The organism is Spirosoma arboris (assembly GCF_009754945.1).
GTDB classification, from domain to species: domain Bacteria; phylum Bacteroidota; class Bacteroidia; order Cytophagales; family Spirosomataceae; genus Spirosoma; species Spirosoma arboris.
The window spans coordinates 346,029-391,052 of sequence record NZ_WPIN01000009.1 but is presented as its reverse complement, the minus strand read 5'-3'; the positions used below and the strand labels follow the sequence as shown (position 1 = coordinate 391,052).

31 protein-coding genes (1 of these 31 cut by a window edge) are annotated in these 45,024 nt (G+C 47.6%); 17 read left to right on the top strand and 14 right to left on the bottom strand.

All coding sequences use genetic code 11. The features are described 5' to 3' along the window. The first annotated feature begins 139 nt into the window (after positions 1–139). A complete protein-coding gene (locus GO755_RS24170) occupies positions 140–12,229 on the top strand; it encodes a T9SS type A sorting domain-containing protein (protein WP_227687062.1) in 12,090 nt (4,029 codons plus the stop codon). Positions 12,230–12,337: 108 nt separating this feature from the next. On the opposite strand, the gene GO755_RS24165 is transcribed toward GO755_RS24170, so the two are convergent. The 5 genes from GO755_RS24165 to GO755_RS24145 form a co-directional block, all read right to left on the bottom strand. Further along, positions 12,338–14,137, bottom strand: a complete 1,800-nt coding sequence (locus GO755_RS24165; RefSeq protein WP_157587866.1) for a thiamine pyrophosphate-dependent enzyme — start codon at positions 14,135–14,137, stop codon at positions 12,338–12,340. 167 nt (positions 14,138–14,304) lie between these two features. Next, complete coding sequence (locus GO755_RS24160) at positions 14,305–14,493, bottom strand: hypothetical protein (RefSeq protein WP_157587865.1); 189 nt, start codon at positions 14,491–14,493, stop codon at positions 14,305–14,307. A gap of 124 nt (positions 14,494–14,617) precedes the next feature. Beyond that, positions 14,618–15,061, bottom strand: coding sequence for a cold-shock protein (locus GO755_RS24155; protein ID WP_157587864.1), 444 nt, complete (start codon positions 15,059–15,061; stop codon positions 14,618–14,620). A 172-nt stretch (positions 15,062–15,233) separates the two neighbouring features. Next, complete coding sequence (locus GO755_RS24150; RefSeq protein WP_157587863.1) at positions 15,234–15,839, bottom strand: DUF1684 domain-containing protein; 606 nt, start codon at positions 15,837–15,839, stop codon at positions 15,234–15,236. Between the two features lie 71 nt (positions 15,840–15,910). Beyond that, positions 15,911–17,497 (bottom strand): M20/M25/M40 family metallo-hydrolase, encoded by a 1,587-nt coding sequence (locus GO755_RS24145; protein ID WP_227687061.1) that lies wholly within the window; start codon positions 17,495–17,497, stop codon positions 15,911–15,913. Positions 17,498–17,635: 138 nt separating this feature from the next. Between GO755_RS24145 and GO755_RS24140 the strand changes: the two genes are divergently transcribed. After that, complete coding sequence (locus GO755_RS24140; RefSeq protein WP_157587862.1) at positions 17,636–19,279, top strand: amidohydrolase family protein; 1,644 nt, start codon at positions 17,636–17,638, stop codon at positions 19,277–19,279. A gap of 48 nt (positions 19,280–19,327) precedes the next feature. On the opposite strand, the gene GO755_RS24135 is transcribed toward GO755_RS24140, so the two are convergent. Continuing rightward, a complete protein-coding gene (locus GO755_RS24135; protein WP_157587861.1) occupies positions 19,328–19,633 on the bottom strand; it encodes a hypothetical protein in 306 nt (101 codons plus the stop codon). A gap of 196 nt (positions 19,634–19,829) precedes the next feature. Further along, entirely contained in the window at positions 19,830–22,310 is a 2,481-nt protein-coding gene (locus tag GO755_RS24130) for a ribonucleoside-diphosphate reductase subunit alpha (protein WP_157587860.1), read from the bottom strand. A gap of 610 nt (positions 22,311–22,920) precedes the next feature. On the opposite strand from GO755_RS24130, the gene GO755_RS24125 reads away from it, so the two are divergent. From GO755_RS24125 to GO755_RS24105, 5 genes are all read left to right on the top strand, one after another. Next, positions 22,921–23,163 (top strand): type B 50S ribosomal protein L31, encoded by a 243-nt coding sequence (locus GO755_RS24125; RefSeq protein WP_157587859.1) that lies wholly within the window; start codon positions 22,921–22,923, stop codon positions 23,161–23,163. Positions 23,164–23,364: 201 nt separating this feature from the next. Then, positions 23,365–24,051 (top strand): response regulator, encoded by a 687-nt coding sequence (locus GO755_RS24120; RefSeq protein ID WP_157587858.1) that lies wholly within the window; start codon positions 23,365–23,367, stop codon positions 24,049–24,051. A gap of 80 nt (positions 24,052–24,131) precedes the next feature. Then, positions 24,132–25,499, top strand: a complete 1,368-nt coding sequence (locus tag GO755_RS24115) for a sensor histidine kinase (protein WP_157587857.1) — start codon at positions 24,132–24,134, stop codon at positions 25,497–25,499. 34 nt (positions 25,500–25,533) lie between these two features. Next, positions 25,534–26,559: a WD40/YVTN/BNR-like repeat-containing protein gene (locus GO755_RS24110; protein WP_157587856.1), complete on the top strand. Its 1,026-nt coding sequence runs from the start codon at positions 25,534–25,536 to the stop codon at positions 26,557–26,559. A gap of 87 nt (positions 26,560–26,646) precedes the next feature. Beyond that, positions 26,647–27,705: a M48 family metalloprotease gene (locus GO755_RS24105; RefSeq protein WP_157587855.1), complete on the top strand. Its 1,059-nt coding sequence runs from the start codon at positions 26,647–26,649 to the stop codon at positions 27,703–27,705. A 55-nt stretch (positions 27,706–27,760) separates the two neighbouring features. On the opposite strand, the gene GO755_RS24100 is transcribed toward GO755_RS24105, so the two are convergent. Together GO755_RS24100 and rocD are read right to left on the bottom strand one after the other, a co-directional pair. Further along, a complete protein-coding gene (locus GO755_RS24100) occupies positions 27,761–28,495 on the bottom strand; it encodes a hypothetical protein (protein WP_157587854.1) in 735 nt (244 codons plus the stop codon). Beyond that, positions 28,470–29,723, bottom strand: coding sequence for an ornithine--oxo-acid transaminase (rocD, locus tag GO755_RS24095; protein ID WP_157587853.1), 1,254 nt, complete (start codon positions 29,721–29,723; stop codon positions 28,470–28,472). The genes GO755_RS24100 and rocD overlap by 26 nt, the downstream gene beginning before the upstream one ends. Before the next feature lie 87 nt (positions 29,724–29,810). On the opposite strand from rocD, the gene GO755_RS40980 reads away from it, so the two are divergent. The 3 genes from GO755_RS40980 (at position 29,811) to GO755_RS24085 (ending at position 31,147) form a co-directional block, all read left to right on the top strand. Beyond that, positions 29,811–29,975 carry a DUF5522 domain-containing protein gene (locus GO755_RS40980; RefSeq protein WP_198174911.1) on the top strand — a complete coding sequence of 55 codons (165 nt, stop codon included), beginning with the start codon at positions 29,811–29,813 and terminating at the stop codon, positions 29,973–29,975. Positions 29,976–30,041: 66 nt separating this feature from the next. Then, a complete protein-coding gene (gene rpmB / locus GO755_RS24090) occupies positions 30,042–30,281 on the top strand; it encodes a 50S ribosomal protein L28 (protein WP_157587852.1) in 240 nt (79 codons plus the stop codon). A 143-nt stretch (positions 30,282–30,424) separates the two neighbouring features. Continuing rightward, on the top strand, positions 30,425–31,147 hold the full coding sequence (locus tag GO755_RS24085) for an RluA family pseudouridine synthase (protein ID WP_317165950.1): 723 nt from the start codon (positions 30,425–30,427) through the stop codon (positions 31,145–31,147). A 106-nt stretch (positions 31,148–31,253) separates the two neighbouring features. Here the strand turns inward: GO755_RS24085 and GO755_RS24080 are convergent, their stop codons facing one another. From GO755_RS24080 to GO755_RS24070, 3 genes are all read right to left on the bottom strand, one after another. After that, entirely contained in the window at positions 31,254–34,436 is a 3,183-nt protein-coding gene (locus GO755_RS24080) for an efflux RND transporter permease subunit (protein WP_157587851.1), read from the bottom strand. Between the two features lie 75 nt (positions 34,437–34,511). Then, positions 34,512–35,471: an efflux RND transporter periplasmic adaptor subunit gene (locus GO755_RS24075; protein ID WP_157587850.1), complete on the bottom strand. Its 960-nt coding sequence runs from the start codon at positions 35,469–35,471 to the stop codon at positions 34,512–34,514. Positions 35,472–35,473: 2 nt separating this feature from the next. Continuing rightward, the gene (locus GO755_RS24070) at positions 35,474–36,757 is read right to left on the bottom strand and encodes a TolC family protein (RefSeq protein ID WP_157587849.1); all 1,284 of its coding nucleotides are present in this window, start codon (positions 36,755–36,757) and stop codon (positions 35,474–35,476) included. Positions 36,758–37,021: 264 nt separating this feature from the next. Here GO755_RS24070 and GO755_RS24065 point away from each other — a divergent pair, with 264 nt between their 5' ends. From GO755_RS24065 to GO755_RS24050, 4 genes are all read left to right on the top strand, one after another. Beyond that, complete coding sequence (locus tag GO755_RS24065; RefSeq protein WP_157587848.1) at positions 37,022–37,690, top strand: N-acetylmuramoyl-L-alanine amidase; 669 nt, start codon at positions 37,022–37,024, stop codon at positions 37,688–37,690. 76 nt (positions 37,691–37,766) lie between these two features. Further along, complete coding sequence (locus GO755_RS24060) at positions 37,767–38,258, top strand: TlpA family protein disulfide reductase (RefSeq protein ID WP_227687060.1); 492 nt, start codon at positions 37,767–37,769, stop codon at positions 38,256–38,258. 6 nt (positions 38,259–38,264) lie between these two features. Continuing rightward, positions 38,265–38,885, top strand: coding sequence for a thioredoxin family protein (locus GO755_RS24055; protein ID WP_157587847.1), 621 nt, complete (start codon positions 38,265–38,267; stop codon positions 38,883–38,885). Between the two features lie 85 nt (positions 38,886–38,970). Beyond that, the gene (locus tag GO755_RS24050) at positions 38,971–39,486 is read left to right on the top strand and encodes a GNAT family N-acetyltransferase (protein WP_157587846.1); all 516 of its coding nucleotides are present in this window, start codon (positions 38,971–38,973) and stop codon (positions 39,484–39,486) included. A gap of 86 nt (positions 39,487–39,572) precedes the next feature. Here GO755_RS24050 and GO755_RS24045 read toward each other — a convergent pair whose 3' ends face one another. Further along, complete coding sequence (locus GO755_RS24045) at positions 39,573–41,258, bottom strand: M28 family metallopeptidase (RefSeq protein WP_198174910.1); 1,686 nt, start codon at positions 41,256–41,258, stop codon at positions 39,573–39,575. A 196-nt stretch (positions 41,259–41,454) separates the two neighbouring features. Here GO755_RS24045 and GO755_RS24040 point away from each other — a divergent pair, with 196 nt between their 5' ends. After that, complete coding sequence (locus tag GO755_RS24040; protein ID WP_157587845.1) at positions 41,455–42,393, top strand: nucleoside hydrolase; 939 nt, start codon at positions 41,455–41,457, stop codon at positions 42,391–42,393. An 80-nt stretch (positions 42,394–42,473) separates the two neighbouring features. Here GO755_RS24040 and GO755_RS24035 read toward each other — a convergent pair whose 3' ends face one another. Then, positions 42,474–43,055 carry a hypothetical protein gene (locus tag GO755_RS24035; protein ID WP_157587844.1) on the bottom strand — a complete coding sequence of 194 codons (582 nt, stop codon included), beginning with the start codon at positions 43,053–43,055 and terminating at the stop codon, positions 42,474–42,476. Positions 43,056–43,186: 131 nt separating this feature from the next. Between GO755_RS24035 and GO755_RS24030 the strand changes: the two genes are divergently transcribed. Further along, positions 43,187–43,738, top strand: coding sequence for an NUDIX hydrolase (locus tag GO755_RS24030; protein WP_157587843.1), 552 nt, complete (start codon positions 43,187–43,189; stop codon positions 43,736–43,738). A 150-nt stretch (positions 43,739–43,888) separates the two neighbouring features. Then, positions 43,889–45,024 carry the 5' portion of a pyridoxal phosphate-dependent aminotransferase gene (locus GO755_RS24025; RefSeq protein WP_157587842.1) on the top strand. It continues 37 nt past the right edge of the window, so 1,136 of the gene's 1,173 nt are visible here — the first part of the coding sequence; the start codon lies at positions 43,889–43,891; the stop codon falls past the right edge of the window.

Below are 45,024 nucleotides of genomic sequence, written 5' to 3'. Positions count from 1 at the left end.
TAATCAGGATGTCCTGACCTATCTTTCCAGTGTAGGCGGAATCAGTAACCTGACCAATACCGACGTCTACCTTCGGAGCGAGACTGTGTATGGTTCTTTCAACGTACCCAAACCAGGTTCAGGATCTCATTATGTGTTGATGAATAGCAACATCACGATTGCTGACGGGGCAACTGCCACCATCGCCCCAGGGGTAGATATTTATTCGAAGTCTTACAGTGATCAGCTATCGGTCAGTGGTACATTGATTGCCAAAGGGACACCTACCGACTCAATCCGGTTTGTGGGCTTTGCCAATCCGTCCAACTCAGTTTCCTCCCATGGAGGACAGATTCTATTCCCCAACAATAACAACTCAGAACTGGAGTATGTCGTAGTCGATCGGTGGGGGGATCTTCAGTATTATGGCAGTGCTATATCCAATTATTCCTCAACGCTTAAAATCGCCAATTCGATTATTCGCAACAGTGAGAATATGGGCATTTATAACGGCGGTAGCTCACCAACAATTACCTCCTCAAGTATATACGGAAACGTAACAGGTATTTATAATGCTAGCGGAAAACCCATACTTCAGAGTAACAAAATTTATAGTAATTCAGACTATGGAATAAATAACGCTGGTAGCGATACGCTCGATGCCCGGAGTACATATTGGGGTACACCATCAGGCCCTTATCATGCAACGTTGAATTCAACTGGTACGGGGAATAAGGTGTCGGATAAAGTGCTGTTTGTACCTTGGATAGAGCAGTTAATTCAGGTAGATCAATCGGTCAATTTTCCTGAAATTGCGAATAAATATGTAGATGAGCCTGTCGTACTCAATGCTACGGCAACGTCTGGTCTGCCAGTAAGCTATACGATTACTACAGTGCCTGTTTCTGGCGTAGCATCTCTCACTGGAACTACAATAACCTTCTCTGGAACAGTTGGACAGGTAACGGTTACAGCCTCTCAAGCTGGGAATGAATATTTTAAACCTGCCGAAGCACAGCGAACATTTAGTGTTTCAAAGCGTAGTCAATATATTTCCTTGACTCCAGTTTCGCCAAAAACATTTGGAGATGCACCTTTCAGTCTGACGGCCACGGCAACATCAGGTTTACCAGTCACATTCAGTGTTGTTTCTGGGCCTGCAACATTGGATGGAAACACAATTACACTAACAGCAGCAGGTACGGTCCTTATTGAGGCAAGGCAGGTCGGCAACAACGTATACGACCCGGCTAGCCCAATCCAGCAAAGCTTTTTGGTTTATGAACGGCTCCCTGATCTGGCGGTAAAAGATGTTAGTTCCAATAAGACCGTCGTAGGTCTAAGTGATACCGTTACGGTTTCCTGGAACATTTCGAATGATGGAATTGCCGCTTCTCCAATCAATTGGACAGAGCGTATTTATGTACAGTCTCCATCTGGCATAAATCGCTCCTTCCTTAAAGATATTACTTATTCAACGAGCAGTTCATTAGCTATTGGTCAAAGTATTTCCAGAAGTAGCACGGTTACAGTTCCATCCAATCTACTGGTTGGAGACGAGGCTGTTTTTGTTGTCGAAGTAGTCCCTGGCCCCACAGTTCAGGAAACACCGGGCACGCAGGCCAATAATATCGCTATTCAGCCAACTCCGTGGACAATTCAAAAAGGGCTTTTCCTCTCGCTGTCTGCGAACGAAATAACCGAAGGCAATACCACTGGAATTACGGCAACTGTAAGCAGAACGGGGTCAGTTTCAGCTGAACTTACCGTAACGGTTAGCCTTACGAACTCGGCCAGACTTACCTATCCGACCTCTGTAGTTATTCCGGCGGGTTATTCCAGCATATCTTTCGCAATTGCGGCTCCAGATAACACAACAGTCGAAGGGCAGACAACGGATCAGGTACAAGTTTCAGCATCCGGTTATCAGGGTGCTCAGGCTGGACTGGTAATTATCGATAACGACTTACCGGCATTATCGATAACCAATCTGCCAGCAAGTAGTATGGAGGGAGATACGGTCAAATTTAGAGTAGCGACCAATCTTGCCCCAACCAGTCCTTTAACGGTTTTCCTACAATCCAGTAGCCCAACTCGTTTCCCCGCTCCTGCGTCTGTCACGATTGCCGCTGGTGCCCTTTATGCTGATGTATCTATCATTTTAGCACAGGATGACATTCCTGAACTTGATCTTGACGTTACTCTTTCTGCGGGCGCTGCAAACCATACTCCAGACAGCAAAACGATAGTGATAACGGATGATGATTTCCCTCATCTGGAACTAGTACTACAGACGAATGCCATTTCTGAAGCGGCAGGTCTGAATGCTACTCAGGCTACCCTCCGGCGAACTCCATCAAGCAATTCGCTCGCTTTTACAGCCAATTTATCGGCAAGCCTGCCCAATACGCTTATATTGCCTGGCGCCATTTCATTGGCAGCAGGCGAAAATGAGAAAACGTTTACGATCGGTGTAGTTAATAACACCGTAGTTGATGGCCAGCGCCAGGTCGAAATCAACGCTTCTTTATTTGTGTCGTCCTGTGGTTGTAATGCACCCCCGACTTCTTCTGGTTCGGTTTCGGCTACGCTTACCGTGAATGATGACGACGGTCCATCGCTGCTATTGACCGTGTCGCAGCAAACACTGCCAGAAGGGGTGGCCAATGCAGGCTCATTGCGTATCGCACGAAACACAGCCACAACAGATGCACTTTCTGTAACGCTTGTCTCCTCCGACGTAACCGAAGCGACCGTTCCAGCTACTGTTGAGATACCGGCAGGTCAGTCGTTTGTCGATGTCAATATTACGACACTGGACGATAGTATAACAGATGGCAATCAGCAAGTATATTTCACGGCAACTGCACCCGGTTTCTCTTCAGGTTCAATCTGGGTAATCGTTACAGATCTGAATAAGCCGGATTTGCAGATTCCGACGCTTCAATTAAGTAGCAACAGTGTACCGGCATCATCAACCGTCACCTACCAGGTTTCAATAAAGAACACCGGTTCAGCAACTGCACCAAGCGGAACATTGGTCCGTGGGTATTTATCAGTAGATAATACAATCGACGCGTCGGACGTACTGATTTCTGAAAGCTTGCTCGGCGAAGCCATTCCTGCTGGCCAAACCAAGGTATTTGCCAGCTCGTTTAAAGCGCCGGATGCGCCAGGAGTATATAAAGTGCTGTTCTGGGTAAACCCGACTGCGACCCTGACAGAACTTCTACTTACAAATAACGTATCTGACCCGGCCAGTCTCACGGTTGAGCCAGCCTACACGGCAACGGCTCAGATAGGCCCAACTTATTTTATGCAGGGGAATAGCATGTCTATTACTGGAACTGCAACAAGAAGCAATGGTGCAACAGTTGCCAACGCACAGGTTGAGGTGTACGTGATCACTAAAGGCATCAGACGGCAAGTGTTAACGCTGGCAAATGCTTCGGGTAATTATTCGGTGCAGTTCACTCCGCTTGCCAGCGAATCAGGACATTATATAGTTGGAGCAAGCTTTCCGGGTTTAAATCAGACAACGGAACAGGATGCGTTTGATATTCTTGGTGTTCGCATTAATGGTGGAACTAGTGCTCAGTTTAAAACTACACTGAACGAACCATTGACCGGGGCTTTGTCAGTAGAAAACCTGAGCGATAAAAGCCTGACCAATTTTACACTGGCCCCACTAGCATTGCCCAACGGAGCGTCTATCCAATTCGCGACTTTGCCGACGTTAGCAGGCAACGCGTCAGCGAATCTTGGCTACACGGTTGTAGGATCAGCCTTAACCAATGGAAATAACTTTGAAACAGCACGTTTCCAGGCAAAATCAGATGAAGGAGTTATTCAAAACGCAAACGTCTATTATTACTGCCAGGCAGCCAATGGCTATATTGTTGCTAATGTTTCGACTATCCAGGCCGTTGTTTCGCAAAGCTCAGGCGAACGCCGGGTAGAAATTAAACTGGTCAATAAAGGGAAAGGAGTAACTGGGCCTATAACGCTCAGTCTTCCCCAGACAAATTGGCTCAATAGCGTTACCGCCCAAACTTTACCATCTCTGGCGTCCGGAGATTCGACTACCGTAATCCTGAAATTTCTTGCTTTGGCTGAGGTTCCATTTAACTATCCTATAACGGGAAGCATCGGAATCAATTCGACAAATGCTAACTCAGTCTCTATTCCCTTTACCTTCCAAAAGGTTTCCGAATCGGCAGGAACAGCGCGGATTACGGTGACAGACCAATTTACCTATTATACAGACGGGGGTCCCAAAGTAGCCGGTGCGCTGGTCAGGATTACAAACTATTTTACGGGTGAGTTGTATGCGGAAGGAAGTAGCGATGCAAATGGAGTTTTTGTTGCCTCTAATGTCCCCGAAGGAAAACATCGTATTACTGTAGAAAAAGATAAGCATACACCTTATAGCAATGTCCTGGAAATCACTCCAGGCAGCACAGTCGAATCTACTGTATTCCTGAATTACCAGGCCATAACGTTCAGTTGGACTGTAGTACCCACGGCTGTGCAGGATCAATATACCGTTGTGCTCGAGGCCAAGTACGAGACGAACGTGCCGGCACCCGTAGTTACCATGGACATGCCGAAAACGATGCCTCACCTGGCGACAGGGCAGGAATATCTCTTTAACATTGTTCTCACAAATCACGGGCTCATAACCGCACAACAGGTAACCTTAACGCTACCAACAACAGACCCCGAATACGAATTTGTGACGAATTATACCCCGTCCGACCTCCTTGCGAATCAGAGCATTCAGGTTCCGGTAATCATGCGCAGACGAAACGGAGCAACTAGCCCAGGGCCGAACGAGGCTCCCTGTGTAGGCTTCGTTGGTGTGTCGTATTCGTATAGATTAAATGCAACAACCAACTTAGGGGATAAAACCGGTGCCTCATTTATCTACGAAAGCCGCGATTGCGGCCCAGGAACAGGTACTGTAGTAGTTGGAGGATCAACAGTAACACCTGAGCAATACAATGCACTCTACGACGCATGGTCAGCTGGGATTGCCGGTATTGAGACAACAGGGGGCGATGCGCCTTGCGCTAATTGCACTGGGTCAGCACCATCGGGAGGGACGGCAGATCCGACTCCTCCAGTTGAGCAACAGAAAACAAGTTGTGTGGCCTGTATCGCCGATATAAGCACCGCCATAACAGGATGCACTCCAGCAAGTAACGTAGCCAGCATACTGGCATGTTATACGAGTGTAACACTCACGGGAGCCGGTCATGATAAAGGAACCGGATTAATAAACTGCGCGGCTAATGGATCAGCTGGCTTTGTAGCGGGCAAGGTGCCTGGCAGTGGGCAAGTGCTTTGTGTAAGTGGCGTACTGAGTGCCATTCAAACGTGTGATAATACGGACGGTCAATTTGCGGTTTTCGACGAAATCTCCGCTAATCTGCAGGTGGTAGTGAATGGCTATAATGCGGTAAATAATTGGATGTCTCAGTATTTTGGTGACCTGATCACTAAAGAAGGATGGACAGCTTTGTTTCCGCTGGTCAGCACCTACCTTAATGATCAAACGCCTATTCCTGCAAATGCTCAAAGTAGTATTATTTCGGCAATGGCCGGTTATGACATATCGTCATCTGCACTCTCGGCATTTTTTACCCGCTGGAATACATCGCTGGAGGCCAAAGCGCAAAATGTCCTTGCGCCTAACAGTACGTATCCCAATATCATCAATTGGACTCTGGTTGATGGTTATGTTGCGGCTTTGATCGAAGCACATAATCACGCTGTCAGCAGAGGCTTTAAAACCGTTGATGATATGCACAAAGAGTCGATAAAATCGCTCAATACAATCATTGATAATCAAAAAAATGACATTTGTGCCTCTGTATCCGTTCAATTCACCCAGAAGTTGACCATGACGCGGGAAGCGTTTTTGGGAACACTGGAAATTTTCAATGGACACCCTACGGATGCAATGAAGATGATCGCGGTTAATCTGCAGATCACGGATGCCAGCGGAACACCAAGTAATGGGCTTTTTGAAATTCAAACCCAAAGCTTTAACAACCTGGCAAACGTAACGGGTTCTGGACAGATTAGCGCCCAGCAACGAGGATCGGTTACCTATCTCTTTATCCCCCAACCTGACGCAGCGCCACAAGCGCCAACTATTTACAAATTCGGGGGATCGGTAACCTATTTTGACCCTTATGCCAAGGCAACGGTTACGATACCATTAATACCTGTTCCGATTACGGTCAATCCGAGCCCGAGCCTGATGCTCCACTATTTCATGCAACGAAATATTTTGGGCGACGATGCACTTACCTCCCCTGACATAGAACCTTCGATTCCTGCCGAGTTAGCGGTAATGATTGAAAATAAAGGATACGGTCAGGCAACCAATGTGACTATTTCATCGGCCAAGCCTGAAGTTGTAGACAATGCGTCAGGTCTGGCAATTGATTTCAATCTGGTTGGTACTAAGTTCAAAGGTCAATCCCAAAATCTGAGTCTCACAGATATTCCGTTTGGTAATATTCCTGCTTTAGAAACACGGGTTGGAGAATGGTACTTTACCAGTACGCTACTTGGAAAATTTGTGAGCTATTCGGCTAATGTTGTCCATAACAATAGTTACGGAAACTCAAAATTGAGCCTGATACAAGGTGTGAAACTGCACGAACTAACAAAGAGTATCCGCCTTTACGGTAACCTTGAAGATGGTATTAATGACTTCCTGGTAAACGACATTTTTGATGTCGATGATCAGCCAGACATTATTTATTTCTCTCAGGGCAACAGAACCGCCAAGGTAAATACGGCTTCAGGCGGAAGCTTTGACTCGCCCGTATCGGCACCGTCATTTACAAATACACTGACAGTAACGCCATCTGATACCGGATTCAATTATATCAAACTCAATGATCCGGGCAACAGACTTTACGAGCTTGTTAGTGTAACCCGCAGCGATGGACAGGTAATTCCGCTGGATAATGCCTGGCTTACCTTTGTTACATTGCCGGTAGCCAGATCGCCGATTTATGAAAATAAGTTTCACATCGTAGATCGCTTTACCTCTGCGGGGCCCGCCACGTATACTGTAGTGTGGAAGCCTGTCGATGTAAATGTGCCAAAAGTAGACAGCATAACTGGCGTTCCAGCTCAGTCAGCATCAGCCCAGGTAACTAATCTCAAGGTCTACTTCAGTAAGCCAATCAATCCGGCTACGTTTACCTATCAGGATTTGAGTCTTACTTTCCAGGGTGGTCAGAACATCATCAATTCATCTGTCGTAATTACCCAGATTGATCCGACCACTTTCAATGTAGATCTGTCTGCGATTACCACCGGAAACGGGAATTATCTCTTTACTGTTCAGGCTGCCAATGTTGAAGACATATATGGAATTTCGGGAACTGTAGGTAAGCAGGTTAGTTGGTCACAGTTTATGGGTGTCCCATTTGTCCAGGCTTTTCAGGGCATTCCTGCAAACCACAAAGCATCCTCTTACAGCACTATTCAATTACTGTTCAATTTACCTATCGACGTTGCGACTGTAACGCCAGCAAGGTTTACTATCTATAAGAATGGTGTTTTGCAGGCCGGCTCATTAGCTATTGATTCGGTAAGCTCAGATCATAAACTATTCCGCTTGTCTGGTTTGCAAACTATGTTAACCCAGAATGGTATCTACGAATTGAGGGTAGACCTCCCCAATATAAAGTCGGAAAACCATATTGCAGGGGTACAAACACAGTCAGTGGTGCTCACAGTCGACAATGCAGGGCCGGTGGTATTGCTTTTAGAAAAATCAACCCAAGGAGGTATTGATTCTCAGCACGTCCCGTTCGTAAATATTACGTTCGATGAAGGAGTGGTAGGTCTAAATACAGCTGCGTTTCAATTGACAAGAAATGGTGAAGTAGTACCGATTACGAGTACTATGCTAAGTTTTGTTGATGCAAAAAACTGGAAGGCAGGAAACTTCGGACTACTTACTTATCCAGAAGGTAATTATACATTCTCAGTAAATCTTGGAAATGTCATTGACAGTACCGGAAATGCGGGAGTGGGTACTCAGCAGATTTCCTGGATCGTGAACCGATCTTCTTCCGTTAGCTTTACTGGCCTGGCAAGTAGTTATTGTAGTACTGCAACCTCCCAAACACTTGTTGGGGCGCCTTCAGGCGGTGTATTCAGTGGACCTGGTATTACAGGAAATACGTTTAATCCTTCTGTGGCAGGAGCGGGTACGCATACGATTACATATACTAAAGATGGGCAGCCTGTTTCTCAAACGACAACGGTTTATTCCGTACCTGAATTGGCCATCAGTCCAAGTTCAGCAACGTTGACATGTGCCAGTCCAACGGTGAGTCTGTCAGCTATTGGTAGCGGAAGTCTATTATGGTCGAACGGGCAGACGACTCCGTCGATTTCCGTCAGCCTGGCAGGCACTTATTCAGTTACTCTGACAAGTGCTACCGGCTGTACGGCCACGTCCAGTATAGTAATTGGCGGAGACCGTAACATAGGCGTTGCCAGTATCCTTCCGAGCCTGACTGTCCTAACCTGCGCCACTCCGACAACCAGTTTAACCGCTACGGGTGGAAATACGTATAAGTGGAGTACAGGAGCCAATGGTGCTGTGCTAACCGTGAGCCCCACTATTACCACCACTTATTCGGTCACTGCCACGGGAGCCAACGGCTGTACCGCCGTGGCTAGCCGCACCATTGAGGTCGATAAGACGGTACCGACCGCATGGCTAGCAGCCAGCCAGACAGCTGTTACCTGTGATTCGCCAGTGGCCTCACTAACCGCGTCGGCCGCAGCCAGTTACCGATGGAGTACCGGTGAGACTACAGCAGCCATCAGTGTAGCGCCTACTACGGCCACCACCTATTCGGTCACTCTAACAGGGACTAACAGTTGCACCGCCGTGGTCAACTATACAATTGCAGTTGATAAGACACCGCCAACCCCAGCGATTGTTACCAGTCGAACTTTGGTGAGTTGCAACACGCCATCGGTTAGTTTGACAGCCAGCGGAGGCTCCAGTTACAAGTGGAGCACAGGAGCCACTGGATCTGTACTGACGGTGAGTCCAGCCACCACCACTACCTACTCGGTCACCGTGATCGGAGCTAACGGCTGTACTGCTGTGGCCACCCAACTCATTCAGGTCGATAAGACAGTACCAATTGCGTCTCTACTGGCTAGCGCCACAGCAATTACCTGTGCTACGCCAACAGTCTCCCTAACCGCTTCGGGAGGGGTCAGCTACAAATGGAGTACGGGTGAAACTAGTGAAACGGTGAGTGTGAGCCCGCTAACCACCACTACCTACTCAGTCACGGTAATAGGAGCAAACGGGTGTGCAACCGTGGCCGCTCGCACAATCAACGTTAATCAGACGCCACCTGTGGCAACTCTAACGGCTAGCCAGACAATCCTCAACTGTACTAATCCAACAGCCTCGCTGAGTGCGTCAGGGGGCGTCAGCTACCTGTGGAGCACTGGCGAGACCACGGCTGCCATTAATGTCGCCCCTACCACGGCCACCACCTATTCGGTGACCGTCACAGGAGCCAACGGTTGCTTAGCTGTAGCTACGCGTAGTATCGCAGTGGATCAGACCCTGCCCACGCCAGCGATTGCGACCAACCGTACTTTAGTCGGCTGTATCAGTCCAACCGTTAGTTTGACGGTCAGTGGAGGGACTAGCTACAAGTGGAGCACAGGAGCTACTACTTCAGTTATAACGACGAGTCCCACCACGACCACCACCTATTCGGTGACCGTCACAGGAAGCAATGGCTGTAAAGCGGTGGCTACTCAACTCATTGAGGTCGATAAAACCCCACCTACCGCGTCGCTACTGGCCAGCGCTACTGCAATTACCTGCGCTTCGTCAACAGTCTCCCTAACCGCTTCGGGAGGGGTCAGCTACAAATGGAGCACGGGCGAAACCACCGATACCGTGACGGTAAGCCCGCTCACCACCACGGCCTATGCCGTGACCGTGACCGCAGAAAACGGATGTAGCAGTGTACTCAAACGCAGCATCGGTGTCAACCAGACAAGCCCATCGGTCACCCTGACGGCCAGTCGGACAGTGGTCAGTTGTACCTACCCGACAGCCACCCTGACGGCTGGCTCAGCGGCCAGCTACCTCTGGAGTACAGGAGAAACCACCCGATCCATCAGTGTCACACCCACCACAGCCACCACCTACTCGGTCACGCTGACAGGGGCCAATGGCTGCACGGCGGTGGCGAGTGACAGCATCACCGTGAGTCAAACTCTGCCCACACCGGTTATTGTAGCCAATCGCACTTTAGTCGGCTGTACCACCCAAACCGCCAGTTTGACGGTTAGTGGGGGGGTCAACTACAAATGGAGCAATGGCTCTACGCTCACTGTCCAGACGGTGAATCCCACCACGACCACCACCTATTCGGTGACCGTCACGGGAAGCAATGGCTGTAAGGCGGTGGCTACTCAACTCATTGAGGTCGATAAAACCCCACCTACCGCGTCGCTACTGGCCAGCGCTACTGCAATTACCTGCGCTTCGTCAACAGTCTCCCTAACCGCTTCGGGAGGGGTCAGCTACAAATGGAGCACGGGCGAAACCACCGATACCGTGACGGTAAGCCCGCTCACCACCACGGCCTATGCCGTGACCGTGACCGCAGAAAACGGATGTAGCAGTGTACTCAAACGCAGCATCGGTGTCAACCAGACAAGCCCATCGGTCACCCTGACGGCCAGTCGGACAGTGGTCAGTTGTACCTACCCGACAGCCACCCTGACGGCTGGCTCAGCGGCCAGCTACCTCTGGAGTACAGGAGAAACCACCCGATCCATCAGTGTCACGCCCACCACAGCCACCACCTACTCGGTCACGCTGACAGGGGCCAATGGCTGCACGGCGGTGGCGAGTGACAGCATCACCGTGAGTCAAACTCCGCCCACACCGGTTATTGTAGCCAATCGCACTTTAGTCGGCTGTACCACCCAAACCGCCAGTTTGACGGTTAGTGGGGGGGTCAACTACAAATGGAGCAATGGCTCTACGCTCACTGTCCAGACGGTGAATCCCACCACGACCACCACCTATTCGGTGACCGTCACGGGAAGCAATGGCTGTAAGGCGGTGGCTACTCAACTCATTGAGGTCGATAAAACCCCACCTACCGCGTCGCTACTGGCCAGCGCTACCGTCTGCGAAGGAACGGACTATGATCTGTTGGCCACTGCCACCGGTGGTAAGGCTCCTTATACCTATAGCTGGAGTGTTCCAGGTGGTCAAGGGAGTACCTTACCGATTTCTACCAGCGGCTTGAGCCTGACTACTATCACCACCCGTACCTACTCGGTGACAGTCATTGGGGCCAATAATTGTGTCTCTAACAAAGCTAGTTTCGTACTTACTATCAATCCATCGGCTAAATTAACGCAGCAACCCGTCTCGGGTTCGTCTGTATGTGCAGGTACAACGGTAGTTGCTAGTGTGTTGGCCGTAGGTCGCAACCTGACTTATGCGTGGATGAAAAGTGGTAGTACTACTGTCTTATCGACTTCCCGCACTCTGACACTACCGTCGGTTACAGTCGCCAGCGAGGGCTCGTATTATGCAGTAGTCTCCTCGGATTGTGGCTCGGTCAGTTCCAACTTGTTTACCCTGACGATCAATCCGGCTACTCAGCTTATGGCTCAACCTGCCAGTGCGACTGTTGCGGCTGGTCAGTCGTTTACTACCAGTGTGGCGGCTAGCGGAAGCAGCTTAAGTTACCAATGGTATTATGGTGGAACCACGGTACTTAACGATCAAAATTCGGCCACACTGACTATAGCCGGGGTCACTCCAGCTAATGCAGGGTTGTATACGTGCCGGATCAGTGGACTGTGTGGCAATGTGGTATCTCAGGCCGCCAAACTAACAGTGAGTAGCGCGCAGTCTCGTTTAGGTGCAAGTGAGCCCGTTAATACATTGGCCTTCACAGTCTCGGCTTACCCCAACCCAACTTCAGACAAGGTAGTGGTTCGAGTAGATGGGGGAGGCAAACAGCCCACTATAAAACTCCGGCTGTATGATGTGTCGGCACATAAGCTGGGAGATTGGCTGGTTGAGCTGGAGAACGGTCAGGGAGAGACAACTCTGAACTTAGGAAATCTACCAACCGGACTCTACCTGCTGGAAGCCCAGGGAGATAAAGAAGTAATTATCAAACGATTGCAAAAACAGTAATAGACGGTACCTGGCGTATCTAGCAAAACAGAGGCTATAGTTATAGTCTCTGCTTTGCTAGATACGCTTTATTTTGACTTAGTAAGCTCATATGGACGATACGGCCACTTACCTTCTTCCCGGAAGAATGTCCAGCAGGCTGCGGCCCTTGGTCGCAATGGCTTCGTGAAATTGATTGCTGATCACATTTTTGATAATTTCGCTCCGGTCACGTTCCCCACGCACGAGGGCTTTGGCAAATTCGATGGCCTGATCGGTGGTTATTTTGCCCGGCATGGGTGGCTCGTTCTGATCAACAATAGCATCAACGACAACCGGGCCGTCATAAGCCAACGCTTCCCGAATGATCGATTCGGCTAGTTTTGGATCGTCGATCGTAAAGCCCTTTGCTCCACAGGCATTGGCATAGGCTGCGAAATCAATCGGCTGTAAATCGACCGCGAATTCGGGATTACCTTCCATCACGATCTGCTCCCATTTGATCTGTCCAAATGAATTGTTGTGAAAAATGAACACTTTAATGGGCAGTTTGTATTTCACGGCCGTGGCCAGTTCGCCCATCAACATGGTAAAACCGCCATCGCCTACTAACGCCACAACTTGACGACCCGGATGCGAAACCGACGCAGCAATTGCGTAGGGTAATCCCGATGCCATCGTAGCCAAGAGTCCGGAGGTAGAGAATTTCATACTGCCCCGCACCTGAATATGGCGAGCGGCCCAGGTCGTGTTGTTGCCACAGTCGCAGGTAACAATAGCATCATCGTTCAGGAGTGGGCTGAGCGTATGGGGAATAACCTGCGGCTTCATTGGTATAGATTCCTGCGTCCCTCGTTCGGTCAGCAATTCGTTCCAGTAGGCCATGCGTTCCTGCGCTTTCTCCAGGAAACTACGATCTTTTTTGCGATGAATTAGTGGAAGTAATGCCTGCAAAACAGCTTTGCTATCACCCATCAAACCAACCTCAACAGGCGTTCGAAGGCCAATATGCGATGGATCGAGATCAATCTGAACGGTACGGGCCTGACCCGCTTTAGGGTAAAATTCGAGATAAGGAAACCGAGTACCAATCATAATCAACGTATCGCACTCCTGCATGGCATCTTGCGAAGGGGCCGTTCCCAACAAACCCAAGCCACCTGTGGTGTAAGGATCATCATCGGGAACCACTCCTTTTCCTAACAAGGCTTTAATAACTGGCCCACCTACTGCATCAGCCAGAGCAAGCACTTCTTCTCGGGCATTCAGGCAACCTCGTCCGGCAAAAATCGCCACTTTCTCTCCGGCATTAATCAGATCGGCAGCCCGCTGTAATTGCCGGACATCGGGCACTACTGTCTGGCTAACCTGCGTCGCGCTACTATGGTCGGGGACGTTGGTTGACGAACGGGTATCATCGCTCATTGTCCAATCCTGGTAATCTTTAGGAAACGAGATGTGCGTTACAGTACGCTGCCCTAATGAGGTACGAATAGCCTGATCCAACACATTAATCACATGATCTGGTCCCATTACCCGCTCATTGTAGACAGCTACATCGGTAAATACTTTAACCAGATCGACATCCTGCTGAAAGAACGTACCACTGATATCATGAGCGGTATGTCCCGTAATAGCTAGTACAGGTTGTGAATCATATTTGGCATCATACAGACCATTGAGCAGATGAATGCCTCCACAACCCGACGTGGCAATACAAACACCAAGCTTTCCCGTGAATTTAGCATAACCGCAAGCCATAAAGGCAGCCGCTTCCTCGTGCCGCACCTGAATGAGTTTAATCTTGTCCTGTCGTTTACGCAGCGATTCATAAATACCATTGATACCGTCGCCAGGCAGACTAAATACTGTATCGACACCCCATTCCAACAACCGTTCGACCAATAGGTCGGCTCCTGTCTTTGCCATACTACTTACTAAAAAAAAGAAAACGAACAGAACCAGTGTGCGTTTAACTACCGATCTGACATTCGTGTTTGGAAGCCGCCTGGAAGATTAAAGAATCTTAATGATAGGGCAACAAAAAAGCCTGGCTAATGAAGCCAGGCTGTAATAGTATACTTACTCCTTAACGATTACCGATGTTCTTTTTTCCGCTTGATCGATGTTCGGGCAGCTACTTCAGCCTGAAACTTAATCTTTAGCTGTCGGTCAAGATCTCTATCCCGCGGTACATAAATACTAGTTTTACCATCTGAGGATTTCAGCATCCAGTAAACAGTATCGGTAGTAGGGGGAATGGAGGTGTATGTCGGCTTACTCATAATATAGGAGATAAGGATGAGCCTGGCGTTCGTACAACACCTGGTCTACATAGACAACTCCTTTTAGTAACGAATAGTGTCATTTGACCAAATATGGTCTATCAAGCAAGCAGCCAAAGCTCGTCTATACAGCTTTTTTTACCTCAACTGCATTGAGTCCTTTGGGAGTCCTCGTCACGTCGAAGGTTACCTTATCGTTTTCGCTGACGGGATCTATCAAACCGTTCATGTGCACGAAAATACTTTCCTGGGTCTTTAAGTCCCGGATAAATCCGTACCCTTTTGATGTATTGAAGAAACTTACAATACCTTGTCTCACCGTGTCCTGTGGTGAGCCAGCTTCCTGTTTAGATACACCGATCTGAACATCCTCCTGATCGATCGTTCTTTTCTTTCTTGGGTCTGGTGGTGTCGAGGTTATATTCCCGTTTTCATCCACGTAGGCCATCATTTCATCCAGCCCCTGCCCTTTTTGAGCATTTGCTTTCCGTTCTCCGCGCTTTTCTTCTTTGTCTTTTCTCTTTTTTTGTCTTGCTTTTTCTTTTTCTTTTTTACTAAATGTCTCCATTCTTTATTGGTATTAAGTGAGATCAGCCTGCGTGCGTTCGTCAGGATGTATTTCCAGAGAGGTGGGCTACGACGACACACCGCCAATCCGTGCGGGTTATTACCCCACTACTTAATCAACCCTATATCAACCGAATAAGTTGTTTCTTTGAAATAATATTCACATCCGGCTATCAATGGGATTTACCATAGACTTTCTCTCCTGCAGCAACGGAGACCGATAACTCATTCTGTTTAGGTGGAATCGGGCAAGGATAACCCTCGTAATAGGCGCAGTAAGGATTGTAGGCTTTATTGAAATCGATTGTTAACTGACCATTTTGAACGTCGCCCGTCCGAAAGTCGATGTAACGTCCACCTCCATAGGTTTCCTTTCCCGACGTCGCATCTTTGAATGGCAGAAATAAATAATCACGATACTCAGGTATTCGAATAACATTCAAATTTCGATACAAGGTCAACTGCTGAGGTTTGCCATCGAGCACAAACGACAGGATTGCATAAGACACATGCGGTCTTGTCATTCCATTATAAGTAGGCATCTCAAACGGCTCTGCCTTGGGTGTCAATTGTACCGTAGCTGTTACACGGTACGTCGAATCGGGCGCATAAAACTGTACAAACGACAAATCCTCCTCCGATTTCAACGGACCACCAGCCGACTTCAGCAAATCCTTTTTGTAGGTCTCGCGGTGTTTGGCAAGCTGCTCCGCAAAGGGTGTTTGAGCGACTGTAGCCGTAGTGAATAGAACCGTAAACAGAAGTGGCAGGATTTTCATGTTATATAAATATATGCATTTTTGAGATTCCTCCTGCGTCGGAATGACAAACATAGAATGGCAAAAATGAGTCATGGCAATGGCGTAGTCAGAATAGCCAGGCAGGTTTTTATGCCCGTACGCAGATTTCCCAGCCGTAGATTTTCGTTTGGGCTATGCTGATTGTTATCCATATTGACTAATGGAACAATTACTGCCGGAACTTTCAGCGCCTGAATAAACGGAACAACTGGCACAGTTCCTCCCATAATCCGGATGATAACCGGATCTTTCCCGAACCCACTCATAACCGCTTTACGAAGCCAGCTTCCCATGGGCTCGTTGATGTTGGTTCGGAAGGCAGGCGTCCCGGCGTTTCCTTCAAAAAAAACGATTTGGGAATACTTCAGACGCTCCTCTGCTGTAGGGACATGATCCAACACGTTGAATCCCTGCTTTTCAATGTGTTTACGAACCAACTCAACCATCCGTTTACCATCCGTTTCTGGCACCAACCGAATATCGAAACTTGCCACGGCTTCTTCGGGAATAATGGTTCCTGACCCTTTTCCAACCACAGCGGCCTTCATACCCCGAATGTTGAGCGACGGATATTGAAGCGACTCCTGATAATTGGCTCCTACTTTTTCTTCGTCGGCAATCTGCAAGGTTTTGTTGATGGCTTGTTTGTTATCGGGTACAGCTGCCATAATTTTCTTAGTGGCTTCGTCAAACGTTATCCCATCGTAGAAACCCGGAATCAGTACCCTCCCCTGCTCATCTTTCATAGAAGTAATCAGTCGGGCCAGCCGAAATGCCGGGTTCGGTGAGTAGTTGCCAAAATGACCGCTATGCTGCTGCGTAATGGCTCCATAGGTTGTCATGGTGAAACCGGCATTACCCCGACAACCAAAGGTCAACGTGGGAATATTGGACGAGTGTATAGGGCCATCCATCACAATCATGTAATCGGCCTTCAACTTGTCTTTGTAGGAGTCCAGCGCGCTTTTTAACCCTGCTGAGCCTTTCTCTTCCTCCGTATCAATGATAATCTTGATGTTAAAGGGCGGAGTTTGTTTCTCGGTCTGCGCAATATCAAGCGCCTTCAGCATCATAATAATTGGCCCTTTGTCATCGGACGTTGATCGACCAAATAAACGCCACTCGTTGTTGACAGCTGTTTTTGGTATATCGCCACCTAATTCTTTATACTCCCCAGCGCTTGTTTTTTCTTTGAGTACAGTTATCCAAGGGTCTTTTTGGCTCCACTCGCTGGGCCGAACGGGTTGGCCATCCAGATGAAAATAGAACAAAACGGTCTGCGTTGCCTTCGGAATGGTTTTTTCAGCTAAAACCAGCGGCAAATGGGTGGTTTTAAGAACAGTCGTTTGAAAACCTCGTTTAGAAAATGCTTTTTCGGTCCAGGAAATGTTTTTGAGAATATCGTCGGCATTGACGGCGTCATTCGGGAGCGATACATAATCGCTGAGTTCGTCAATGGCGGGCCATAACTGCTTTTCGACCAATGCATCCATCTGGGTAACACTCAGTTTTTGAGCCGAAACGTGGTGCGCCATATATAGCATACTAAGCCAGCAAATCACCCGAATTAGTTGTACAAAACCTGCCTTTGTTCGTTGTCGGTCTTTTCCTGAAGTGTCTATTTGTCTGGCAGTCATGGTCGAAAGTGGGTCAATACTCGTCACGCCTAAATAAGGAAACCCAATCGACAATACCAACTAATCTACTTCGAATACCTATTTACACAATATAAAATAGTAGATTATCCACAAAAACACAAACGACAACGAATTACTATGTTCTCATCGTCTGGCCACCCGTTATGCATCATGGGGAATGTGGTTGATTCAACTGGCCGCGAGTCTGTCAAAACTATCCTTGTTCAGAATGGCAAAATCAGAGCCATTCAGGATGGCAAAGTGCCCTTTTCACTGCCCGATCTGATTCTGTTGGAATTGGCTGACGATGAGGTCGTTTTTCCGGGTCTGATCAACCTGCACGTCCATTCGGAATACAATATTTTCCCGCTCTGGCAGAGTCCGGCCGTGTGGAGCAACCGGTACCAGTGGCGCATTAATGACCAATACATTCAGGAGATCAAAAACTTTAAAGAATACATTGAAGCTCGCTGGGTAAGCGACTATATGGGGTTCGTAAAGCCTATTATTCAATCACTTACAACGAAAAAAGAAGAAGCGCTTACGGCTATTTCGATGGCATCGGCCATTAGCGAAGTGCAGAAAATGCACGGCGTCATCACTGAATTACAAGCCGTTGCAGGGGGTACTACGCTCATTCAGCAGACGATCAAATTAGAGAATAATGGAAGCCTGCCCAGCTTCATTGTCCGAAATACTGGCGACCCCGATGAACTTGGACTTCCGGACACTAAAAAAGTGTTTTCAGTCGTCGATTTTGTCAGACCAGGGCCAAATTTCGATCCACCCAGCAGCCCTCTGCATGCCAATGATGACACCTCAGCCTGGCCCATGATGCGTCATCCCAGCTTCGACGATTTTCTTGCGTCTGTCCAGAACGGCAACAATCGGTATTATGCCTCTATTGCACACATCGCCGAAGGGCGAGCGGGTTATCTACAACGTGGCAAACCCGACGGATTCAGTCGTCGGGAGTTTACGGAGTTTCGGAAGGCGCTTGCTCAACTCCCCAATCCTGAATTTCTGAAAACGGCGAACTTAACACTTACGCATGCCTGTGGACTAGATTATTCCGATCCGGCCACACTCGACTTCCTGCGCGACAATCATATCAGCATTGTCTGGTCGCCGGTATCTAACCTAATCCTGTACCGCGACACGATCCCCGTAAAAACGCTGCTGGATCACGGCATCAATGTTTGCCTGGGTTCCGACTGGGCACCTAGCGGTAGTAAACATGTTTGGGATGAACTGAAGTTTGCCCGGCATTTCTGCGATGCCGTATCTCTCAACATCAGTAATGCCCAACTTCTGGCGATGGTTACCCAAAATCCGGCAACTGCATTAGGAAATGTAAAAGCGGGCGCTATCGAAACGGGTTACAACGCCGATTTCTTTATTTTACGAAAACAATCGTCCCGGCAGTCAGCTTTAACGGCTTTACAGATGCAAGATGACAGTTCAGTACGTTGTACGATTGTGAATGGCCGGGTGCTCTACGGTGACGAAGACTTATTTATCAACACTTTATCCGTCGATTATCAACGTATCCCACCCTCTGAAGGGAGAGCTTCCGAGAAAAAAGTGGTGAGTATCAATTCATCCCTACACTTTGACTTACAGAAATCCCTGACTCAAGTTGATGCGCTAATGGATCGCTACGCTAGTGAGGTATTACGCCTACCGCAACTCCGTCGAACTCGCCTGCTTTCATCCGACGATCATCTTTACTTAACCCGCATCAATCTGGTAAAGACGTATTTGGCGGAGTTATTGAAGTGAAAAACTTAGCACTGTAGTCTTATTATCTAATGTAATCCAGTCTCGCCCTTACTTATGGACTTCCCGCAAACTATCAGCATAAGCCTTTGAGCGCGCTTTAGCTAGCAACTCGTATCCCTGATCAATCAACTCCTGATAAGTAAAACCTTCATTTTTGATACCATGCTTTGCATTTTCGGCAACTGCCTGGCTGCAAAGTTCGTGGTTTAAGGAATCGTTTTTCGGCGTTGATCCCACCCGAATGTCGTACCACATGGTTGTACTCGTATATTTTTTGTCCAGCGGCTGCTGACCACACGCAAACAAGCTCAAGACAAGCGAAGGCATTACCAGTAATTGGACAAGTTTTTTCATGATTGCGAATCAGAGTATATATCGTCAATTCCACACACCTATAATAAAGTATGAGTTGACAAGAGTCAATTTTCCATACTCAGAGACCGGATAACGCCAGGGCATAGTTCAAACTACACTCAACGAACTAGAAAACACAACTCCCGATCATGTCAAGCACAACCGGGAGTTATAAATTCTCAAGTATCAATCCAGCCTATGATCCACACATCTCGCAACCTTCTGGATCATCGAGTGAGCAGGTCATGGCGGCATATTGTTGTTCAAGATCCGTTACCATCGGCACAGGCTGTGGCGTTGTGTTTTGGGCATGCTCCTTGGCGTACTGTACGTAATCGAGGGGTTTCTCGACGGTTACGGCTTCGGTCATGACCGCTTCCAGTTGAGGCTCGGCTTGTGGCTGAACAACAGTGAACTTCACGGCATCAGCGGCAGCTTTCGTACGGAGGTAGTACATGCCTGTTTTCAGGCCCGCTTTCCACGCATAGAAGTGCATGGAAGTCAGTTTGCCGAAGTTTGAGTCCTGAATATGGATGTTCAGCGACTGCGACTGGCAAATGTACGCGCCCCGGTCGGCGGCCATATCGATGATGTGCTTCTGCTTAATCTCCCAAACCGTTTTGTAGAGGTCTTTGATGTTTTGCGGAATGTTCGGAATCGCCTGTACTGAGCCGTTAGCCAGAATCAGGTTGTTCTTCATAGCGTCATTCCACAGACCCAGTTTCACCAGATCTTTCAGCAGGTGCTTGTTCACGACAACGAACTCGCCCGACAATACGCGACGGGTGTATATGTTGCTTGTGTACGGTTCAAAGCACTCATTGTTGCCCAGAATCTGCGAGGTTGATGCAGTTGGCATCGGAGCCAGCAACAGCGAGTTGCGCACGCCATGTTCAACAACTTCCTTCCGCAGGCTTTCCCAATCCCAACGACCCGATTTTGGTTTTACTCCCCACATATCGAACTGGAACTTACCTTCCGAAATCGGCGAGCCTTTCCAGGTTTCGTATGGGCCGTATTCTTTGGCCTGCTCCATCGAGGAAGTCATCGCGCCAAAGTAAATCGTCTCGAAAATATCTTCGTTCAACCGACGCGCTTCCTCCGATTCAAACGGCATTCGCAGCATGATGAACGCATCGGCCAGCCCCTGCACACCTAAGCCAATTGGCCGGTGACGCATGTTACTCCGACGGGCTTCTTCAACTGGGTAATAGTTGATGTCGATGATCTTGTTCAGGTTGCGGGTGGCCGTTTTGGTCACTTCGTACAACTTCTGGTGATCGAAACGCATGATACCATCCTTGCCGCGCGTAATGAACTTCGGTAGGGCAAGAGACGCCAGATTACAAACTGCTATTTCGTCGGGAGCGGTGTACTCAATGATCTCCGTGCAAAGGTTCGACGACTTGATCGTGCCCAGATTCTTCTGGTTCGATTTCTTATTAGCTGCATCCTTATACAGCATATAAGGCGTACCGGTTTCAGTTTGAGATTCCAGAATTTTGAACCACAATTCCTGCGCTTTTATCGTCTTACGGGCACGGCCTTCACGTTCGTAGCGCTCGTACAAGGCTTCAAATTCGTCACCATAGCAATCGGCCAGACCGGGACACTCGTGCGGGCAGAACAACGACCAAACGTCGTCGGCTTCTACACGCTTCATGAACAGATCAGGTGTCCAGAGGGCGTAGAACAAATCGCGGGCACGGCCTTCTTCTTTACCAGAGTTCTTTTTCAGGTCCAGGAAGTCAAATACATCGGCATGCCAGGGTTCCAGATAGATCGCAAACGAACCTTTACGCTTACCACCACCCTGATCTACATAACGAGCTGTATCGTTAAATACGCGCAGCATCGGTACAATCCCGTTGCTGGTTCCGTTGGTACCTTTAATATAGGTGCCCGTTGCGCGAACATTGTGAATGCTTAAGCCAATACCGCCCGCCGATTGCGAAATCTTGGCGGTTTGTTTCAGCGTATCGTAAATCCCGTCGATGGAGTCGTCCTTCATCGTCAGCAGGAAGCAACTCGACATTTGTGGTTTTGGCGTTCCGGCGTTGAAGAGCGTCGGTGTCGCATGGGTAAACCACTTTTCAGAAAGTAGATTATAGGTCTCGATAGCCGCGTCTACATCTTCCATATGAATCCCAACTGCTACGCGCATCAGCATGTGTTGCGGGCGTTCGGCAATTCGGCCATCGAGTTTCAGCAAATATGATTTTTCAAGGGTTTTATAGCCAAAGTAATCATAGCCATAATCCCGGTCATAAATGATCGTTGAGTCCAGCAAAGCAGCATGCTGGCGTACTACTTCATAAACCTCCCGTGAGATCAGGGATGCATTTTCGCCGGTTTTCGGATCTTCGTACTGATATAATTTCTTGATGGTTCCGGAGAACGATTTATTCGTCTCCTTATGTAGGTTCGAGATAGCAATCCGAGCAGCCAGAATGGCGTAATCGGGGTGCTTGGTCGTCATGGAAGCAGCTGTTTCGGCGGCCAGATTGTCGAGTTCGGTGGTTTTTACACCATCGTACAGACCGCTCACAACTTTTACAGCTACTTCAACAGGCTGAACATAGGCAGGGTCAAGGCCATAGCACAGTTTCTCGATGCGAGCAGTGATTTTGTCGAACTTGACGGACTCCCGGCGACCGTCGCGTTTGATAACGTACATACGTATTTCGGCTAGTTAAGTATGGAAAAATGTTGATTGTAGAATGGACATGTTACGGTTACGATTAAGTGTATGATGGTTAATTATAGAGGTAATTTATTTTCATCTGTTCAGACGGCAAGACAATAAGTAACCAAACAAACCAGACTTCAGTCGTTATTCTGAAATCTAGCGAGATGGAATTCTAAAGTTCTTTTGAAAAAGACGGAAAAGCAACCCGGAAGGTTCGGGTGTTTTAGCAAATCCTTGAAACGTTCAACTCTGCTGGCAGGTTAAGAAATTGTTAAGCCGTCAGCGTTAGTGACTTAACAATACCCCACCGGAGAGGTATTCTAAGAAATTAAAAAAGCGATTTTATAGATTGGAACGTGGGCCAAACTACGGCAGCACCATTCCATGAAGGAAGCGTATTGCTTCGGAAATGTATGAAGAAAGACGAACCAGAACAAGTGTTTATTACCTCATTATTAGGCAACGGTTCTACTTTAATCGGTTCGTTAGTAAGGTCCAAAAGAACCCATAAAAAGGCTTGGCAATCCTGATAAAACGCCGTACCTTTGCAGTCCTTTTCGGTCGGAAACCGAGAAGATGACAAGAAACTAGAATAATCATGAAAAAGGGCATTCACCCGGATTACCGCGAAGTGGTATTCCACGACCTGTCGAGCGACTATAAATTTCTGACGCGCTCAACAGTTCAAACCAGAGACACCGTCGAGTTCGAAGGCAAAACCTATCCGCTCGTTAAGATTGAGGTTAGCTCGCAGTCGCACCCCTTCTATACGGGCAAAAACGTGCTGCTCGATACAGCTGGCCGTGTGGACAAGTTCCGCAAACGGTACGGTACCAAGTAAGGTATTTCCAGTCGATACAAAACTCCCCTGTTGCGGCAATCGTAGCAGGGGAGTTTTTTTTGCAGTAGATTTCAACTGTTTTTACGTTAGTGCCTTGCTCAATACGCTGTACTAAGTGTTTCTATGGATTCGTTCGATTCTAGTATACAACTTACTAGAATCGAACGAATCCCAAATGCAATTCGACTCAACCCGCACAGCATGAAAAAAATCCTGATTATAGAAGACGACCGACGAATTGCTCAGAATATTAGCCGGGGCCTTCAGGAAGAAGGTTATGCGACTGAGGTTGTGTACGAGGGATTTAATGGCCGCCAAATGGCTCTACAATCTAGTGTCGACCTGCTGATTTTAGACATCAATTTGCCTGGTTTAAGTGGATTTGAGGTATGCCGAAGCGTTCGGATGGAGAAGCCGCAGCTGCCGATCATTATGCTGACAGCGCTGGGTGAAATCGAAGATAAAGTAGAAGGATTAGGGCTGGGTGCCGACGATTATCTGGTGAAACCTTTTGATTTTCGTGAGCTGGTAGCGCGGGTAGCTACCTGCTTTCGACGGTCGGCATTTATCAATGACGCTATTGCCGAGGATATCTGCCAGGTGGCCAACCTGACCGTTAATCTAACCCTTAAAGAGGTTCGACGAGACAGCACGCTTATTGATCTGACTGCTCGTGAATTTGCTTTGCTGGAATACCTTATCCGAAACAAAGGACGGGTACTCTCGAAATTGGATATTGCCGAAACTGTCTGGAACCTTAACTTCGATCCAGGTACAAATGTCGTGGAGGTATACGTTAACTACCTGCGTAAAAAAATCGACCGTGACTTTGAACCTAAATTAATTCATACCCGGCCCGGCATGGGTTATGTATTGAAAGAGGAGTAGTTGCGTGGAGCAGGGAAAAGGCTATTGACCATTTTACTCCCTGCCCCGCGCTCCCCGCTCCTTGCCCAACCCCCACGCTAATGACCATTCGCAATCGTATCGCCCTTCAGTTTTCGCTCATTGTAGCTTCTATTCTGGTCGTGTTTTCGGTACTGATTTATATCGTGTCGGCTACGTATCGACGGGAGGAATTTTATGATCGGCTTAAAAATAAAGCCCGTACTACTGTTCGCTTTTTGATCGAAGTAAAAGAAGTAGATCGAGAGTTGCTCAAGATCATCGATCGCAACACACTTACTGCGCTCATTGATGAAAAAGTACTGATTTTCGATGCCAAGAACCGCCTGATTTATTCGAGTGTTGATGACCAGGTTATTTATTTCCGGCCAACCTTACTGGATGAGGTTCGGCAACGAAAAGAGATTGAAACCTTCAGCGGGCATAATGAACTGGTTGGATTGCTTTACAAACAGAACGGTCGCGATTTGGTCGTACTGGCTTCTGCCTATGATCAGTTTGGGAAAAGTAAGCTAGAAAACCTGCAACTTACGCTAGGCTGGGGGTTATTGGCTGGCATCGGCCTCACCATCGGCCTGGGTATCTTCTTTGCTGGTCAGTCGCTACGGCCCATCAGTCAAATTAATCAGCAGGTATCAACCATTACAGCCCGTAATCTTCAGCAACGACTGGACGAAGGCAATCGGCAGGATGAGATTGCCCGACTGGCAATGAATTTCAATGATGTTATGCATCGATTACATCAGGCATTTGAGCAACAGCGAAGTTTTGTATCGCATGCTTCGCATGAACTTCGAACACCTTTAGCTGCATTGAAATCAGAAATTCAACTGGGTTTACGTCGGTCGCTGACGGTACCTGAGTACAAAGAAATATTAACCAACCTGCTATCGGACACCGACCGACTCATCGGCTTAACCAATAGTTTATTGCTGCTGGCCCGAACCCTGGAAACGAGCAATCAGGTCTCTTTTCGGACCATCCGTGTCGATGATGTGGTTTTTCTGGCCAAAGATGAGTTGGTAAGTGCCAAGCCCAGATATCGAATAGCTGTTGATTACAGCAATATGCCAGAAACCGAAACCGAAACGCTCGTTAAAGCAAATGAAGAGTTGCTGAAACAGGTACTTCTCAACTTGTTCGATAACGCCTGTAAATATTCCCCTGATCACACAGCTCAAGTACGTATTGGTACCGATAGTCGCTATTGTCGGATTGCGATTCAGGATAAAGGAATTGGGATTTCGGCACACGACCAGGCCCATATTTTTGAGCCGTTTTATCGGGCCACAAATGCCCTGAATTATCAGGGTTTCGGCATTGGATTATCTATTTGTGCGAAACTGATTGAACTCCATCATGGAACGATGGTTGTTGAGAGTCAATTAGGAGAGGGAAGCACATTTACGATTTCACTTCCTCATATATGATTGTTAAAACCAACAGAATTTAATTTACAAACCTATGAATCAATTGTTCTGCCTGCTGACAGTAAGCTTATTAGCCACTTTCAGCAGCTTTGCCCAGTGGCAACTGCAAACCGTTGGCACCGATGCCAGTTTCCGGGCAGTAAGCGTTGCTAGCCCTGATGTTGCCTGGATTGGTGGAACAAAAGGTACATTTGTCCGAACGGCCGATGGTGGAAAAACCTGGCAAACAGGCACAATCCCTGATGCGCAAACCTGCGATTTTCGTGATGTACATGCCGTTGATGCTCAGACTGCTTACTTTATGAGTGCTGGTCCTGCCGAAAAAGGTCAGGCTCGCATGTATAAAACCAGCGACGCCGGTCATACATGGACGCTACTGTATCAAACTCAACAGCAGGGGGTATTCTTCGACGGAATCGATTTTTGGGATAATCAACATGGGATTATATTTAGCGATCCCATTGATAATAAATGGTTTATCCTGACTACCGACGATGGTGGAAAAACCTGGCAGCCCGTTTCTCCCGGTACCTTACCCCTTATGGAACCCAATGAAGCGGCTTTTGCAGCCAGCGGCACCAGCCTGGTTGTACATGGGAAGCGGAACGTCTGGATTGCATCGGGTGGTGGACGCTATGGGCGAGTATTCCGTTCCGGCGATCGTGGGAAGACCTGGAATGTAACGAACACCCCTTTGCCTGCCGGCGAAGCAACTGGTCTGTTCGGAATGCATTTTTTCAGCGATAAAATTGGAATGGTTGTAGGAGGCAATTACAAGCAGGAGCAACAGCCTGGCCCAAATGCTGCCATTACCCGCGACGGTGGTCAAACCTGGCAGCTTGTTGCCCAAACCAATCCGCCTGGCCTCAAAGAAGCCGTTGCGCTACTCCCTGGTGATCGGTTACTGACTGTTGGTCCATCAGGCACGAGCTTATCTGCCGATCAGGGGCAAACCTGGCAACAACTCGATACAGAAGGCTTTCATTCAATGGGTTGTGCAAAAGGCACTTGCTATGCCGTGGGTACGAAAGGAAAGGTTGCCGTGCAACAATTTAAGTAAAGTCTAAAAACTTTACCAACCTCGCCAAAATAGCAGCCTAATTCCGTTCGTTATTCAGCCGTGTTGAACGATTAACCCGATTCGGTTATGCCTGTGAGAGCGGCTTTATCTTTATCTATTCTGTCATTATCGGTAGCCTTCGTTAACCCGCTATCAGCCCAGATTCCCAGTAGTCCCGGCACGTTTATTTGTAGTTACACAGGTGGTAATGTTTCCCCTGATGTCATTTGTACGCCAACAACGTCATCCAACGTCCATGCTGAACGCGTTGTCGATCGGATTCTAAAGCCTATTGGCTTATTACGTAATTTCAAAGTCATCGAGTGCTCCAACACCGACAACTGCTTTGCAACCGTCCTGAAAGGCCAGCGATTTATTGTTTATGATGGTGCCTTCATGGCGCAAATCGAGGAAGAGACTGAGACCGACTGGTCGGCCATCAGCATCATGGCGCACGAAATTGGCCACCATTTACAGGGACATACAATTGACGGACGGGGAGGTCAGCCGATAAAGGAAATTGAAGCCGACAAGTTTTCGGGCTTTGTATTACACCAGTTAGGCGCATCGCTGGAAGAAGCTACCGTGGCGGTAAAAGCGCTTGGAAATGAACATGCAACCTCAACGCACCCTGCCAAACCGGCTCGTATTGAGGCTATTCAGAAAGGTTGGCTGGAAGCCGAAGCCATGTACCCTAAAAGTCGTACGGCGGTAAAAACACCAACCGCTATGGCTCCGAAGCCCATGACGACCAACACTAATTTGGCCACCACCTCCCGACCAGTTGTTGCTCCCCAAGCTCCTGTTCAGCGGTCCAGTACACGGGCGACAGTTGGCTGCGTGTCAGGCGACTGTCAGGATGGAACGGGCGTATTCGTTTATCCAACTCGTGAGCGATATGCCGGGGAATTTGAAGAAGGCGACAAGCATGGCGAAGGCACTGAATATTACGCCGATGGCAAAATAAAATATAAGGGTAATTTTCGGGATAATCTGCGTTCTGACTATGGTGTGTATTACTATCGCAATGGCGATAAATACGCAGGCTGGTTTCAGAATAACGTCCCAAATGGCAAAGGAACCTACTATTTTGCGGATGGCGATAAAATAGCCGCTACATTTAGAAATGGCCAACCAGTGCAGTAAAAAAGGCAGAATGAGCAATTGCTCATTCTGCCTTTTTTGCTTTTCAGCTAAAGCTTTATTTCAATCGGCCTTGAATAAGCGTGACGAGTTGGTCGAATCGTTGATTCATTTCGAATCGCAAATCATCAACCTTACCATCAACTTTGGAAATCTCCTGCCGAATATTTTCATCGACCCTGGAAATATTATTATCAACTCGGGATATCTCCTGCCGAATATTCTCGTCTACCCTAGAAATTTTATCGTCAACTCGGGAGATCTCCTCCCGAATGTTCTCGTCTATCCTGGAAATTTTATCGTCAACTCGAGATATCTCTTGCCGAATGCTTTCGTCAACTCTGGAGATTTTATCGTCAACTCGGGATAGCTCTTGCCGAATGTTCTCGTCTACCCTGGAGATTTTATTATCAACTTTAGAGATTTCCTGACGAATATTCTCATCAACTCGTGAAATTTTATCGTCAACTTGAGAAATCTCTTGGCGGATGTTGGCAAATCCCTCCTGAACATCAATAGTCAGTTCAGCCAAACCTGTGGCAATCACATTGACTTTTTTCTCAATGCCAGGTATTTTAGATACCTCGTTAATAATCTGGCCGTTTCCTTCAATCAGGCGATCAACCTTCTGAAGTACATCAGCTACTATTGGCTCTAATTGGTTAAGGCGCTTGTCCGGTGTCATACGGGCAAATGTAATCAACAATTGAATTAAAATACACAAAACTAGCTGTTCCTTTTCTGCACGTAGAAAAGGAACAGCTAGTTTAAAACGCCAGAATTGTCTTCTCAATCACGTCGCAGGCTTCGTGCATTTGCTCTTCATTGATCACTAGTGGTGGAGCAAAGCGGATTTTATCGCCGTGAGTTGGCTTTGTTAGTAAGCCATTATCTTTTAGTTTCAGGCAAATTTCCCAGGCTGTTTCATCGCCTAGGTCAGGGCGCTCCGTAATGACAATGGCGTTGAGCAATCCTTTACCCCGCACTGATTTTACGAGATCTGTTTCCTGAATTAATGCCGTCATCCGCGCACGGAAAATTTCGCCCATGGCAGCCGCGTTTTCGGTCAACTTCTCATCATCGACTACCTGAAGTGCCTCCATTGTCACGGCACAGGCTAACGGATTTCCTCCATACGTTGAACCATGTTCACCAGGCTTAATAGTCAACATTACTTCATCGGACGTCAGCACTGCCGATACGGGCATCGTTCCCCCTGAGAGCGCTTTGCCTAATACGAGCAAGTCCGGTTTGACACCTTCATGATCGCAGGCAATGCGCTTGCCTGTACGTCCGATTCCTGTCTGTACTTCGTCGGCAATGAACAAGATGTTGTATTTCGTGCATAAATCACGCACACCCCGCAGGTAGCCTTCATGTGGCACTACTACGCCCGCTTCGCCCTGGATTGGTTCAACCATAAAACCGGCAATATTCGGATCGCTTTTGAACGTATCTTCCAGTGCATTGAGGTCGTCATAGGGAATAACAATATAACCCGGCAGTAAAGGCCCGAAATCATTGGTGCTGCTTGAGTCTGTTGACGACGAAATAGCCGCCAGCGTCCGGCCCCAGAAGTTTCCGGCGGCAAACACCACTTTAGCCTGATTTTGCGGAATCCCTTTAACTTTATACGCCCATTTTCGAGTCAACTTCAATGCTGTTTCACCCCCTTCGGCACCCGAGTTCATAAGTAAGGCTTTGTCGAAACCGAAGTATTCGCAGAGGAATTTTTCGCAGAGGCCAGTTTTGTCATTATAGAAAGCTCGTGACGTCAAGGTTAACCGTTGGGCTTGCTGGATCATCGCATTAATAATACGCGGATGGCAATGGCCTTGACTTACAGCACTATAAGCCGATAGGAAGTCAAAATATCGTTTATTATCTACATCCCAAACGAAGACGCCTTCGCCCCGGGTTAATACCGCCGGAATGGGATGATAATTGTGGGCACCGTAATGCCATTCCAACTCCATTGCCTTATCAGCAGCGGAGATAGACTTTGTTGGTTCGATTATCATAATAAAAGCGGTTAAAATCTGCAACCAATCAGCCAGGCCGACCGTTTGTTTCCAAAAATACAGTTTCTTCGACAGACGCCCAAAACCATGCAATCTCAACCGCCAAGGAAAAAAATCCCCGGGTTAGCGGATGATGACTATTACTATACGCCCGAAGGATATGTAGTTTTTACTGCTAAATATCATCTTAAACGGGGGCATTGTTGTCAGAATGGATGCCGTCATTGTCCCTATGGATTCAAAAAAAAGTAGGAACGACTTGCAGATTATGAATTATTTAGCGAATTTTGCGCCCTCATACGGAAAACGAGTACGGTAATGGCCAGAGTTTGTCAAATCACAGGAAAGCGCACACGCACGGGGAACAACGTTTCTCACGCTAATAATAAAACCAAACGTAAATTCTTCCCGAACCTGCAAAAGAAGCGGTTCTTCGTTGAATCAACCGGCGAATGGATTACGTTGAAAGTGGCTACATCGGCCATTAAAACCATCAACAAAAACGGTCTGGAAGCTACGCTTCAGAAGGCTTACGAGCGCGGTACGCTGACGCTGTAATTTTTCGTTAGATAGTTCATCAAGCCTCTTCCGGTAAGGAGGAGGCTTTTTGTGTTTGATTATAGTTAGTAAGTAATAAGTCAGTAAATGGCTGACGCATTGACCAATACTTACTAACGTACCAACTTAGTAACTTATCACACGTGAAACTAAATTTTGAAGACCTCATTGTTTTCGAAAATGAGGATTATATCCTGATCAATAAGCCGCCCCATGTTGCATCACTTGATGAGCGTACGCCCGACCGAACTGGACAAAGCATTATACGCATGGCTAAAGCGTATAATGCTGATGCTCAGCTTGGCCATCGCTTAGATAAAGAAACATCGGGTATTTTAGCGATTGCCAAAAATCCAGACGCTTACCGGCATCTGGCTATGCAATTTGAGCACCGCGAAGTCACAAAGCGGTATCATGCTGTAACGAATGGCGTACATAACTTCGAGGGTATTTCAGTATATCTGCCTATTTCACCGATTAAAGACGGCACAGCTGTTCGAATTGATCGTGAAAAGGGAAAAGTTGCCGAAACGATTTTCAATACGCTAGAAGCTTATCGAACAACGACATTAGTGGAGTGTATGCCCGTCACGGGGCGAATGCACCAGATTCGCGTGCATTTAATGTGCCTGAAAGCGCCCATCGTCAATGATGCGACTTATGGCGGGAAGCCCGTCTATCTATCAGAAGTGAAGCGTAAATTCAATTTAAAGGAAGGTACTGAAGAACTTCCTCTAATTCAGCGCGTTGCCCTTCATGCTTATTCGCTGACGTTTACGTTGCTGGATGGTGAGGAACAAACATTCGTAGCCCCCTACCCCAAAGACTTTGGCGTTCTGGTAAAGCAGTTAGAGAAGTTTGCCTGAAAAGTATAAATGGAGCGCAGATGACGCTCATTTAGCAGATTTTCGCGGATAGAATCAGTGTTAATCTACTAAATCAGCGTCATCTGAGTTCCATTATCTCTCAATCTCAAATCTCCGTTCCTTCCTCAATCGGTTCGGGTATGTGATGGCCAGTTGAATCTAGTGGCGTTGGGCGCGGGCGACGACGGTTAACGATATAAAACAGAGGAGGAATAATCAGTGGGGCAAAAAACAGCGTTGTCGTTAGGCCGCCAATAATTACCGTAGCCAGTGGGCGCTGTACATCGGAACCGATCCCACTCGAAATAGCCGCCGGTACGAGACCAATAATTGCAACGACCATAATGGCCATTATGGCGCGAAACTGCTCCTGAGCCGTTTCAATGGTAATCTCCAGCAATGACTTCGGGTTATTGATCAGGTTGCGGTTCAACGCAGATACCAGCAAGACACCCGCCATTACCGAAATCCCGAAAATCGACACGAAGCCAACTCCAGCCGAGACATTGAAGTTGTACCCCCGCAATAGCAAGGCACCAATGCCTCCTCCTAATGCAAACAGCAGACAGGTTAGCGTTAGCAGCGTGTCGCGGACGTTTCCGTAAAGCATAAACAGGAAGAGAAATACAACCACAATGGTCAGGGGAATGGAGATAATTAACTGACCTCCTGCACGTTCTAGATTTTCGTACTGTCCGCCGTAGATAACGCTGTAGCCTTCTGGAATTTTAACGTGTTCGCGCACTTTTTGACTGATTTCTTTCACGAAACCGCCCTGGTCGCGACCACGAATATTGGTTCGAACCGTGACCATCCGCTTACCGTTAATGCGGTAAATATTCGTCTGCCCTTGTACGTAGCGAATGTCGGCCAGTTCACTCATTGGAATCAATGCACCCGTTGCCGAAGGAACCTGGAGAAGACGAATGGCATCAATACTGCCCCGGCTTTCGGGGGTAAATCGTACAACAATGTCGTAGCGTTTGGCTTCGTCGTAGATGGAACCAATGGCTTTCCCACCAATAGCCGCTTCGATCATATTTTCGATTTCGGCCACATTGATACCGTACCGAGCAGCAGCAGGACGATTAATTTTGATAGCTAATTGATCCTGAGGGCCTTCCTGCTCAATATTTACGGATACAGCCCCATTCATGCCCTTCACTAAAGCGGCAATACTGTCGGCCTTGGTTCGCATCAGGGTTAGGTCATTGCCGACGACAGAAATAGCCAAATCAGCAGCGCTACCTGTAACAATTTCCATTACCTGGTCAATAATGGGCTGGCCCGACGAGAAGAAAGCTCCTGGAAATGCCTCCTGCAATTTACTCTGCATCGACCGTACAATTTCTTTCTTCGAAATCGTATCCGACCAGGTACTATAGTCTTTCAAACCGATCAGGATTTCAGTTCGGTCAGTTGGAAATGGGTCGGTACCATCGTCGTTCCGACCTGCCTGCGTAATGACAAAACTGACGGGTTTATATTCACTAATAATATCTCGAATTTTGGGGGAGATCTTGGCGTTTTCCTGAATCGTTATACCCGATGGCATAAATGCCCGCATGAAGATAGACCCTTCGTCAAGTTCGGGCAAAAACTCAGTACCGAGTTTTACACCGAAGCCAATCATGACTAGTACAATCGCCATTCCAACGCCGACTACCATTCCAGGCACCTTCATTAAGGTAGACTTGAGGAGCCATTGATAGCCTCGTTCTAAAGGCGAAAGCAAAAAGTTTTTATGTTCTTTAAGCGGCTTCCCATCAGGCGCAAGTACCTTACGAAAGGCAAACGAGATCAGCACCGGAATAACGGTTAAGGCGCAGATTAGCGAACCAATTACGGCAAATGATAAGGTTAGGGCCATTGGACTAAATAGCTTTCCCTCAACACGCTGCATCAATAAAATAGGCATGTATGCCAGAATAATGATGGTAACGGAAAAGAAAATCTCCCGCGCTACTTCGCCCGCCGAACGGGCCGTGACATTTATGATGCCCTGATTCCGGTCGGCGGGTCCGGAGGCTCGATACCGTCGAATGAGGTGCTCGGCCATGACGCTGGCACCGTCTACAATAATCCCGAAATCAATAGCCCCCAGTGAGAGCAGGTTAGCCGGAATCCCGACCAGCTTCATTAGAATGAAGGCAAATAGTAATGAGAATGGAATCGTAACCGTAACGACTAGAGCTGCTCGTAAACTACCCAAAAACAATACGAGCAGAATGGCTACAATAGAGATTCCCTCAATGAGTGTGTGCGCAACCGTTTCGAGCGAATGATTGATCAGAAAGCCTCGATCATAAAGAATCCGCAAATGCACGCCTTTAGGTAATTCACGCGCTTCGAGATCGGCTATTTTCTCTTTCAGCAATTCCAGGACTTCACTCGGATTTTCACCCCGACGCAGCAGGACAATTCCTTCCGTTGCGCCAATTACATCCAAATGCTCATCAGGAATCCGATACCCTAAAATACCAGATGGCGATGGTGGATTGATTTCAACGCTGGCGACATCGCGCAGTAATACGGGTACTCCTTCGTTAGCTTTTAGAACGATGTGTTGCACATCGTCAGGTGTTTTGAGTGCACCCAACCCCCGAACAGCAAACCCCTGGCCACCCCGCGAAATAACGTTACCACCTGTATTCTGGTTATTTTTTTGAACAGCCTCGATCACATCCTGCAAGGTCAGGTCATATTTCCGTAGCTTCGCTGGGTCCGGAATTACCTGAAATTGCTTAATTGGGCCTCCAAACGTTGTTACATCAGCCAGACCCGGTACTTGTAGTAATTGTGGAATAATGACCCAATCCTGCAAATCACGCAGTTGCATGGGCGTCATGCTCGACGGCGCTTCGATTACGTACCGGTAAATCTCCCCCACCGCCGTTGTAAGAGGAGCCAACTCGGGCGAAACGCCATCAGGCAGTTGCGCACCCGTAAGCCGTTCAATAACCTGTTGCCGGGCAAAATAATCCGTTACAGTTTCATCGAAATTCAGCTGCACCACCGACAAACCGAAAATAGTCCTTGATCGACGGTCCGTTACGTGCGGTACACTATTGAGTACCCGTTCAATGGGTATCGTAACCTGTTGCTCGACTTCCTCAGCCGCCCGCCCATCATATTTAGCAATGACGATAACGTTGGTATCGGCAATATCTGGGTAGGCTTCAATCTTCAGCAGTTTGAAGCACCACAGCCCTAAGCCCATCACTGCCACAGCCAATCCGACTACGATCCAGCGATTTTTAAGGGAAAATGTTATTAGTTTCTGAATCATCTATTTCGTCTGAACTAAGCTATTATCTGGCTATTAACAGTAGGAACCGGGGCCAGCAAAAGCTTAGCCCATCCATCAATACCCAAAACTTAATCCCTTCAATTGCAACACATTAGCAATTACAACCCGATCATTTTCTTTTAAACCACCTTGCACAACTACGCGATCATCCCGCTGTTGACCAAGCTGCACAGCCCGACGTTCTATGGCTTGCGGACCCGTTTGTACAAAGACGTAATCTCGCCCCTGCACAGTTACAACAGCATCGCGCGAGGCTGTCATGAACTTTCCTTCCGTAACCCCAAATTCCACCGTTGCAAACATGCCTGCTTTGAGTCGACCATCTGGGTTGGCAACCGAAATACGAAGTTTAATCTGGCGGGTGGTATTATCTACGTAATCGTTCACATTGTCGATTCTACCGACAAATCGTTCGTTGGGAAAGGCCGTAAAATTGAGCGAACAAACCAAACCCTGCCGAATACTGCCAAACTGATTTTCGGGTATTTCGCAGACGACCAAAATTGTGTTTGGACGGGCAAGACGCAAGGCTTTGGGGTCGAATCCGGCAAGTTTCAGCGTAGCCTCGTCTGAAATGATGGCCGCTTCTTCATTGGCCAATTGGGTTTGAGCCTCGATAACCTCTTTGCCCGACGCTGCCCCGTGAGCCTGTAAATCTTTTACCCGGTCCAGGTTACCCTTCTGGGTTTGAATATTATTTCTATGCTGCAAGATAGCGGTGTAGTTATCTGATAAGCCAGGATCATCGAACAGCACCAGTCGCTCTGAGGGTGTTTCAACTGAACGTACCACCATAGCCGCGACATGGCCCGGTGCCGAAAAATCAGTACGAATAGTGGCCAAACGGGCGGGCTGCGTTGTAAACGAGCGCATCATCACTGAGTCAGGAAACGTAATCCGGCTACCATCGGTGCTTATTGTCGGGCGCGGTATTGATTTGACTGCCGGTTTGGGTTTCTCGTGACAAGCCATTGCCAGAAACGCCAGCCCAATTAATATAAGACGAAGATTCATGTTTAGTACTGGTTGATCTGCCCGGTTGCATACAGCAGCCGAACGTAGTTTTGACGGTAGGTATATAGAGTCTGGTAATAAGCCGTTTGCGTATCGAACCAGGAGGTCTGGGCTTGTAGTAAGTCGATCAGCGTAGTGGCTCCGCGTAGGTAAGCATAGCGCACAGACGCCAGCACACGATCAGCATCGCGCCGGATGTCAGCATAGCGGTCAATATTCTGGCGACTGATCATGAACGATTGGTAAGCCGTTTCAACTTCCGACCGGATTCGGGCCTGCACCAGCGCAGCCGCCTGACCCGCCTGATCTTCTAACACTCGTGACTTCTGAATTTCACCCTGATTCCGGTTATAGAACGGTAGTTCAAGCGTTAGAAATATACCCGCATAGGGAACAGCATTTTGCGGGTTCCAGATCAACCCAGCTTCGTTCCGTGGCTTAGCCAATACTTGCTGTAGATCAACATTACGGCGGGCCGATTCGATGTTTGCTTCGGCAACCCGCACATCCGTTCGGGTAGTAGAGGCCAATCGAAGCAAACTATCTGCCGAAGCATTCACCGTCGGATACAATCGGGATGGGATCGTAAAGTTCGGCAGAATGATAGAATCGTTCATCGCGACATTGATACTATCGGTTGTTCCAAGCACTAAGCGTAATTCATTCAACCGGTTACTCAAATCCTGTTGAGCCGTACGCGTTTGAATATCATATTGATCCGAAATCAATTGTGTTCTGGTAAGATCGGTGCTTGTGATGACCAAATCTTTAAGGCGCACTTTATTCAGTTGAACCAGTGTGTCCACATTTGCTTTCGCACGTTGGAGCAACGCTAATTGAATTCGGGCATACCAGGCATCAAGAAATCGATTGGCGGCATCGAACAGTACATTCCGTTCGGTTTCGGCCACGCTCCGAACAGCCAGATTTGTATTGGCTTCAGCAAATCGATTACGGTACGTACGCTTGTTGTAAATATCGAATTCTTTAGTAGCCTGCAACCAAAACTGCCGTCGTTGCTGATTCAATAATCCAACAGATTCGGCTCCGGGCGTGGGTTTCAGCTGGAGCAGTGTCTGGTTATTGATAACCGGATTGGGCCGCAAATTAGCGGTAGTCTGATCTGCCTGCGCTGCGCTGATATTCAGCCGTTCTACTCGAAGCGCTGGACTATTGGTACGAACTTGTTGAAGAGTCTGCCGTAAGGTTAACGTAGCCTGAGCCGAAGCAGACAAACGGAACAAACTAAGAAACAACAGAGAATATGAAGCAATTTTTAACGTCATTCGCTTGTAAAAACATAACAAAGTAACAATTCTTGGGGGCCAATATCGAAAAAGTTTAATTAAAAATTAGTTAAATATACTTAACACGAGCACCCATAATGCTTAAAATTGGATATAAAACTTATATATGTAAAAAGCTACTTAGTAGATAATACCTACTGTTGCTCGCTTTGACATCAGACGCTGAGAAAGCTAATTCATCCCTTATTTTGCCGAAACCCTCCCCCCTTAACCTAAAGCCAAAAACACAATCATCAACCATCCATGAAATGCCTCCTTCCTACACTCACTCTTGCTGTCCTGCTGCTTTTAAATTCGTGTGCTAAGCCCACGTTTCGATTTATTGATAAGCCTATTATTTTCGATGAGGAGCGTAAACAACTTTCGCTCGAATATTTAGCGAAACGACATGGAATTGAGCAGCAGGAACCTTATATCAAACCAAAAATGATTGTGCTGCATTGGACGGCGGTTCCAACTCTTGAGGCAACTTTCGACATCTTTAATCCAGTCGTATTACCAGGACGCCCCGATCTTCAGGTAGCTAGCCGCTTAAATACATCGGTTCCTTTTCTGGTCGACCGCGATGGTACTATTTTTCGATTACTCCCCGATACTACCTTCGCCCGCCATTGTATTGGCTTGAATTACTGCGCTATTGGCATTGAAAACATCGGCAACAACGACCTGACAAAAGCACAAATGAAAGCCAATGTACAGTTGGTTCGTTATCTGAAACGTCACTACAGAGGAATCGAATACCTGATTGGCCATTATGAGTATAAAGACTTTATTGGTACTTCAATCTGGAAAGAAACCGACCCCAATTACCTGACCAGTAAAATCGATCCTGGCAAATCGTTCATGCGAAAAGTCAGAAGTCGGGTGAAAGACTTACACTTAAAGGGAAGTCCTGGTTTAGGCAGCGAATAGATTTAGGATAGTTAGTGCAATAGAATTCGGTGAAGTGTTCGTTTTCTGATTGGTAGAAGGTTATAAATCAGTTGCGATGATGAAATCTGTTTTTAGCATACTCCTGATCGCCCTATGGCTGGACTCCGAACCGGTAAAAAGTCAGGCCGTTTCAATGGTCACATTCGACCAATTGCAACAGTTAATCACCCGCCCGAATGATACACTCTATGTAGTAAATTTCTGGGCAACCTGGTGCGCGCCCTGCGTGAAAGAACTGCCTCAGTTTGAAACTGTTCGCCAGCGCTATGCCGCCAAACGAGTAAACGTTCTGCTGGTTAGTATGGATGACAGGAAAACCCTGAAAACGAAGGTATTACCGTTTCTTCAAAAGCGAAAAGTTAAGTCGAAAGTTGTGTTGCTTACTGAGTCAGATCTGAATACCTGGGTTGATAAACTTGCGCCAGAATGGTCGGGCGCGTTGCCGATGACACTGATTCTCAATACCAAACAACACGTTCGTCAGTTTATCGACAAGCCAGTAAAAGAAGGAGAACTCGAATCAATTATCAATCAATACAAACTATAATCAGCTATGAAAAAGACCGCCTTGTTATCAACGTTCGCTCTCTTGCTCACTGTGGTATTGATAAGTGCCCGGTATGCCTCAACCGGGTACAAAGTAGGGGATACAGTGCAGGACTTTAAACTGAAAAATGTCGATGGAAAAACGGTTTCGCTGGCCGACAAACAGGATGCAAAAGGCTATATTATTGCCTTTACCTGCAACACGTGTCCGGTAGCGAAATCTTACGAAGGACGAATCATTGCCTTAAACGAGCAGTTTGCCCCAAAAGGTTATCCGGTAGTAGCTATTCAGGCTAACGATGCGGATCGGTCGCCGGGTGATTCATACAATGCGATGCAGCAACGGGCAAAAACTAAAAGCTACGCATTCCCTTATCTGTACGACGAAAGCCAGACCGTAGCCCGCGCGTTTGGCGCGACCAACACACCCCATATGTTTGTAGTGAAACGGGAGGGCAACCAATACAAAGTGGCTTATATTGGCGCCATCGATAACAATCAGTACGACCCGGCAGCAGCCGACAAAAAATACGTAGAAAGTGCTGTCAATGAATTAATTGCAGGAAAACCCGTAACTACCTCATCAGCCAGAGCGGTTGGGTGTGGTATCAAGTGGAAAGATGCTTAACTCTAAAAGGGGATCGCACCAGTGAATCGTAAATTGAGCAATTCACTGGTGCAGACTCTGTTCAGCTTTTAAACGGGGATAGCCAATGTATATTGATTGTGAGTCTTTTGCGATACGATCCTGGCAGGCTGGAGATGAGCGTAAACTCCCCCAATACGCCAATAACAAAGAGATTTGGTTAAATCTTCGGGATCGTTTCCCCCATCCCTATACGCAGGCTGACGCGCAACAATGGATTGATTATGTCTTGAAAGCCAGACCGGAAACCAACTTTGCTATCGCTGTCGATGGAGAAGCGGTCGGTGGGATTGGCCTGTTACTTCATGACGATATTGAGCGCTACACGGCTGAGGTAGGCTATTGGTTAGGTCAGTCCTATTGGGGACGAGGCATTATCACAACTGCTTTGCGAGTCTTTACGGACTATGCTATTCCCGAATTTGCGTTAAATCGTATCTATGCGGTTCCTTTTCTACGTAATTCGGCGTCGATTAAGGTACTCGAAAAAGTAGGCTACCAACGTGAAGGAGTTATGCGCCGAAGTGCAGTTAAAGATGGACAGGTAATAGACCAGGTCATGTATGCGTACATCGTTTCTTAGTAGGACTTTCGCTTGGAGCCGTGCCACGGTTATCCAGGCAGATCAATTGAACCGTGGCACGGCTCCAAGCGAAAGTCCTACCAAGTTCACTGTCCAACATTTCCCTTACCAAATTTCGTCCCGAAAAAGTCGCCTTTATTCCAGGTTGGGCGCTGGCTTTCCTGCGCGGTTAAGTAACCAACCAGAAACTGCAATTGTGCGTGTTTAGCAGCTGAATTGAAGTCGAAAGGCTGATTCATATCATCCTGTGGAGTATGATAAATGGTTGCCCGCCACTCGAGGTTGAGTTTGGTGCCATCCAGATTGGGATTGCCCGTTTGAGAACCACTCTTAATGAATAGCGCCGGAATACCCTGCCGCACGAAACTGAAGTGATCGCTTCGCATAAATACTGTCTGTTCTGGAATTGGGTCAGGGCTAATCTGAACGCCCAGGAAGGCAGCGGCCTGTTTAACTTCCTTATTTAAACTCGAATGCTCGGCTCCGTACGGAACAATATCGAGCAACGGATGGAAGAAGAACGGCATGTCTAACGTCAGATTAGCCACAATTTTGTCTTTAGGAACCGTCGGATTACTCGCAAAATAATCAGACCCCAGCAGCCCCATTTCTTCGCCCGTTACACCCACAAATAAAATAGACCGCCGGGGTGCTTTGGACAATGATGCATAAAGCCGCGCCGTTTCGAGCATAATGGCCACACCCGATGCATTATCATGGGCACCATTGAAAATCGAATCGCCCGGCGTGGATGCGCCTTTTACGGGCCGACCAACTCCCAGATGATCGAGGTGGGCCACTTGCACGATGTATTCATTTTTCAACGCAGGATCTGAACCAGGCAATACCGCCACCACATTGAAACCCGCAATATCTTCTGCGATATCGGTCTGCGTTTTCATATGAACCGACACATTAAGCGGAAACGCCTGCGGGCGATTTTTCATAGCCTGTCCCATAGCCTCGCTAAACGACGTTGGCGCGTTGGCAAAAAGCAGTTTCGCGAGTGAATCACTAATGGAGGCTGCTCCTTTCAGGGCAGGAAACGTGCTTTTAGGTTTCCCATCTTTATCTACCCAACGTGTGATACCCTGCCGGGCGCGGGGAGCAGCAGTCTCAATACGACTACGCAAATCGGTAGGTAAGCTGAACGCGATTGTACCGATGGCTCCATGCGCTACTGCATTCTCCGCCTTAGACGATGAATTGTAAGCTCGTTGATTCGATGGAAACGTAGCTGGAGCGCCATTCAGAAAAGCCACAATTTTTCCTTTTACATCGACGCCAGTATAATCATCATAACCGAGATCGGGAGCTGTAACCCCATAACCAACGAAAATGACAGGTGCCATTATGTCGCTATTAGGATTATCAGGACTTGGGTTCAGGATGAACTGTTTTCCATACGTGAATGGTAGTTCGCGACCATTTGACACTAGTGCAAGTGAGCTGTTACTTTCTTTAACCTGCCATCGGCGAAGCGGTACATTTTGCCGAAACGTGTTATTTTCCCCAGCTGGTTGTAATCCCAATGCTTTGAGTTGCCCAACTACATAATCTGCCGCCATGGCGAATCCCCGCGTACCAGGTTTACGCCCTTTTAACGAGTCGTTGGCCAGAATACTCATGTGCGTACGGATCGCTTCGGGCCGAACGGTTTTAACGGCCTGCTGCGCATCGGCTGGAATGGCGTTGGATTGGCCCATTAACTGGTTTACACCAGCCAGGGTAATCAATAAACTAAGTGCTATAGTTGTTGTAAAGTGTTGCATTGAGGACGGTTGAAACGGGAAATGAGTAGCTAATATAGGTCACAGTTTTAGTAGAACAAATTGATATGATCGCTTAGTCAACTTTACGGTCGTTAGCTATGCACTTGCTTAATTGGTAGTATATTCAGCGCCTAAATGGGCGGAAATAACGCGATGGTTTTTGCAGAAAGCCGTTTATAAACACCATCAACAGACAATGAAAAAACTACCCATACTAATCGACTGCGATCCCGGCCATGACGATGCCGTCATGCTTATGCTGGCCATTGGGAGTGGTTTATTCGATATCAAAGCGATAACCACCTCTGCCGGAAATCAGACGCAGCAAAAAACGCTGACCAATGCCTTAAAGCTTAAGGAATTACTCGGCTCCGATATTCCGATCTATAAAGGATGCGACAAACCCCTCTTTCGGGAGCTTATCATTGCCGATCACGTACACGGTGAGATGGGCATGGATGGGCCAATTCTACCAGAGCCCACGCTAAAACCGGAACCGACATCGGCCATAGAAGCAATGGCCGCTATTCTGATCAATAGCGACGAGCCAATAACCTTTGTACCAACCGGGCCGTTGACCAATATTGCTACCTTTCTGCTGGCATATCCGCAGCTGAAACCGAAGATTGCCCGAATCTCGCTGATGGGCGGTGGTGGCTTTCGGGGAAATATGACTCCCACAGCCGAATTCAACATATACGTTGATCCCGAAGCGGCTTCTATCGTGTTTAACTCAGGTATTCCGATTACGATGTGTGGTCTCGATGTCACGCACAAAGCACTCGTTTTTCAGGAAGACATTGAGCGATTCAGGGCGATTGGGAATCGATCGGGCAAGGTGGTTGCGGAACTAATGGACTTCTTCTCCATTTTTTATCGTAGCGAACGCCCGGAATTAGAAGGAGGGGCTGCCCTGCACGATCCGTGTGCCATCGCCTGGCTTATTGACCCGACGATGTTTACATCAAAATCATGCTACGTGGATGTTGAATTAACTGGCAAATTGACCCTGGGGACCACTGTCGTCGACTTTTTCGATGTATTGAAGAAAGCCCCAAATACCGAGTTCGTTTATAACATCGATCGGGAGAAGTATATCAACCTGATTTACGAAGCTATTCAAAAACTACCTTAAGGTTTCTGACAGGATTTACAGGATGAACAGGATTTTGAAAACAATAGACATCCTGTTCATCCTGTAAATCCTGTCAGAAACTAAAACCACGGTCGTCTAACCTTAAACGATCGCTTCAGGCCACTGATCATCAGGAACGCACCCAGGATTCCGAAAATGATAGCCAGTATCGTAATGTGCAGTATAGCAAAGACAACGGCTACCAGAATGATCAAAACGGACGCTTTAAGCTTCCAGCTAATCCGTTGCCACCAGTTGAGTTCGGGGCGCAACCGCATACCTAAACTCTGTCGGATTTGATTCCCTAATTTGAGCTTTTTCTTAGGCCTGGGATCAGGCTGTTTATCTGGCGATTCTGACGGGACAGATAGTATTGACTGAACCCGGTGCATGCGTCGTTCAATAGTAGTACTGGTGGACTGTACTGGCTTGTTTTTCAGACTGGCAACTACAGCGGCCGCCGACATCATCACCGTATCAATAGGTTGGTCAACGGCTAAAACTGAATCTGATACGACACTTTCGACTGTTACACTTGGCTTTTCAACGGTTAATCGGGCTGCTGCCGGACGGGATGATCGCTGAAAATAAGCAACAGGCCGATGGCAGGATGAAAGAAAAAGGCATAACGTAACAACAAAAAGGGCAATGACGTTTTTCATCAGGTCGTGAGTTGGACGAACAGTACTAGCGGAGACAAAAATCCCATTTACAACGAACTGGGAAGGTCGGTTAATATGACTCTGACGAAAAAGCCTTCAATTAGTCATGTGGCTGGCCTACCTTTGTGGCTATGAATCCAGATAATGATCCCCGGCCCTGGCAGGTCGAAACCTCCGAATACATTCACCAATTACCATGGTTCACGGTTCGCAAAGATGCCATTCGAATGGAGAATGGTGGCTCCATTCCTAACTACTTCGTCTTTGAATACCCCGATTGGATCAATGTAGTAGCCGTTACAACTGAAGATCAACTGGTACTGATTCGCCAATATCGGCATGGCATTGCGGGGGTGCACTACGAACTCTGCGCTGGTGTCGTTGACCCTGGCGAAGAGCCACTTGTGGCCGCCCAACGCGAACTATTGGAAGAAACTGGCTTCGGTGGTGGTCACTGGCAACCCCTAATGACACTCTCGGCTAATCCAGGCACGCATGCTAACTTGACGCATGCATTTCTGGCAACAGGTGTTGAAGTAAAGCAGGCGCAACATCTCGAAAACACAGAAGAAATTACGGTGCATGTTGTTTCACGAGAACGGGCGATAGAGATCATCAATAATGGCGAGATGATGCAAGCCTTGCATTTAGCACCGTTGTTGAAATATCTGAACCGGGATTGAGCTGATTTATGGATCAAACTGATTTTGTTTATCTAACTGATTATTCACTGCATTGCCTCGGCAAGTATCTTTGCCATCCCAAATTTGTATGATAACTCGATTTGTGTCAAAATCCTGCCAATCATTAAATCTGCTCAATCCCGGTTCAGAATGATTATTCCCCTTGCCCTCCGCGCTGATCAAACGCAGGAGTATTATTTTTCAGTGAAGCTGGCCGAAGTTCGTCGTTTGCAGGCGGCTGGTCATGATATAATTAACCTCGGCATTGGCAATCCCGATCTGATGCCCTCTGCCAATACGATTGATGCGCTTATCCAATCGGCGCAACAGCCAACTTCGCACGGTTATCAAAACTATAAAGGCACACTCCAGTTACGGCAGGCCATTTCCCGATTCTATAGTCATACCTACGGGGTTACCCTCGATCCCGAAACTGAGATTTTACCGCTTATTGGCTCTAAAGAAGGTATTACACACATTTCGCTGACTTTTCTGAATGAAGGCGATGGTGTACTGGTACCAGAACTTGGCTACCCGGCGTATAGGGCGGTGAGTCGAATGATTGGAGCCAATGTCCATGAATACCCACTTCTGGAACATGCTGGCTGGCAACCCGACTGGGAGGTCATGGCTGATTTAATAGCCAGTTCACCAGCTTCTGAAAAGACAAAAATTATCTGGCTCAATTACCCCCACATGCCTACAGGTGCACCGGCTACGCATGCTTTGTTCGAGCAGGCGGTACGATTTGCGCATGATCACCAGGTATTATTATGTCACGACAATCCATATAGCCTGATTCTGAATAAAAAACCACCCATTAGCCTGCTATCAATTGATGGTGCGAAAGACGTGGCTGTGGAGTTGAATTCATTGAGCAAATCGCATAACATGGCGGGATGGCGTATCGGCTGGATGGCGGGTGCTAAAGCCTATGTCGATGCGGTATTAACGATCAAAAGCAACATTGATTCGGGTCAGTTTAAGCCACTGATGGATGCTGCCACCGAAGCTCTCGGCAATTCTGACGACTGGCATCGAGAGCGGAACGCAGTTTACCAAGGACGATTAGATGCCGTTCATGCTTTTCTGGATGCCCTCGGCTGCACCTACACCACCGATCAGGAAGGTTTATTCATCTGGGCCAAACTACCCGATTCAGTTGAATCGGCCGAAACTTTAGTAAATGATCTGCTTGAGAAAAAACATGTTTTCATTGCCCCAGGCTTCATTTTCGGGCCCAAAGGGAACCGGTATGTGCGCGTGTCGTTGTGTGTGCCAGAAGC

Excerpts from the sequence above, each read along its gene's own strand:
- GO755_RS24170 (WP_227687062.1), top strand. The coding sequence starts at position 140 with ATGAATAGCAACATCACGATTGCTGACGGGGCAACTGCCACCATCGCC.
- GO755_RS24165 (WP_157587866.1), bottom strand. The coding sequence starts at position 14,137 with ATGGCAAAGACAGGAGCCGACCTATTGGTCGAACGGTTGTTGGAATGG.
- GO755_RS24160 (WP_157587865.1), bottom strand. The coding sequence starts at position 14,493 with ATGAGTAAGCCGACATACACCTCCATTCCCCCTACTACCGATACTGTT.
- GO755_RS24155 (WP_157587864.1), bottom strand. The coding sequence starts at position 15,061 with ATGGAGACATTTAGTAAAAAAGAAAAAGAAAAAGCAAGACAAAAAAAG.
- GO755_RS24150 (WP_157587863.1), bottom strand. The coding sequence starts at position 15,839 with ATGAAAATCCTGCCACTTCTGTTTACGGTTCTATTCACTACGGCTACA.
- GO755_RS24145 (WP_227687061.1), bottom strand. The coding sequence starts at position 17,497 with ATGACTGCCAGACAAATAGACACTTCAGGAAAAGACCGACAACGAACA.
- GO755_RS24140 (WP_157587862.1), top strand. The coding sequence starts at position 17,636 with ATGTTCTCATCGTCTGGCCACCCGTTATGCATCATGGGGAATGTGGTT.
- GO755_RS24135 (WP_157587861.1), bottom strand. The coding sequence starts at position 19,633 with ATGAAAAAACTTGTCCAATTACTGGTAATGCCTTCGCTTGTCTTGAGC.
- GO755_RS24130 (WP_157587860.1), bottom strand. The coding sequence starts at position 22,310 with ATGTACGTTATCAAACGCGACGGTCGCCGGGAGTCCGTCAAGTTCGAC.
- GO755_RS24125 (WP_157587859.1), top strand. The coding sequence starts at position 22,921 with ATGAAAAAGGGCATTCACCCGGATTACCGCGAAGTGGTATTCCACGAC.
- GO755_RS24120 (WP_157587858.1), top strand. The coding sequence starts at position 23,365 with ATGAAAAAAATCCTGATTATAGAAGACGACCGACGAATTGCTCAGAAT.
- GO755_RS24115 (WP_157587857.1), top strand. The coding sequence starts at position 24,132 with ATGACCATTCGCAATCGTATCGCCCTTCAGTTTTCGCTCATTGTAGCT.
- GO755_RS24110 (WP_157587856.1), top strand. The coding sequence starts at position 25,534 with ATGAATCAATTGTTCTGCCTGCTGACAGTAAGCTTATTAGCCACTTTC.
- GO755_RS24105 (WP_157587855.1), top strand. The coding sequence starts at position 26,647 with ATGCCTGTGAGAGCGGCTTTATCTTTATCTATTCTGTCATTATCGGTA.
- rocD (WP_157587853.1), bottom strand. The coding sequence starts at position 29,723 with ATGATAATCGAACCAACAAAGTCTATCTCCGCTGCTGATAAGGCAATG.
- GO755_RS40980 (WP_198174911.1), top strand. The coding sequence starts at position 29,811 with ATGCAATCTCAACCGCCAAGGAAAAAAATCCCCGGGTTAGCGGATGAT.
- rpmB (WP_157587852.1), top strand. The coding sequence starts at position 30,042 with ATGGCCAGAGTTTGTCAAATCACAGGAAAGCGCACACGCACGGGGAAC.
- GO755_RS24080 (WP_157587851.1), bottom strand. The coding sequence starts at position 34,436 with ATGATTCAGAAACTAATAACATTTTCCCTTAAAAATCGCTGGATCGTA.
- GO755_RS24075 (WP_157587850.1), bottom strand. The coding sequence starts at position 35,471 with ATGAATCTTCGTCTTATATTAATTGGGCTGGCGTTTCTGGCAATGGCT.
- GO755_RS24070 (WP_157587849.1), bottom strand. The coding sequence starts at position 36,757 with ATGACGTTAAAAATTGCTTCATATTCTCTGTTGTTTCTTAGTTTGTTC.
- GO755_RS24065 (WP_157587848.1), top strand. The coding sequence starts at position 37,022 with ATGAAATGCCTCCTTCCTACACTCACTCTTGCTGTCCTGCTGCTTTTA.
- GO755_RS24060 (WP_227687060.1), top strand. The coding sequence starts at position 37,767 with ATGATGAAATCTGTTTTTAGCATACTCCTGATCGCCCTATGGCTGGAC.
- GO755_RS24055 (WP_157587847.1), top strand. The coding sequence starts at position 38,265 with ATGAAAAAGACCGCCTTGTTATCAACGTTCGCTCTCTTGCTCACTGTG.
- GO755_RS24050 (WP_157587846.1), top strand. The coding sequence starts at position 38,971 with ATGTATATTGATTGTGAGTCTTTTGCGATACGATCCTGGCAGGCTGGA.
- GO755_RS24045 (WP_198174910.1), bottom strand. The coding sequence starts at position 41,258 with ATGCAACACTTTACAACAACTATAGCACTTAGTTTATTGATTACCCTG.
- GO755_RS24040 (WP_157587845.1), top strand. The coding sequence starts at position 41,455 with ATGAAAAAACTACCCATACTAATCGACTGCGATCCCGGCCATGACGAT.
- GO755_RS24035 (WP_157587844.1), bottom strand. The coding sequence starts at position 43,055 with ATGAAAAACGTCATTGCCCTTTTTGTTGTTACGTTATGCCTTTTTCTT.
- GO755_RS24030 (WP_157587843.1), top strand. The coding sequence starts at position 43,187 with ATGAATCCAGATAATGATCCCCGGCCCTGGCAGGTCGAAACCTCCGAA.